The organism is Shewanella sp. MBTL60-007 (assembly GCF_019654915.1).
In the GTDB taxonomy this organism is placed as follows: domain Bacteria; phylum Pseudomonadota; class Gammaproteobacteria; order Enterobacterales; family Shewanellaceae; genus Shewanella.
Genome location: NZ_BPET01000043.1, coordinates 1 through 50,456 on the forward strand (window position 1 = coordinate 1; position 50,456 = coordinate 50,456).

At 45.8% G+C, this 50,456-nt stretch carries 49 protein-coding genes, 1 rRNA gene, 2 pseudogenes and 1 riboswitch; of the genes and pseudogenes, 31 read left to right on the plus strand and 21 right to left on the minus strand.

Translation table 11 applies throughout. The features are described 5' to 3' along the window. Positions 1-341, minus strand: a pseudogene (locus K5Q92_RS16035) (glycosyltransferase); the annotation flags it as partial. Positions 342-553: 212 nt separating this feature from the next. Between K5Q92_RS16035 and K5Q92_RS16040 the strand changes: the two are divergent. From K5Q92_RS16040 to K5Q92_RS16075, 8 genes are all read left to right on the plus strand, one after another. After that, the gene (locus tag K5Q92_RS16040; RefSeq protein ID WP_220769938.1) at positions 554-1,297 is read left to right on the plus strand and encodes a glycosyltransferase family 25 protein; all 744 of its coding nucleotides are present in this window, start codon (positions 554-556) and stop codon (positions 1,295-1,297) included. A gap of 72 nt (positions 1,298-1,369) precedes the next feature. Continuing rightward, positions 1,370-1,531: a DUF2986 domain-containing protein gene (locus tag K5Q92_RS16045; RefSeq protein ID WP_220769939.1), complete on the plus strand. Its 162-nt coding sequence runs from the start codon at positions 1,370-1,372 to the stop codon at positions 1,529-1,531. Positions 1,532-1,682: 151 nt separating this feature from the next. Further along, positions 1,683-2,906: a sodium/glutamate symporter gene (gene gltS / locus K5Q92_RS16050; protein WP_220769940.1), complete on the plus strand. Its 1,224-nt coding sequence runs from the start codon at positions 1,683-1,685 to the stop codon at positions 2,904-2,906. A gap of 260 nt (positions 2,907-3,166) precedes the next feature. After that, complete coding sequence (locus K5Q92_RS16055) at positions 3,167-3,451, plus strand: DUF2282 domain-containing protein (RefSeq protein ID WP_220769941.1); 285 nt, start codon at positions 3,167-3,169, stop codon at positions 3,449-3,451. Next, positions 3,451-4,350 carry a DUF692 domain-containing protein gene (locus K5Q92_RS16060; protein ID WP_220769942.1) on the plus strand — a complete coding sequence of 300 codons (900 nt, stop codon included), beginning with the start codon at positions 3,451-3,453 and terminating at the stop codon, positions 4,348-4,350. Before K5Q92_RS16055 ends, K5Q92_RS16060 begins: the two co-directional genes overlap by 1 nt. Continuing rightward, positions 4,341-5,120: a DNA-binding domain-containing protein gene (locus tag K5Q92_RS16065; protein ID WP_220769943.1), complete on the plus strand. Its 780-nt coding sequence runs from the start codon at positions 4,341-4,343 to the stop codon at positions 5,118-5,120. The genes K5Q92_RS16060 and K5Q92_RS16065 overlap by 10 nt, the downstream gene beginning before the upstream one ends. Positions 5,121-5,125: 5 nt before the next feature. Continuing rightward, on the plus strand, positions 5,126-5,605 hold the full coding sequence (locus K5Q92_RS16070; protein WP_220769944.1) for an RNA polymerase sigma factor: 480 nt from the start codon (positions 5,126-5,128) through the stop codon (positions 5,603-5,605). A 2-nt stretch (positions 5,606-5,607) separates the two neighbouring features. After that, positions 5,608-6,372, plus strand: a complete 765-nt coding sequence (locus tag K5Q92_RS16075) for a hypothetical protein (protein WP_220769945.1) — start codon at positions 5,608-5,610, stop codon at positions 6,370-6,372. A 24-nt stretch (positions 6,373-6,396) separates the two neighbouring features. On the opposite strand, the gene K5Q92_RS24265 is transcribed toward K5Q92_RS16075, so the two are convergent. From K5Q92_RS24265 to glp, 4 genes and pseudogenes are all read right to left on the minus strand, one after another. Further along, a complete protein-coding gene (locus K5Q92_RS24265) occupies positions 6,397-6,540 on the minus strand; it encodes a DUF333 domain-containing protein (RefSeq protein ID WP_259649597.1) in 144 nt (47 codons plus the stop codon). 42 nt (positions 6,541-6,582) lie between these two features. Continuing rightward, positions 6,583-6,738 (minus strand): annotated as a pseudogene (locus K5Q92_RS24270) (DUF333 domain-containing protein); the annotation flags it as partial. Between the two features lie 308 nt (positions 6,739-7,046). Further along, positions 7,047-7,817, minus strand: a complete 771-nt coding sequence (gene moeB, locus K5Q92_RS16085; RefSeq protein ID WP_220769947.1) for a molybdopterin-synthase adenylyltransferase MoeB — start codon at positions 7,815-7,817, stop codon at positions 7,047-7,049. A gap of 34 nt (positions 7,818-7,851) precedes the next feature. After that, positions 7,852-9,096 (minus strand): gephyrin-like molybdotransferase Glp, encoded by a 1,245-nt coding sequence (glp, locus tag K5Q92_RS16090; protein WP_220769948.1) that lies wholly within the window; start codon positions 9,094-9,096, stop codon positions 7,852-7,854. 348 nt (positions 9,097-9,444) lie between these two features. Between glp and ftnA the strand changes: the two genes are divergently transcribed. Further along, positions 9,445-9,972 carry a non-heme ferritin gene (gene ftnA / locus K5Q92_RS16095; protein WP_220769949.1) on the plus strand — a complete coding sequence of 176 codons (528 nt, stop codon included), beginning with the start codon at positions 9,445-9,447 and terminating at the stop codon, positions 9,970-9,972. A 62-nt stretch (positions 9,973-10,034) separates the two neighbouring features. Here the strand turns inward: ftnA and K5Q92_RS16100 are convergent, their stop codons facing one another. Both K5Q92_RS16100 and ribB read right to left on the minus strand, forming a co-directional pair. After that, positions 10,035-13,253, minus strand: a complete 3,219-nt coding sequence (locus tag K5Q92_RS16100) for an EAL domain-containing protein (RefSeq protein WP_220769950.1) — start codon at positions 13,251-13,253, stop codon at positions 10,035-10,037. A 289-nt stretch (positions 13,254-13,542) separates the two neighbouring features. Continuing rightward, the gene (ribB, locus tag K5Q92_RS16105; RefSeq protein ID WP_220769951.1) at positions 13,543-14,181 is read right to left on the minus strand and encodes a 3,4-dihydroxy-2-butanone-4-phosphate synthase; all 639 of its coding nucleotides are present in this window, start codon (positions 14,179-14,181) and stop codon (positions 13,543-13,545) included. Positions 14,182-14,347: 166 nt separating this feature from the next. Next, positions 14,348-14,615: riboswitch (FMN riboswitch) on the minus strand. A 187-nt stretch (positions 14,616-14,802) separates the two neighbouring features. Here ribB and K5Q92_RS16110 point away from each other — a divergent pair. After that, positions 14,803-16,971 carry a S9 family peptidase gene (locus K5Q92_RS16110; RefSeq protein ID WP_220769952.1) on the plus strand — a complete coding sequence of 723 codons (2,169 nt, stop codon included), beginning with the start codon at positions 14,803-14,805 and terminating at the stop codon, positions 16,969-16,971. Further along, positions 16,971-17,366 (plus strand): GIY-YIG nuclease family protein, encoded by a 396-nt coding sequence (locus tag K5Q92_RS16115; RefSeq protein WP_220769953.1) that lies wholly within the window; start codon positions 16,971-16,973, stop codon positions 17,364-17,366. The genes K5Q92_RS16110 and K5Q92_RS16115 overlap by 1 nt, the downstream gene beginning before the upstream one ends. 76 nt (positions 17,367-17,442) lie before the next feature. On the opposite strand, the gene lepB is transcribed toward K5Q92_RS16115, so the two are convergent. Next, complete coding sequence (gene lepB, locus K5Q92_RS16120) at positions 17,443-18,102, minus strand: signal peptidase I (RefSeq protein ID WP_220769954.1); 660 nt, start codon at positions 18,100-18,102, stop codon at positions 17,443-17,445. A gap of 155 nt (positions 18,103-18,257) precedes the next feature. Beyond that, positions 18,258-19,013, minus strand: coding sequence for a DUF4097 domain-containing protein (locus K5Q92_RS16125; RefSeq protein WP_220769955.1), 756 nt, complete (start codon positions 19,011-19,013; stop codon positions 18,258-18,260). Positions 19,014-19,610: 597 nt separating this feature from the next. Here K5Q92_RS16125 and K5Q92_RS16130 point away from each other — a divergent pair. Further along, positions 19,611-20,414, plus strand: coding sequence for a bifunctional 2-polyprenyl-6-hydroxyphenol methylase/3-demethylubiquinol 3-O-methyltransferase UbiG (locus K5Q92_RS16130; protein WP_220769956.1), 804 nt, complete (start codon positions 19,611-19,613; stop codon positions 20,412-20,414). Between the two features lie 52 nt (positions 20,415-20,466). On the opposite strand, the gene K5Q92_RS16135 is transcribed toward K5Q92_RS16130, so the two are convergent. From K5Q92_RS16135 to hslR, 6 genes are all read right to left on the minus strand, one after another. Next, a complete protein-coding gene (locus tag K5Q92_RS16135) occupies positions 20,467-22,320 on the minus strand; it encodes a M14 family metallopeptidase (protein ID WP_220769957.1) in 1,854 nt (617 codons plus the stop codon). Positions 22,321-22,560: 240 nt separating this feature from the next. Continuing rightward, on the minus strand, positions 22,561-22,770 hold the full coding sequence (locus K5Q92_RS16140) for a helix-turn-helix transcriptional regulator (protein WP_220769958.1): 210 nt from the start codon (positions 22,768-22,770) through the stop codon (positions 22,561-22,563). Continuing rightward, the gene (locus tag K5Q92_RS16145; protein ID WP_220769959.1) at positions 22,767-23,189 is read right to left on the minus strand and encodes a hypothetical protein; all 423 of its coding nucleotides are present in this window, start codon (positions 23,187-23,189) and stop codon (positions 22,767-22,769) included. The genes K5Q92_RS16140 and K5Q92_RS16145 overlap by 4 nt, the downstream gene beginning before the upstream one ends. Before the next feature lie 328 nt (positions 23,190-23,517). After that, positions 23,518-25,059 carry a phosphoenolpyruvate carboxykinase gene (locus K5Q92_RS16150; RefSeq protein ID WP_220769983.1) on the minus strand — a complete coding sequence of 514 codons (1,542 nt, stop codon included), beginning with the start codon at positions 25,057-25,059 and terminating at the stop codon, positions 23,518-23,520. A 233-nt stretch (positions 25,060-25,292) separates the two neighbouring features. Then, positions 25,293-26,153: an Hsp33 family molecular chaperone HslO gene (gene hslO / locus K5Q92_RS16155; RefSeq protein ID WP_220769984.1), complete on the minus strand. Its 861-nt coding sequence runs from the start codon at positions 26,151-26,153 to the stop codon at positions 25,293-25,295. A gap of 28 nt (positions 26,154-26,181) precedes the next feature. Continuing rightward, the gene (gene hslR, locus K5Q92_RS16160) at positions 26,182-26,580 is read right to left on the minus strand and encodes a ribosome-associated heat shock protein Hsp15 (protein ID WP_220769960.1); all 399 of its coding nucleotides are present in this window, start codon (positions 26,578-26,580) and stop codon (positions 26,182-26,184) included. A gap of 273 nt (positions 26,581-26,853) precedes the next feature. Here hslR and gspC point away from each other — a divergent pair, with 273 nt between their 5' ends. The 12 genes from gspC (at position 26,854) to K5Q92_RS16220 (ending at position 38,465) form a co-directional block, all read left to right on the plus strand. Then, positions 26,854-27,771, plus strand: coding sequence for a type II secretion system protein GspC (gspC, locus tag K5Q92_RS16165; RefSeq protein ID WP_220769961.1), 918 nt, complete (start codon positions 26,854-26,856; stop codon positions 27,769-27,771). 81 nt (positions 27,772-27,852) lie between these two features. Next, on the plus strand, positions 27,853-30,000 hold the full coding sequence (gspD, locus tag K5Q92_RS16170; RefSeq protein ID WP_220769962.1) for a type II secretion system secretin GspD: 2,148 nt from the start codon (positions 27,853-27,855) through the stop codon (positions 29,998-30,000). Beyond that, positions 29,993-31,564 (plus strand): type II secretion system ATPase GspE, encoded by a 1,572-nt coding sequence (gspE, locus tag K5Q92_RS16175; RefSeq protein ID WP_220769963.1) that lies wholly within the window; start codon positions 29,993-29,995, stop codon positions 31,562-31,564. Before gspD ends, gspE begins: the two co-directional genes overlap by 8 nt. 3 nt (positions 31,565-31,567) lie before the next feature. Further along, positions 31,568-32,791, plus strand: coding sequence for a type II secretion system inner membrane protein GspF (gene gspF, locus K5Q92_RS16180; RefSeq protein WP_220769964.1), 1,224 nt, complete (start codon positions 31,568-31,570; stop codon positions 32,789-32,791). A 65-nt stretch (positions 32,792-32,856) separates the two neighbouring features. After that, positions 32,857-33,291, plus strand: a complete 435-nt coding sequence (gene gspG, locus K5Q92_RS16185; protein WP_028767563.1) for a type II secretion system major pseudopilin GspG — start codon at positions 32,857-32,859, stop codon at positions 33,289-33,291. Next, a complete protein-coding gene (gene gspH / locus K5Q92_RS16190; protein ID WP_220769965.1) occupies positions 33,254-33,886 on the plus strand; it encodes a type II secretion system minor pseudopilin GspH in 633 nt (210 codons plus the stop codon). Before gspG ends, gspH begins: the two co-directional genes overlap by 38 nt. Continuing rightward, positions 33,883-34,260 (plus strand): type II secretion system minor pseudopilin GspI, encoded by a 378-nt coding sequence (gene gspI, locus K5Q92_RS16195; RefSeq protein WP_220769966.1) that lies wholly within the window; start codon positions 33,883-33,885, stop codon positions 34,258-34,260. The genes gspH and gspI overlap by 4 nt, the downstream gene beginning before the upstream one ends. Next, positions 34,241-34,999, plus strand: a complete 759-nt coding sequence (gspJ, locus tag K5Q92_RS16200; protein WP_220769967.1) for a type II secretion system minor pseudopilin GspJ — start codon at positions 34,241-34,243, stop codon at positions 34,997-34,999. Before gspI ends, gspJ begins: the two co-directional genes overlap by 20 nt. Before the next feature lie 2 nt (positions 35,000-35,001). Next, complete coding sequence (gspK, locus tag K5Q92_RS16205) at positions 35,002-35,982, plus strand: type II secretion system minor pseudopilin GspK (protein ID WP_220769968.1); 981 nt, start codon at positions 35,002-35,004, stop codon at positions 35,980-35,982. Positions 35,983-36,028: 46 nt separating this feature from the next. Continuing rightward, positions 36,029-37,219, plus strand: coding sequence for a type II secretion system protein GspL (gspL, locus tag K5Q92_RS16210; RefSeq protein ID WP_220769969.1), 1,191 nt, complete (start codon positions 36,029-36,031; stop codon positions 37,217-37,219). A gap of 1 nt (position 37,220) precedes the next feature. Beyond that, positions 37,221-37,697, plus strand: coding sequence for a type II secretion system protein M (locus K5Q92_RS16215; RefSeq protein WP_220769970.1), 477 nt, complete (start codon positions 37,221-37,223; stop codon positions 37,695-37,697). 9 nt (positions 37,698-37,706) lie between these two features. Then, complete coding sequence (locus K5Q92_RS16220; RefSeq protein ID WP_220769971.1) at positions 37,707-38,465, plus strand: type II secretion system protein N; 759 nt, start codon at positions 37,707-37,709, stop codon at positions 38,463-38,465. Between the two features lie 57 nt (positions 38,466-38,522). Here the strand turns inward: K5Q92_RS16220 and yrfG are convergent, their stop codons facing one another. Then, the gene (gene yrfG, locus K5Q92_RS16225) at positions 38,523-39,188 is read right to left on the minus strand and encodes a GMP/IMP nucleotidase (RefSeq protein ID WP_220769972.1); all 666 of its coding nucleotides are present in this window, start codon (positions 39,186-39,188) and stop codon (positions 38,523-38,525) included. Positions 39,189-39,275: 87 nt separating this feature from the next. Between yrfG and nudE the strand changes: the two genes are divergently transcribed. From nudE to K5Q92_RS16245, 4 genes are read left to right on the plus strand one after another with little or no spacing between them, the layout of a single operon-like run. Continuing rightward, positions 39,276-39,830: an ADP compounds hydrolase NudE gene (nudE, locus tag K5Q92_RS16230; RefSeq protein ID WP_220769973.1), complete on the plus strand. Its 555-nt coding sequence runs from the start codon at positions 39,276-39,278 to the stop codon at positions 39,828-39,830. 44 nt (positions 39,831-39,874) lie between these two features. Then, positions 39,875-40,687, plus strand: coding sequence for a 3'(2'),5'-bisphosphate nucleotidase CysQ (gene cysQ, locus K5Q92_RS16235; RefSeq protein ID WP_220769974.1), 813 nt, complete (start codon positions 39,875-39,877; stop codon positions 40,685-40,687). Beyond that, positions 40,680-41,141: a GNAT family N-acetyltransferase gene (locus tag K5Q92_RS16240; protein WP_220769975.1), complete on the plus strand. Its 462-nt coding sequence runs from the start codon at positions 40,680-40,682 to the stop codon at positions 41,139-41,141. Before cysQ ends, K5Q92_RS16240 begins: the two co-directional genes overlap by 8 nt. Before the next feature lie 5 nt (positions 41,142-41,146). Next, positions 41,147-42,817 carry an MFS transporter gene (locus K5Q92_RS16245; RefSeq protein WP_220769976.1) on the plus strand — a complete coding sequence of 557 codons (1,671 nt, stop codon included), beginning with the start codon at positions 41,147-41,149 and terminating at the stop codon, positions 42,815-42,817. A 32-nt stretch (positions 42,818-42,849) separates the two neighbouring features. Here the strand turns inward: K5Q92_RS16245 and mnmH are convergent, their stop codons facing one another. From mnmH to K5Q92_RS16260, 3 genes are all read right to left on the minus strand, one after another. Beyond that, positions 42,850-43,947 (minus strand): tRNA 2-selenouridine(34) synthase MnmH, encoded by a 1,098-nt coding sequence (mnmH, locus tag K5Q92_RS16250; RefSeq protein WP_220769977.1) that lies wholly within the window; start codon positions 43,945-43,947, stop codon positions 42,850-42,852. Next, positions 43,947-44,987 (minus strand): selenide, water dikinase SelD, encoded by a 1,041-nt coding sequence (gene selD / locus K5Q92_RS16255; RefSeq protein WP_220769978.1) that lies wholly within the window; start codon positions 44,985-44,987, stop codon positions 43,947-43,949. The genes mnmH and selD overlap by 1 nt, the downstream gene beginning before the upstream one ends. 190 nt (positions 44,988-45,177) lie before the next feature. Further along, a complete protein-coding gene (locus K5Q92_RS16260; RefSeq protein ID WP_220769979.1) occupies positions 45,178-46,284 on the minus strand; it encodes a fatty acid desaturase in 1,107 nt (368 codons plus the stop codon). Between the two features lie 139 nt (positions 46,285-46,423). Here K5Q92_RS16260 and fabR point away from each other — a divergent pair, with 139 nt between their 5' ends. Then, complete coding sequence (fabR, locus tag K5Q92_RS16265; RefSeq protein ID WP_202723586.1) at positions 46,424-47,038, plus strand: HTH-type transcriptional repressor FabR; 615 nt, start codon at positions 46,424-46,426, stop codon at positions 47,036-47,038. Positions 47,039-47,105: 67 nt separating this feature from the next. On the opposite strand, the gene trmA is transcribed toward fabR, so the two are convergent. After that, on the minus strand, positions 47,106-48,203 hold the full coding sequence (trmA, locus tag K5Q92_RS16270; RefSeq protein WP_220769980.1) for a tRNA (uridine(54)-C5)-methyltransferase TrmA: 1,098 nt from the start codon (positions 48,201-48,203) through the stop codon (positions 47,106-47,108). A 186-nt stretch (positions 48,204-48,389) separates the two neighbouring features. Between trmA and murI the strand changes: the two genes are divergently transcribed. Next, positions 48,390-49,208, plus strand: coding sequence for a glutamate racemase (gene murI / locus K5Q92_RS16275; RefSeq protein WP_220769981.1), 819 nt, complete (start codon positions 48,390-48,392; stop codon positions 49,206-49,208). 10 nt (positions 49,209-49,218) lie between these two features. Here the strand turns inward: murI and K5Q92_RS16280 are convergent, their stop codons facing one another. Beyond that, positions 49,219-49,677 carry an RNA-binding protein gene (locus K5Q92_RS16280; RefSeq protein ID WP_220769982.1) on the minus strand — a complete coding sequence of 153 codons (459 nt, stop codon included), beginning with the start codon at positions 49,675-49,677 and terminating at the stop codon, positions 49,219-49,221. Between the two features lie 697 nt (positions 49,678-50,374). Between K5Q92_RS16280 and K5Q92_RS16285 the strand changes: the two genes are divergently transcribed. Further along, a 16S ribosomal RNA gene (locus tag K5Q92_RS16285) occupies positions 50,375-50,456 on the plus strand; the annotation flags it as partial.

Genomic DNA, 50,456 nt, shown 5'->3' on the forward strand with positions numbered 1-50,456 from the left:
CAGTGGCAAAAGTAATAACAAGGTTCAAAGTCACAGCCACTGACGACTGTGTCACAATCTGTAGAGTTTGATAAAAATAGATCAAACTTACCGTTTACAGCCTCAACTTCCTCAACACACAACTTCAACTGCTGTTGCTGTTCGGCAAGCTTTAATTGCTTCTGATTTTTATAAACATAGTGAATGGTAACATTTCGTGGAGGCGGAAAGTCGCCCTCCTGCTTGAAAACGAATAGGTGCACATCTTGCCCGGCCTCTTGCAAAATTTCGGCTTGAGTTAACGCAACTTTGACAGTGCCGTTGGCGTAAAAATTGTGGCAAAAGATGGCTATCTTTTTCATTTTACATATATCTCTTACATTAGATTAAGGAGGAATTGTACCAGATGTGCAACTCGTCAGTATAAGTAAATCTAGAGATTACCAAGAGAGGTCGAATGACTCGTTATGGCATCTTTTGACTTTAGCGAAGAGCAAACTTTCTGATTTAGAATACGCTGTCATTCGATTATAATCCTTGTCAGATTACTCTATTGAATTTTGGTTGTTAGGTTATGAAGTGTTTCGTTATAAGCTTGGTTACAGAGAACAAAAGGCGTGCTCATATTAATCAGCAGTTTAGTTCTCAAGCTATCGAGTTTGAGTTTTATGATGCTATCACACCAGCAACTAATGAGGCGGAGGCTGCTCGCTTACAGATTGTGACCCAAGACTCATCCCTTAGTCGTGGCGAGATCTCCTGCTTGTTAAGCCATGTAGCCATACTCCAAAAGATCGTTGATGAATCTATCCCTTACGCCGCGATTTTTGAAGATGATATTCATCTTGGCAAAGAGGCTGGGCAGTTTTTATGTTCAGACAATTGGATTCCTGACTCGGTTGAGCTGATAAAAGTTGAAATGTTTAACCATATTGCCAAGGGGCAGTTTTGGGGAGGCCATAAACTAGGGGGCGGCAAAGAACTCTTTAAGCTAACTGGGCGACATTTGGGCGCCGCAGGGTATATTGTTAGTTGCAGAATGGCGAGTCAGTTGTTGAATGAAGTTCGTCAATGTCAGCCTGTCGAAGCGATAGATAAGATTATCTTTGAAGAGTTGATCACATCAAACAAGGTGGATGCATATCAGTTGCAGCCTGCTATTTGCGCGCAAGATGACATTATTGATAGAAAGAATAGCGTACTTCATAGCAGCTTGAACGCTGAGCGTGTACTGCCAGCCAAGAAGAAGCTGAGTTTGGCACTTAAGATTAAGCGTGAAATTGAGCGCCTGTTTAGTCGTCGAATTCAATTTAAGTAATTAGCCGATAGTGGGTCGTTGTTATAGCGCTAACGGGCTATAATTGAGCTTTATTACTAACGATATTTTACAATGAATCGCACCAAGAAGATCACCAAAAAACACATGAGCAAGGTGAAGAAAGCTAACGCTAAGCTCAATACCAGCAACAAGCCGAAGTACATTTCTAAGGCAGAAAGGGAGAGGTTGGCAGCCCTAGCTGTTGCTGAATCAGTACAAATTGACAGCGAATAGGTTCTTTTTTGTGCGAAGAATCGCTTTTCATGATCCAGATGCCATAATTCCGACACGGCTAATATTATTTACCCTAATGAATATGACAGAATAGCCGGCTAATTTTGGTTTTGTAGGTTTTTTACTACAGAACCTAACGGATAGGAGTTTCATGAATACTGTATATTCAATCGGAGAACTAGAATCATTTTTGATCGCCATTTTGGTGTTGTTTATCGGCCACTCAGTTAATCGCCACGTTCGTTTTTTCAAAAAATACAATATCCCAGAGCCTATTATCGGTGGCTTGGTTGTCGCAGCAGTCATTACTGTTCTTCATTTTCAAAACATTACGCTAGCGTTTTCATTGCCGATGCAAAACACGCTTATGTTGATGTTTTTCAGTACCGTGGGGCTTGCGGCCAGTTACAAGCTGCTTGCTCGTGGTGGAAAAAAAGTCTTTATTTTTCTTGGTATCGCCTCGATTTACATCATATTGCAGAATGCGGTGGGGGTGAGTTTGGCTGCAGCCCTTGGTTTAGAGCCTTTGATGGGCTTGGTAGCTGGCTCAATCACCCTTTCTGGCGGGCACGGTACCGGCGCCGCTTGGTCGCAGACGTTTGCCGAGCAATACAACATGAATACCCTAGAGTTCGCTATGGCCGCCGCAACATTTGGCTTAGTGATGGGCGGTATCATCGGCGGTCCGGTGGCACAAAGGCTTATTAATAAAAATAAGCTGGAATCTTCTTACGGTATTGGTGGTAACCATCATAAAGACCATCCAGACCTAGTAACCTATGATCAGTTAGAGATCGATAATGTCACCGCTAAGAGTGTGTTAGAAACGCTATTTATCATCATGCTTTGTGTGGCTGGGGCTAAATGGGTTGGCTACTTGGTTGCCAGTTTTGATATCAGCTGGCTAAAGATGCCAGAGTTTGTTTATGCACTATTTCTTGGGGTGGTCATCACTAACCTTACCGAGATGACCCGTGGCTACAAGATGAATAATGAGTGCGTCGATATCTTAGGAACGGTTGCCTTATCTCTGTTCCTCGCGATGGCATTAATGAGCTTAAAGTTATGGGAGATCTTTGATCTCGCAATCCCACTGTTGATTATCTTAATGGTACAGACAGTGGTGTTAGCCTGTTTTGCATACTTTGTTACCTTCAAGGTGATGGGGTCAAATTACGATGCGGCGGTGATGGCGGGTGGTCATTGTGGCTTTGGCATGGGGGCTACGCCGACTGCGGTCATGAATATGGGGGCACTGGTATCCCGAAATGGCCCGTCTCCACAAGCCTTTATGGTAGTACCTATTGTTGGTGCTTTCTTTATAGACATCGTTAACCTAGTAGTATTGCAGGGCTACATTAAATTTATCTTGTAGTGGTTTGCCCCCGTTAGAACAAGGCACGCATTTGCGTGCCTTTTTTGTTACTTACTGTTTATCGGTGTATTTTTTGCCTGTTTATCAAAACAGGCCGTACTCCCTATCTTTTCTTCTGCTTGGTCGCTATCTGTGGCTATCACATTTGCCTACGTTAGATTGTCATTCGACTAGAATTAATTTTGACCATGATGCAATCAATAACGATTTCGATTCGTTATAGCTATTGAACATCTCATTAATCAAAAGGACATTCCGATATGAAATCGACTAAAACAGCCGTAGGTGCAACAGTCGCAGGCATTCTTGCCGCTAGTCTTTCGCTGGGAGCGCAGGCAGTCCCAGATCAGCCCAAAGAGTGGGAGAAGTGTGCCGGTATTGCTAAAGCCGGTGCTAATGATTGTGGAGCCTTAGATGGTAGCCATGGCTGCGCAGGCCAGGCTAAAGAAGACAATATGCCTACCGAGTGGATCTATGTTCCAGCAGGCACTTGTGACAAGATAACAGGCGGTGAAGTTAAAGCCGTCAAACCGGCTAAGAGCTAGTGCCTTTACCAAAGATTGTGGGCGCAGGCATAGGTCTGCGTATCCCACACGTTCAGCAGTTATTGGCCGATGAGGCTATTCAACTACCTTGGCTAGAGGTGTTGGTCGATAATTGGTTGGTAGATGGTGGATTAAATCAGTACCTACTCAAAGCCGTAAGTGAACGTTTTCAATTAGTTTTCCATAGTGTTGGTCTATCTTTAGGTGGACCAAGTCCTCTCGATCTTGATTACCTTCGAAGAATAAAAGACTTAAAGCAGCAATGTGGTGCCCATTGGTATTCTGAGCATGCCAGCTTTTCTGGCAATGGTGATTTTAAGGTTGCCGATCTATTGCCCCTGCCATACACCCAAGAGGCGGTGATGCATATCAGCCAACGTATTAAGCAGACTCAGGACTTCATGGGAGAAAGAATTCTGCTAGAAAACGTGTCTACCTATATGAGCTGTCGTCATAACGAATTGAGCGAGGGGGAGTTTATTGCTGCTATAGCTGAAGAAGCCGATTGTTACTTACTGCTTGATATTAATAATGCCTTTGTCACTAGCGTTAACCTCAATCAGTCAATGCAATCTTTTATGGAGGCGATTCCGACTGAACGAGTGAAGCAGATCCATCTGGCAGGTTTTCATGATAAGGGAGACTATCTGCTTGACGCCCATAACCATCCGGTTGATCCCAATGTGTGGGCGGCATTTGAATCCTATATCCAGCGACATGGCGCAATCCCGAGCATGATTGAATGGGATAGCGAATTGCCGACTCTAGAGCGATTACTGCAAGAGCGAGCCATCGCGGCGGGTATATTACAAGCTGTGCCAATGGTTAATGTTGGCTCTGAAAACTTGAGTGGTAAGGCGGTTGGTGACACAAGTATTGGTGATGAGCAATGCGCTTAGCACAGTGGCAGTCAGCCTTTATTCATGCCCTTAAGCCCCATGGCAATGGGGAAGCTCTTGTTCAGTTAGTCAATGAGCGAGAACAGAATAGAGTCGAGATCTACCGCAATAATGCATTTCAAGCGTTATTGAGTGCGCTGAAATTGGTCTTTCCTGTTTGCCAAGCTGTGGTGGGAGAAACCTGTTTTACGCAATTGGTCAGAGGGTATGAGCAACAGCACCCATTAAGTAACAGTAACTTGAATCGTTATGGACGGCACTTTCCCCAATGGTTAGCGCATGAGCTCAGTCAACATGAAGCTTTTAAAGATCTGCTGTATCTGCCTGAACTGGCCCAATTAGAGTGGCTGTTGAATCAAAGTTATTATGCAATGGATCTTGATGGATTTATGCAGCCACCAAACTGCAGGTTAGAGCTGCTAGCCACACTCGATGAGCAGGCGCAGCAGCAAGCGGCTTTATTATTACGCCCTGATCTAGCCCTACTGAGCTGCCATTATCCAGTGCAGAATGTGTGGAATAGGCATAATGCTCAACTAAATAGCGCTGAGGTTATCGGCAGTGGCATCAGTTATCTGGTAATTCATAGAGAGGGTTTTAAAGCGCAGTTTAGTGTCATTGATAAGGCTCTAATGCAATTGCTAAGTGCGATATTCGCTGGGCAAACTCTAGCACAAATGGCAGATTCGGCGCTGGATCTGAGTCTTTTAGGTGGTCTGATAGAGCGTCAGTGGATCTGCGGCTTTAGATTAGCTCTAGAGGCGGACTGAATCAGATGGATAGAGAGTTGCTGCAGGCTTTGTACCGGTACTGTTTCTGCCTTACTGCGAATAGCTCTCAGGCTGAAGATTTATTGCAAACGGCCATAGAGAGTTGGTTAAAGACAAACTGTAAGCCTATTCAGTTAAGAGCTTACTTAAGAAAGGTGATCCGCAATCAGTTCATCGATGACTGTCGCAGGCTCAAGTGTGTGGATTTTGAGCCACTCGATGACAATGCGCCTGCGCTACTCGACGAGACCTGTCTAGAAGAGATTGAAATTCAGCATAACCTCATTGGACACCTATTTGAGCTTCTCAATCCTGCCGAGAGAGAGGTGCTCTATTTGTGGGCCGTAGAGGGTTATAGCGCTGCTGAGATTGCCATAGAGATACAGCAACCACGAGGCACCATCTTGTCCCGTTTACACCGTATTAAATTGAAAACAGCCGATCTTAATCTAGATGCTTCGGTGCAGAACATCGGTGGGCAATAGCTATGACGAAAAAGACTGACGCCACCGATATGAACTTTAAAGCCTTAGTTAAGCAGCATATTGAAGCTCAAGCCTTGAGTGAGCAAGGGGTGGCTAGGATGCAAAGCTTATTGGCTGGGATTGAGAATACGCAAAGTCATTCGATAGAAGTACCATCAATAGATAGCGACTCTGTTGCTACGGCGCAGAGTCGTGAGCCTGAAACGCTAGCGGGGGATCCAACAGTGAGAAGGGCAAGTAGCAACTGGTATTTGTTACGCCTTAAGAGCCTAGTCGCGCTTGCGGCGAGCGTAGTGCTCTTGCTACTTAGCGTGCAGTGGTATCCTGAGATAAGTTGGCAAGGAGAAGTGAGGGGGAGTCGTGGGGGCGCGGTGAGTGATATGCACGCAAAGATAGCCAACGAAGTGGCTAAAAATCACATCAAGATGAAACCATTAGAGGTGCAAACCGCACAGCTATCACAACTAAGGGCATATTTCACCGAGCTTGATTTTACACTCGTAAGCTCTAGCCGTATCGATGATGCAAAACAGATGATAGGTGGACGGTATTGCTCAATCCAAGGCCTGACGGCTGCACAGATAAGATTTGTCGATCCGTTACAGTCTGTGACGTTATACCAAGTTCAATATGATAAGCGGCTGTATGGTGAGATCCCGATAATGGAATCTGGCGAGACACCAATAGAACTGGTGGTGAGAGGGGTTACCGTATCTATCTGGGTTGAGAAAGGGTTATTGATGGCGACAGCGCGCTCAATTGAATAACCCTCATCATAATGGTGCTCGCTTTTATTCCGAGAGTTTATTGTCACGACGATACAATTGCCATTGCTCTATTTTTTCACCATTGGGTAAGGTACAGATACTGGTCGCAAGATCAACGCTGCCACCTTGGGCAATGCAGTTTTGTGTCGCAGGATTCGGCTTGCCCACTCTAGGTTTATGCAGCTCGGAACTCGCCTCTGAGACAGAGTCATCAGACTGGTGATCTCTACGGTACAAGCTCCACTCCTCTATACGCTCGCCACTCGGTAGGGTGCAATAACCGACTTCCCCTTCCGCTTGCTTTTCAATAGCTAACTCTCCACCAAGTGAAACGCAGTAAGTTGAAGCTGGGTTGGCGAGCTGAACAGGCTTTTTCGTGTCATCTTGCGCAGGGTTACAGGCGGTGAGAAGCATCATTGCTGCACTAACAGTGACTATTTTTACATAGTTAATTACATGGCGAGATCTTTTCATTGGCTACTCCGTTGCAGTCTTTATTGATCACTAAATTACGTCGATACGGTTACTAACGAAAATTTTTCATAAAAGGGTTATTTTATTTAATCTAAGGTTGGAGCTAACTAAGTGCAAGTTGCAATGATCCGTGAGGCGCAAATAATAAAAAAGTGGTCACTCTGGACCACTTTCATCAAGTTATTTATTGCAGATAATGCCTAGCCACACACTTTACATTGTGGTTGTTTTGGTAGTTTCATCTCTCTAAACTCCATGGTCATTGCATCTATCATCAAGATGCGTCCAGCCAGAGTTTGCCCCATGTTGGCGATGACCTTGATGGCTTCGACTGCTTGTAAGCAGCCAACCATGCCGACCACTGGGGCTAGAATTCCTGATTCGACACAGCTTAGTTGTTGCTCGCCAAAAAGCTTGCTGAAGCAGTGGTAGCAAGGAGTATCGCCTTGGTAATCGAATACCGTGACCATGCCTTCCATACGAATCGCAGCAGCCGAGATTAGTGGCTTCTTATGCTTAAAGCAACTTTGGTTTAGCTGTTCGCGCACGGCAACATTGTCGGTGCAATCCATTACTATAGAGTGTTGCTCGACAAGGGCATCGATTTCATGATCATCGAGTACCGCATTAATCGTCTCTATCTGAATGTGTGGGTTAAGTGCCGTTAAACTCTGCTTGGCCGAGTCGACCTTAGCTTGGCCGACGTTGGCGTCTTGATGTAAAACCTGTCTTTGCAGATTTGAGATCTCAACGGTATCAAAATCGACTAAGGTCATCGAGCCTGCCCCTGCTACCGCAAGGTACTGGCTCGCGGCGCAGCCTAAACCACCTGCACCAATAATGAGCACCTTAGCTTGCTTGAGTTTTTCCTGGCCTTCAAAGTCCATCGACTTGATCGATATTTGGCGGCTATAACGCAATATTTCTGCATCAGATAAGATTTCATCTGTTGCTGCTTGTTCGGTCGACATCAAATTGATCTCATATGTTTAGGTAGTGCAGAGCTTAGCAAAGCACACCATTAAAAGGTTCGACGGTGACTTGAGAGCCATCGCTTAAGCCATCGCAATCTTGGGCTAAAATAATGAAGCAGTTTGCTAGGGTCATCGATGTCAGCATGCCAGAACCTTGGCCGCCAGTGACAGCAACTTCGGCCTCACCTTGCGCGTTATAGCTTAATATCGCACGCTGGTACTCTACTCGACCAGGGAACTTACGGATCTCACCCTTGAGCGTAGCTTTTAGTGTCACAGGTTTTACCTGAGGTAAGCCTTGCATCTTATTGAGTAGCGGCCATACAAGTTTGTAGAAAGTCACCATGGATGAAACTGGATTGCCAGGGAGTCCACAGAATACTGCATCACCAAGGTGGCCAAAGGCAAAAGGTTTACCCGGTTTAATGGCTAGCTTCCAGAAGGTGATCTGACCCTCTTCATCAAGGATCTGTTTAGTGAAGTCGGCATCACCCACTGAGACACCACCAGAGGTTAGAACCATATCGGCACATTCTGATGCCGTTTTAAAGGCTTGGCGAATGGCTTCTTTATCGTCTTCGATAACGCCAAGATCGATCCATTCGATATTACCGCGGCTCAGCAAACCTTGGATACTATAGCGGTTAGAGTCGTAGATTTGACCCGGACCTAATTCGCTGCCAACTGGGCGCAGTTCATCGCCTGTAGAGAAGAAAGCTACTTTAACGATACGCTTAACACGTAACTGGCTGACGCCAATTGTTGCCAATACGCCCATCTCGGCAGCACCAATTAAGGTACCTGCTGCCAGTACTTTAGTACCACTGGTGAGCTCTTCACCGCGGCAGCGAACGTTAGCGCCAAGCTCTTTTGGTGCTTCAATGGTGATCAGCTCACCATCAGCAGTAACCTTTTCCTGCATCTGTACTGTGTCATAGCCGCTTGGTACTGGCGCACCTGTCATGATACGAATACAGCCGCCCTTGACGCACTTACCCGTATAAGGATGGCCTGCGAAAGATTGTCCAATTAACTTTAGTGGCTCGCCTGCAGCCAAGTCTGCAAAGTTGAACGCATAACCGTCCATTGCTGAGTTATCGAAAGGAGGAAGATCGATATGAGAGGCAAGATCTTCTGCGAGTACTCGACCTAAAGCTTGAGGTAGTGTCACGACTTCTGAGTCTGTGATGGGTTTTACTTGTTCTAGTAATTTAACGATAGCCTGATCGGGATGCATTAGGCTAGGTTGCGAACATGGATCTGCATGAGTCTGCATCTATCTATCCTTGAGACGTGAATCGGAACGTTAAGTAAAAACGAATATAGCGCATTATGCCATGGTGAATATAGATGGCTATGATCTGCGCGGCAGTTTTTAAACACAGTTAAAATAGAGTGGCAATTAATGATACAGATCTAACCACTATTCACGGGGGTGACTCTATCCTTTACGGCTGATTTAGCTGGTTTTTTTGTTAAAAGCAATCGTAGCTAAGGTAACGTAAGATGCTGTAAATGAAAACCATTATTATTTATTTAACAATCACTTAAGTAAATTTTATTGCAATTATTAGCTAGCTTGATAACAATAACTGCCACAAACTGAAAGCCTTAAGGAATTGATATGTTAGCCCAGAAGATGATTGACCAGTTAAATGACCAGATCAACATGGAGTTCTTCTCCTCTAATCTGTATCTACAGATGAGCGCATGGTGCGAAGATAAAGGCTTTGAAGGTGCTGCTAAGTTTATGCGTGCTCACGCCGAAGAGGAAATGGGCCACATGCATCGTCTGTTTACTTATGTGAGTGAAACAGGTGGTATGCCACTTTTAGGGACTATCGAGGCTCCACAAGCTGAGTTTCCGTCACTTTTGGCACTATTTGAGTACACCTATGAACATGAGCAGTTGATCACTAAAAAGATCAATGAACTCGCACATGCGGCTTTCACTAACCAAGATTATTCAACCTTTAACTTCCTGCAGTGGTATGTGTCAGAACAGCATGAGGAAGAGAAGTTATTTAAGTCTATCGTCGATAAGATCCGCCTTGTTGGCGAAGATGGTAAGGCACTATTCTTTGTCGATAAAGATCTGGCGCAGATGGCAGTCGAAGAATCTGCAAGCGTGATGACTAGCGAAGCAGTTTAATTTTGTAGAACAATGAAAAAGAGCAGCGTTGGCTGCTCTTTTTGTTTGTTACTCTAGTGCGCTTAAACAGCGTTAAGCTCAGTTCCAATATTGAGATAATGAAATGGTTGTGCATGCGTTAAAAAGGCGACTAGTTGTGCCTTAGGCAGTGGTTTAGACATCAGGTAACCTTGGGCGTAATCACAGCCTAAGCTGTGTAAGAACTGCCACTGTTCAATGGTTTCAATTCCTTCCGCCACGAGTGGCATCTCTAAGCTTTGCGCCATCATGACGATCGCTTTAATCAACTTTGCGTCAGATGGATTGTTTAGCACGTTATCGATAAAGCTCTTATCGATCTTAATTACCGAAATGGGGCATTGAGTTAGGTAGCTGAGTGCTGAGTAACCGGTACCAAAGTCATCGAGGTAGATATCAATTCCGAGCTGTTTGATTGCCTCTAAGGTCCGTAGGCAACGAGGCTTATCTTCGATCAACATGCTCTCGGTGATTTCAATATGCAGATCTTTCGCGGCGATACCGTGTTTAGATAATGCGTCTTTGAGCACGTCGTAAAAGCTGACATCTCGAGAGCTTAAACATTGACGCCCCGACACATTGATCGCCATCTTGAGCATCAATCCTTGAGAGTGCCACTCGGCAAGATCTGAGAGGGCTTGGTGTAGGATCCATTCGCCTAATGGTTCAATCAACCCGGCCTCTTCGGCGATCGGGATGAAGGCTTGTGGCGAGATGATGCCGAACTCAGGATCATTCCAGCGGACTAGGGCTTCGACACTGACGATGGCTCCGTTACGCATATCAATGACAGGTTGATACTCAAGGTAAAACTCTGATTGCTTGACCGCTTTACGTAACCTCTGTTCGAGGTGCATCCGCTCCAGCATCTCTACATTCATCTCGGGAGAGAAATATTGATAATGGGCTCGACCGTCACGCTTTGCCTGATACATAGCGGTTTCAGAGTTATGTAATAGCATCTCAATATCTTGACCATCTTCTGGGTAGAAGGCGATGCCGAGGCTGGAGGAGATGTTGGTCTCTTTTTTATTGATAATAAAAGGCTTAGATAGTGCGTTGATCAACTTCTGGGCTAATTGTTCGGTACACACGCTGCCTGTTTGTGGAGCGATAATCACAAATTCATCACCGCCAATACGGGCGATAGAGTCATCAGGCCCTAACACGGCTTCGAGTCGTGCGGCAGACTGTTTTAATACCTTATTACCCGCTGCGTGGCCGTGCAGCTCGTTAATAAACTTAAACCTGTCTAAATCGATGAAGAAGATGGCGACTTGGCTGTCGGTATTTTGCGCAGTATCGATAGCTTGCTGTAGCCTTGAGGAGAACAGGTGTCGATTTGGTAGTTTGGTTAATGAGTCGAAGTTGGTCTTATACCAGAGGTCTTGCTCATATTGTTTATTATTACTGATATCGAGAAATAGCCCAATGTACTGAGTTACCTCATTCTTACTGTTTTTGACCGCAGTAATTTTCAGGTACTCTGGGTAGATCTTGCCATCCTTGCGCTTATTCCAGATCTCTCCTTCCCAGCTACTCTTACTGCTTAACGTTTGCCATAGCTTTTGGTAAAAATCCTGCGGGTGATGATCCGAGCTTAAGATGTTTGGTGTCTTTCCTTTGACATCCTCTAAGCTATAGCCAGTAATTTTGGTAAAGGCGGGGTTGACGAGTTCGATGCGGTTGTTGGCATCGGTGACGATAATCCCTTCGGCTGAGTGCCTGAAAACGGCGGAGGCTTGGTGTAGAGCGCGTCTAGACTTCATTCGCTCCGATACCATTTGGTTGACTGCTACTGCTATTTGCGCAAGTTCATCTTTGCCCTTAACTTCAAGATCTAATACTAGGCTTGGGTCTTTTGCTAGTTTTTCCACGTCATCGACTATGCCTCTCACTGAGTCAATGAGGTTATTGGCTATGTTCCTACCGATTAGATAGACCACGTAGAAGAAAAGAAGCCCGGCAAAAATACTAATATAGAGATAAGAGAGGATCTGCTGTTTTTCAATCTCATTCTGGCGAGCGATATTTGCTGTTAGCTGAGTATTTAGCTGATGTAGGTTATCAATGCCTTCGGTTGCCGCATGCCACCAGGCTTCGCTATCGACCACGGGAGCTTGATGTTGTAACTGATATAAGCTGTCATGTAGGGCGATATCTTGACCAAGTAACTCTAATGTTGCTCCTGGAGCAGGTAGCTGGGTCAACTCGGCCTTTGCAATATGCGCTTGGTAATTTTTAGCGGTTTGCTCAATCGTTTTGACTAATACTTGCTGTGTTGGCGTTAGAGTGTGGTGATTAACTAAATTATCTAACGCATTTTTTAAGGTGAAGTAATTTTCTCGAAAACTCGATAAATAGGCGGGATTGAGCGTCGTTAGGTAACCGTTAAAGTTATAACTAAGACCCCCATAGCCGATTAGATCGTCGATGATTTCAGTCTTCTCTACCAGATTAACTTGTTGCTGCAGCTGTGTACGGTAACTGGAGATTAGCTGCTGTGCTGGGCTATCCATCAATTCGCCAAAGCTACTAAGATTATCTGGCGTCATCACAGAAATCGCATTGGCAATGACACTGTCGAGTTGTGATCTAACCTGTGCGATCTGTTTGAAGTCGTTAGGATCTAATGTCTGCGCAGATAACAACCTGTTTATAAGTCCCCGTTCTTGACCCGTGAGCTCCTGAATCTTGAGCATGTTAATCAGATCGGACTGCACTAGCACTTGGTATGAGTTATCGCTCTTAAAGCGTAACTGTGACACAAAATTAATGAGCTTTTGGGTCAGTTGAGAGTAGAAACTGAAGTATTCAGGGGTGTTTAGCTCGATCACTTTCTTTCGAGCAATCTCGAGTTGCTGTCGTGCTAAACTGGCTTTCTGAATTTGATCTTGCAAGGCATGAAATAGTTCGGTGTCATTCTTTACCGTATTGATCGTTTTATCGAGAGCGGAGTTAAAAACCAACTCTTGGAACATTTGGTCTGTCGTTAGCCATTGCTGTTGCAGCTCAGCTTTAAATAGGCGGCCATTACTGCTGAGATATCCAGCAGAGAGGCCGCGTTCTTTTTGTAGCTCATAGATGACATTCTCTATCCCTAAGGTGATCTTAGTCGTGAGCACGTTTGCTGAAGCGTGTTGGTATTGCTTGATGAGAGTTGATGCGCTTAGTACTGCAAGTAATACCAAAATAAACATAGGTAGGGATGCAGATAGCAATAATTTCTGTTTCAAGCTCAATCGACTTAACACGGGTCGCATTCGGCGATGATCCTCAGCAGGAGATAATTTTGGCTCAGTAATGCAATGAAGCTAGATGGAGTATAAAGTGCGCTAGATAATACTCATAGAGATATAGGTACGTCTCAGTATGTTCACTAAAGTTACGCCTAGGTCACGAATTTAGCAAAATACATCAAATATGGTCTAATTCAAAGGTTTTGAGGGTGTGTTTGTTATTCCCAATGGCTATAAGTAATTGGGAAGGGGCTGTTGTTAATTATGTGGGTAAGCAGCCGCATGTGATTGCGGCTGTTCACTGAAGGTGGATTTATTGCGTATTGCGGTAAGCAACAATGTCTTCGATGGTCAGTACAGGCATATCATGCTGTTGAGCAAACTCAACGATTTCAGGTAAACGGGCCATGGTGCCATCGGCTAGAGTCACCTCACAAAGTACACCGTAGGGCTTAAGGCCTGCGAGCTTCATTAGATCGACGGTGCCCTCTGTATGACCACGACGCTCAAGTACACCACCTGGGCGAGCACGTAGTGGATAAACGTGACCTGGCCTCGCTAAGTCATCAGGTTTAGCGTTATCGGCGATTGCGGCTTTAATTGTGGTGACACGGTCGGCAGCAGAAACACCTGTAGTGACACCCTGTTTGGCTTCGATACTCACGGTAAAGGCGGTGCCATATTGGCTATTATTGTCGCTTACCATTGGCGGAAGCTGAAGTTGCTCGATACGTTCATCGGTCAGACAGAGGCAAACAATACCGCTGCATTCGCGAATAAGTAGTGCCATCTGCTCGTTAGTGAGGGTTTCTGCTGCATAGATCAGATCGCCTTCGTTTTCACGATCTTCATCATCAACAACTAACACACCTTTGCCTTGGCGAAGTGCTGTTAGTGCTGCATTAACACGTTCAATTGGATTGCCATAAGGGGCAAGTAGAGACTGATTCATGGATAACATCCTTAAAATACGACATTGGGTTGGCCAGAATCAGGGCATACAGAAAATAACACATCTCTGCTGTCGAACGAGTCGCCATAGAGTTATGTGCATAATAAGAACCGAGCAAAATCCACCACGAAGCTTAAATTAACTTCACGGATTATTTGCTTAAATCTTATATTCTCTTTCATCCGGACTTAGCGTACTAACACTGTTGTGGAGTACCCATTACCGTCGGCTCTGGAGTAGGTGCAACCTTATGGCAGACGGGCGTCTTTGATAAGGTCTGTTTACCAGATCTGCTGACCCTAGTTAATATATGCAGCTATTTATCTTGAGATTTAATAGCGTAAACTAGGCGCTCGCGGGCTTTTATGAGGTGATGACTTATCACCGCATAACTTACCGCCGGTGGGGAGTTACACCCCGCCCTGAGAATTATACTTGGCTGAATATGAATGAATTGATTAACAATTCAGCCGAGTGGCGCAATATTGCGCCTATTTAAATTAAATGACAAGCTGAGATGTAAAAATGGCGAGATAGGCCAAAACTGTCGGCTAAATGACTTATGGATCACCCTAATCAAAGTACGGATGACTTCGATTAAGACTGCACAAGGAATGTTAGATGAAAATTGCCCCCCTTATACTGAGCGCTGTACTGCTATTTGGATGTAATAATATGACCACCACCCAAGCTGTTAAACCTCCTCAAGCCGATAAAATTCCGCATAGCATGACGCTCCATGGAGTGACGCGTGTCGACGATTATTACTGGATGCGCGATGACGAGCGCAAGGCTCCAAAAATTATCAGTCATTTAAATGCAGAAAACGCTTACACCAAACAAGAGTTCAAGCCATTTAACGACCTCAAGCAAGGTTTGTTTGATGAGCTAGTGGGGCGTCTAGATAAAGACGAGTCGAGTGTGCCTTATTTTTGGCATCAGCATTGGTATTACCGCTATTACAAACAGGGCTTTGAATACCCCATTATTGCCCGTAAAACCGCGCTAGAGAGTGACAGTGAACAAATTCTGCTGGATGTGAATGAACGTGCGGAGGGGAAAGACTTCTATGGTTTGGGCAGTGTGTCGGTGAGCCCAGATGAAACTAAGTTAGTGTTCGGCGAAGATCTGCTAAGTCGACGTATCTATACCCTGTACTTTAAAGACTTAACCTCAGGCGAGTTAATGAGCGATAAGCTTGAGGGGACCGATGGTGGCATCGTTTGGGCCAGTGACAATCAACACCTGTTCTATATCGCTAAAGATCCGAAGACACTGCTGGGCTATCGAGTGTTCCGCCACAAATTGGGGACGGCGCAATCGGAAGATGTACTGGTATATGAAGAGCAAGACGATGCCTTCTATATCAGCTTAGGTAAATCACTAGATGAATCGGTTATCGTCTTGCATGCTGAAAGCACCGTGACTAGCGAAGTCAATATGCTAGATGCGAACCAGCCCTTAGGCCAGTTTAAGCCTGTGCTACCTAGAGAGGAGGGGCATGAGTACTCAGTGTCTAAGTTAGGCGACAGCTATTACATTCTCACTAACTGGCAGGCGACCAACTTTCGTTTGATGAAGGTGGCTATCGCCCAAGCTGCAGATAAGAGTGCTTGGCAAGATGTTATTGCCCATGATCTTAACTCACGTATCGAAGATGTGTTGCTGCTGAGTGACTATATGGTAGTGCAAACCCGTGAGAGAGGCATTAGTCGTATACGTGTTTACCCACTTAATGGCCAAGCAGAGTTTGAATTGGCCTTTAATGATCCCGCTTACGTGGTTGGCTTCGATATTAACGCTAACCAGCGAAGCGATAAGCTTAGAATTTATTACTCTAGCCCAACAACGCCAGAGTCTGTGTATGAATATGTATTGGCTAAGCCAAACGAGCGTGAACTGCTTAAGCAAGAAAAGGTGCTAGGTGCATTTAATGCCGATGATTATCAGGCTGAGCGTCTGTTTATCGAGGCGCGTGACGGTAAAGAGGTTCCTGTGACCTTGGTCTATCGTAAAGACAGCTTTAATAAGGATGGCACCAATCCACTGTATCAATATGGCTATGGCTCATACGGCTATACCGTAGAGCCCGACTTTAGTTCATCGGTCTTGAGCCTGCTAGATCGCGGTGTGGTGTATGCTATCGCCCATGTGCGAGGTTCTGAGATGCTCGGCCGAGCATGGTATGACGATGGCCGAATGTTGAATAAGCAAAATAGCTTCAATGATTTTATCGATGTCACCAAGGCGCTAACTGAGCAAGGTTATGGTGCCAAAGATAAAGTTGTCGCCGCTGGTGGCAGTGCAGGCGGTCTGCTTATGGGTGGGGTGATAAATCAGGCGCCAGAGCGTTACTTTGCCGTGGCAGCCCACGTGCCTTTTGTAGATGTGGTGACCACCATGCTCGATGAGTCTATTCCATTGACCACGAACGAGTATGACGAGTGGGGGAACCCAAATGAAAAGGTCTATTTTGACTACATGCTCAGCTATGCCCCGTATGACAATGTCAGTGCGCAAGACTACCCACACCTGTTAGTAACTACAGGTTTACATGACTCTCAAGTGCAGTACTTTGAGCCTGCTAAATGGGTCGCCAAGCTACGTGAGGTTAAGACTGACGATAATATGCTGCTGTTCGATACAGACATGGAAGCAGGGCATGGTGGTAAGAGTGGCCGCTATCGCCAGTATGATGATACGGCGAAAGAGTATGCTTTCTTTATTGGCTTGTTAGGCTTAGATGGCGACAAGCAGCAAGGTACAATCACAGAGGCTGCTAGCCGTTAATGGCTGATATTGTTCAAATGCCGGAGTCGGTGAACAGCCTTGAGCCTGTAAGTAGCCCTGATCCTGTAACTAGCCCTGAGTTTACGAATTGCCCTGAAGGCTCTGAACTCACGAGCGCGCCAGAGTTTATAAAGGCTCAGCCGACTTGGTTTCTTTATATGGTGCGCTGTGCTAACGGTCACCTCTACACTGGGGTGACCACAGATGTGACTCGGCGTTTTGCCGAGCATCAGAGTGGCAGTGCTAAGTCGGCTAAATATCTACGAGGCAAGGGGCCACTGACCTTGGTCTACTCAGAAACTGTGGGCAGTCGTTCCGATGCACTCAAGCGTGAGATAGCGTTGAAGAAGTGGCCTAGATCCAAGAAGCTCGCCTTGATAGAAGGACAGGTCTAATAGAGACACTGGCGCAACGGTATCTTGTGCCAGTGCTATTGCTTCACTGTTATTTTTGGTAATTACGTTTTGCTATCTAATTCAAATATAGATCAGTGAAGAACCTGTCTTCACGGGGTAGATAGTAGTCTTCATAATCCAGTGAGAATGCGACTCTGGTGGCTTTACCTTTGAGTTCATCCCTAGGGATAAAACCATATACTCGTGAGTCGGCGCTATTGCGGCGGTTATCGCCCATAACCAGATAGTGCCCCTCGGGAACGGTTAGCGTGTCGAAGCTGCTTAACTGATCGCTGGCACCTGTTTCGATACGGATACTATGGATTAGACCATTGAGGTTTTCTGTGGCGATTAACTCTCGCCGATCACTCGTGACTAGTGAATAACCCAATGGCTTGCCATTAATAGACAGGACTTCATTATTTAAGCCGACTGTGTCGCCGGGTAGGCCAATAACACGTTTGATTAAGCGTTTCGTTGCCGCTTGTGATTCAAAAACGACAATTTCTCCGCGCTCTGGCTCACCCGTTGTCAGCAGCGATATTTGTGTAAATGGTAGCCGTAAGTCATAGGCCATCTTATCTACTACGATGCGGTCACCTTCTTTAATCGTCGGCTGCATTGAGCCTGTAGGTACTGTGTACCAGTCTGCGACGGCACTTCTAAAGACAGACATCAGTAGAATGAAGATGATAAGTTGCCTGTTCGTTTTGCAAATCTTCTTCAGTTTATCCATTAAGCCATTCCTGTGCTTATTCAGTGGGTGGGCAGGGCACTGCTGCGGTTAAACAATAAGGCTAGAATTGTCTATCTGCCAGCAGCGCCTGCGCCGGGAAGGTATTCACTCTATCTAAATACGTTAGATGTCGAAGCGTCTTTACCGTGACAGGTTTAGTGCATGCTTACTGCACCGTTAATGTTATCAACACTAAGGTCGCCTGAGCCGGACTCGATAATGCTTAAGCCAAGGGTGTTCTCGACATCGATATCACCGGAGCCATCGTCAATCACCACATGGCCATTGACGTTCTTAACGCTAAGATCGCCTGAACCATCATCGATATGGGTATCTCCACCAATACCTGACAGGGTAATAGAGCCCGAACCATCTTCTAGGGTGAGCTTGCCAGTGGTGTTGCTGACTTCTACTGAGCCAGAGCCATCCTGGATATTGAGGTCATTCCCGCCTTTAATCCAAACATCACCAGAACCATCATCAAGGGTAATGTTTGCCGATAGGCCTTTAATCTCTATGTCACCAGAGCCGTCATCGATATCTAGCATCATGCTGCTAGGGACTTGTATGTTGAGATCGATATAGGGGGAGCGCTGAAAGTTAATGTTGCTGTCGAACTCGGCAATCAATGTCGCTTTAGCGCCGTTTTGTTTGAGGCTGAGATTGCTTTCTATATCGCCATAGGTGTAGATATCGGCGGTAACCATGATCTGTGAAAGCCCATCGACACCTTGAATATTGAGATCTCCTGCGCCCGTTTCGGCGACCAAGGTTTCTATGTGAGTAGCATCAATCTGTAACTGTTTCTTTTGGTGGTTTAACGGGCCTGCGCCAGTACCGTTAACATTGATGATGCAGCCTGAGAGTGATACGGCGATAACGGTAGCAAGCAAAGTCGCGGTAGATTTCATGGGGTTACTTCCTTTTATTATTCTGATCTCAAGATCTAAGTGTCTTAAGAGTTAAGTGCAGGCTTAACAAAGCTGCTTTTATTGTTTATCCGTCAGAGAATAAGCAGTAACCATGCCAATAAGCTATCTAATTGTTTTAAATGTGTTATCTTTGTGTTGCTGCCTGTTTTTAGTGGTAAATTAGCTCACTTACTATGATGAAAACGCAACTATTAGCTAATTTACTCAATGGCTTGTCTGAAAATAATGCAGAACCTAGAACCTAGAACCTAGAACCTAGAGCCTAGAGCCTAGAACCTAGAACCTAGAACCTAGAACCTAGAGCCTAGAACCTAGAACCTAGAACCTAGAACCTAGAGCCTAGAACCTAGAACCTAGAACCTAGAGCCTAGAACCTAGAGCCTAGAGCCTAGAACCTCTAATACTCAAGCCTAGAGCCTAGAACCTCTAATACTCAAGCCTAGAGCCTAGAACTTCTAATACTCAAGCCTAGAACCTAGAACTTCTAATACTCAAGCCTAGAATCTGCTATTAATGCAAATGGCACATGAGCCTCGCCCTAGTGGTGACAGAAACAAATCATGTAGGGAAACAGAAATGGACTATTTATCGGTCAACCAGCAAGGTTGGGACAGACGTGTACAAACCCACGTGACATCAGATTTTTATGACGTTGCCGGTTTTTTAAAAGGCAACAGCTCGCTACAAGAGATTGAGTTAGCGCATCTTAATGTAGTGGGGAAAAGCTTACTTCATCTGCAATGTCACTTTGGACTCGACACCCTTTCATGGGCTCGCTTGGGGGCGGATGTGACCGGCGTGGATCTTTCCCCTGCGGCGATTACTCAGGCACGCAAACTTGCGGATCAGGCAGACTTGAAGGCTGAGTTTATTTGCAGCGATATCTATAGCGTGCCAGAGACTGTCAAGGCTGAATTTGAGCTGGTATTTACCTCCTACGGTGCGATTGTTTGGCTTCCAGACCTGGATAAGTGGGCACAGGTCATTGCGAACAAGCTGGTGGCTGGTGGACAGTTTTATATGGTGGAGTTCCATCCGGCGCAGGCGATATTTGAGGGGTATAGCTATTTTCATCAAGATGCGCCAGACGTAGAAGATGAAGTGACCTATACCGAGAATGCCAGTGATGATACCAACACCTTTATGAGTTGGTCACACTCGTTATCCGATGTGATTAATGCGCTGATCAAGGCCGGGTTAGAGATCAATTCTTTTGATGAGTTTGCTTTTAGCCCTTACAACTGTTTCGAGGGCTTAACTGAAGAAACTGTAGCGGTTGAATTGCCTTTAGCGACTGAGCAGCGAAAGCGTTATTTTATCGAACAAAAAGGGCAGCGTTTACCACTAACCTACGCAATATCCGCCACTAAAAAAGCGTAAAAAAAACAGCGCCAATTGGCGCTGTTTTTATGGTTTCCTTGTGGGTGTGAAATTAGTTACCTCGAAGCACTGGGTACTTTAGATATTGATTATCAAAGTAAGGGCTGCGTTCATAGAACCAGCGTAAACGTGCTCTTGGGTTGGCGGCAAACTCAGGATCTTTAAGTGCCTTATCAAACTCGGCTTGTAGTGCCGGATCATCCTTTAGCATCTTTGCTGCCAAGGGCTCTACCGCATAGTTTTCAATATATTCAGTACGGGTAAATATTGGATTAAAGAAGCCCCATTGGAACAGTGAATCCGGTGATTGTGGCTCAAGTAGTAAGATGGCAAGATCGCCTAAGGGCTGTTTAGTATCGATGCGAACCGTACCTGTAGGTAATTTTACATCGACAGCTTGGCTGGTCACTTCGGCCTTGACCTGTTGACGCCCTTCATAATCACTGTTGTTAAAGTTTGGGTTGGTAAATTGATATTGTTGTAGCTTAAGCTGAGTTGGCTTATCGAGTGTGGTCATACGTATGCCGTGAACACTCATACGCTTAATCACCTCTTGCCACTGGGGCGGAATATAATATGCGTCTGGGCGGTTCACTTTGATATCGGCCTGAGTACCACCAATCACTGGCAAGTTTGGGTACAGTTTAGGCTGGCCATTCCAACGCACAATCTCATTGCCACTAATTGCACTTTGCTCCAATGTGTAACCTATCCCCTTAAAGTCCCAGCCTTGAGCTTGCTGCTCTTGCTGCTCTTGCTGCCAAGTGAGTGTCACTCTTTGTGAGTAGCGATATTTGTCCTGTTTAATGGCAGATTTTAGCTTAGTGCTATCATCGGCTATGGCTTGAAGGCTAGATTCGAGCATGACATAGGTGCCGAGCACCCGTTGTTTAAATGGCTTTAAGCTATGATTTTCAATCAAAATTGTGGGTAGATGGCGGGCGTCACCATAACCGTTAGAGAAGCGCGGGCTGGCGTTCCATAGAGACATTCCCTTGCTGATGTCGGCATTGTCGATGGCAAACACTAATGGGCCTGGAATATGCCCCTGTTCAGATAGGGCTGACTCAATCCTTGGGCGATAGCTGTTTTCTAGCCAGTTGTATATTGATGGGCTTTTTCCCTGGGGTAAGTTGTAGCCAAAAGTCACATCATATTGATAGTCGATACCATCGGTAACATGGACATCAATATAGAGATCGGGCTGCCAAATATTGATAGCTCTTAGCATGTGCTGCATCTCTGGCGTGTCAGCTTTGGCATAATCACGGTTTAGATTCAGGTTTTGCGCTGTGGTGCGCCAGCCCATGTTAACCGGACCTCGCTGATTGACACGGTTATACTCACTTGAGCGTTCATGGCCATCAACACTGAAAATAGGTACAAACAATAGGTTGGCGTTATCAAGCAATCCTGACTTACCGTTAAACACCATGTCGCGTAGTAACATCATACCGGCGTCTTTGCCGTCAATCTCACCGGAATGGATCCCCGCCTGCACTAGCAAGGTTGGTTTACCATTACTTGCGAGTGCGGTTGCATTCTCCACTCCCTCTTTGGAGGCGACAATCATCCAGATCTCACGACCCTGAGGGCTCTTACCTATGCTCACTTTCTTAAGCATCTCGCTCTCGGCTATCAGTTTATCTAACCAGGCGAAGGTTTCATCATAACTGGGGCTGGTCTTAAGGCCGTTTTGCTCAAATGGTGTAGCCCACTTTGAATCGGCCGCCTGAATCAGAGATTCACTGCCACCGTGCCAAGAGATGATAGGCGGCAAAATCTCATCGTTGATATAGGTGTCTGCCAGTTGTGGCGTTGTTGTATCTGTTTGAGCTGCCGCGAGACAGTAGCCGCTGGTGCTGGCTGCCAATAAGGCGATGGCCGATAGAGAAGTTAAGCGCATGCTAGGGTACCCATTTTTTAAGCTATTTGAATTATTATTAGGCGGTTATCTTTCAATAAAACATCGATAAGTGCAACAGTACAACTGTTTCTAAATATGAGTTTAATTTGTTATCACTGGAGCGAACTTTGCCTGTTTGAAATGGGAGGTAGCGGTATATCTGTAGTGCCTTAGCTGACTGAATAGATCTAAGGTTTCAGAGTGAAACCTTAGATCTACATAATAGAGAGTGGTGCTTGCTTAGCTGATAACGGTTTCAGTTTCATCTTCAAAAATGGCTTCTATTGGCATCTCAAATAACCGAGCGACTTTAAAAGCTAAAGGCAAACTTGGGTCATATTTTCCCTTTTCGATTGCATTGATGGTTTGTCGTGAAACTTCTAGCTTTTCTGCCAAGTCGGCTTGAGTCCAGTCGCGCTCGGCACGGAGCACTTTTAGACGGTTTTTCATCGGTAACTGATCCTTCCTTTAATGATGCCTACGATATAGGTCAAAGCGATTAATACTATGAGATATGCCGCATTGAGAGGGGGCACAATAGCGTTATTTTCTAGTATTGAATAGCTGGAAAAGCTAATAATGGCGACCCCCACAGACAAAGCAAGTGCATCTAGTTGAACCTTGCGCTCCATCTCATCGAGCTGTACCAAAAAGTGGCGATAGGATGCCAACATGGCAATACCGAGAAGCGTGTGGATGCAGAATGCTAAGGTGATGAACAAGCCGCTGCTAAGCAATTCATTTTCACTTAAGAAGGTACTTATCATTAATGTGAGCGCCCAAAAGAGTGCAAGCAGATTAACTCGGTTGGCATTTTTCAGGTCGCGTTTTGGCAGACCTTTGGCACAGATGGCTTCGATGATCTTCATGGTAACAGTTCCTTATGTATGGCTTGTTTTTCACTTGAGCAATGTCAAGTAAGCTTGACTTATAACTTAGAGGTTAAAACTTGCCAAGTCAAGGGTGCTTTACTTAAAGTTTGCTTGTCTTTACATGGTGAGGAGAGCAAGCGTTGTGCTTACCTGATTTTTCTGACTGATTTATAAGTGCTTATTACATTTGTCCTCGGTAAAAAAAATCCCAGCATGGGCTGGGATTTTTATTCGCGAAGCTAATTTCGAATGTAATCTCTAAACGTGAGTTACGCTCAATGCTTAGCGCTTAGCGCTTAGCGCTTAGCCCTTAGCTATCATGCTTTTAAGCGTTAGGACCGGCATTCTTGATCGAATCAGGAACCTGATACTTCTCAAAATTAGCCTTAAAGCTATCGGCAAGATGCTGAGCAAACTCGGCATACTGAGCCTTATCTTCCCAAGTATTGATTGGGTTTAGTAGCTTGCTGTCTACGCCTGGAATGGCAACTGGTACATGAAGGTTTAGCTTCTCTAGATACTCAGTCTCCACATCTTTTAATTCGCCTGAGACGATGGCATCGACAATGGCACGAGTGGTAGGGATATCGAAGCGTTTACCAATACCGTGCGGGCCACCTGTCCAGCCAGTGTTGACTAAGTAAACCTGACTACCAAAAGACTCGATTCGCTTCATCAGTAGTTCGGCGTAAACACCCGCTGGGCGTGGGAAGAAAGGTGCGCCAAAACAGGTGGAAAAGGTCGATTGGATTGCTGCTGTCGACCCCATCTCGGTTGAGCCTACCTTCGCGGTATAGCCAGACAAGAAGTGATAAGCAGCCTGCTCTTTTGTCAGCTTAGATACCGGCGGTAATACGCCAGAAACGTCACAGGTTAGGAACACGACTGCATGTGGCTCTGCGCCGCAGTTATCCAGTTTACGCTGCGCGATATGTTCAAGCGGGTAAGCGGCACGGGTGTTTTCAGTTAGGCTTGAGTTTGTGTAGTCAGGAACGCGATTTTCATCAGTAACAACATTTTCAAGCACAGTGCCAAAGCGGATAGCATCCCAGATTACTGGCTCGTTCTTCTGACTTAGATCGATACATTTTGCGTAACAACCACCTTCGATGTTGAATACGCCGCCTGGGGCCCAGCCGTGCTCATCATCGCCGATTAGGAAACGCTTAGGATCGGCTGAGAGTGTTGTTTTGCCAGTTCCAGATAGGCCGAAGAACAGAGTGGTATCGCCGTCGCTGCCAACGTTAGCCGAGCAGTGCATGGGTAGCACGCCTTTAGCGGGAAGTAGGAAGTTTTGTACCGAGAACATCGACTTCTTCATTTCACCAGCATATTTAAGGCCAGCCAAAAGTACCTTGCGTTCGGCGAAGTTGATGATAACAGTTGCATCAGAGTGAGTACCGTCGCGCTCAGGATCACATTCAAACCCTGGTGCATTCATGATCTGCCATACGGGTTTGTCGGCTGCATTGAACTCTTCTGGCACGATGAATAGGTTGCGAGCAAATAGTTGATGCCAAGCATACTGAGTGGTGACTTTTACTGGCTGGTAGTGTTCTTTGCTTGCACCGACTTCGAGGTTCGATACAAACGTGTCTTTATCTGCTAGAAAAGCTTCTACTCGATTCCAAAGCGCGGTAAAGGCTTCGGCTTCGAAAGGCTTGTTGACTGGTCCCCATTCAATATCGGCTTCAGAGCTAGGCTCTTTGACAATAAAGCGATCATTAGGAGAACGACCTGAACGTTCACCAGTCTTTGCAACTAAAGCACCATTCGCGGTCAATTGACCTTCGCCGCGTGCTAACGCAAGCTCGACTAATTGGCCTGTAGAAAGGTTAAGGTACTCGCGGTTTGCTCCATCCGCCATAGGTAAGGTCTCCATCTGTGAGGTCATCATTAGGTGCTGATCTATCGTGCCAGCTTTTATTTAGGGGCGATTGTAACTTATGCGGATGTGAATATGTGTACTAGATCAAAAAAAATACCAAAAAGAGATATGAAAACACTTTTTCCAATGCTTTTCCGTGTTAATAAGCGAAATTTGAGCATAAAAAAGGCGCTCGATGAGCGCCTTCAATCTATCGTGTTCTGATCTACAAATTATTGGGTCACTTCACTGCTTGCTGCATTGGCATAGATAGCTTCAACATCGATTGAGTCAAAGATATATTTGTTGTTGCAGTACTCACAGCCCATCTCCACCTTGCCTTGCTCGGCGATGATCGCGTCGACTTCATCTTTTGATACGGTGCGGATAGCCTGAGCGCTACGCTCTTTAGAGCAAGTACACTTAAAGGTAATCTCAACCGGATCGAACAGACGCACTTCTTCTTCGTGATATAGACGATGTAGCACTTCTTCGGCTTGCAGTGTAAACAGCTCTTCTTGCTTAACGGTTTCAGTTAGCACAGATAGATGCTCGAAGTCTCCGTTGTGATTACCATCGGTTGGCAACACCTGTAAGAACATGCCGGCGGCTTGCTTAGTGTCTGCAAATAGCTTGATCTTAGTCGGCAGCTGCTCTGATTGCTCGAAGTAATCTTCTAAACATTCAGCTAATGTGTCTTTATCTAGTGCAACAACACCTTGGTAACGCTCACCGTCATCAGGTGTTAGGGTTATGACCATATAACCTTTGCCAAACATCTGCTTAAGGCTTGCGTCATCGCTAATATCACCATTCCAGCGCGATACGCCACGCAGCTGTTGCAGATTATTACCGTTGATCACCGCTAGCGATACCGGACCGTCACCTTGTAGCTGTACGCTAATATCACCGCTGAACTTCAAGGTTGCAGTCAATAATGAGGTTGCAGCCATTAGTTCGCCCAATAGTTTCTGGATAGCTAATGGGTATTCGTGTGCTGAAATTACTTCTTGGTAGCTATTTTTTAGCTGCACTAATTCGCCGCGAACGCTCGCGTTTTCGAATAAGTAACGATATAAATTATCTGTAGTCATCTCTGTGTTCATTCTGGGTTTCCAATTTTTAGCTTTCTTTAAAGCGCATAATTTGTCGACGTTGCTTCTTATCCGGCTTCTGATCAGGAGCGGGATTATTCAGAATATTCAGACGTCGTTGCTCAGCATAAGTCTCACGTTTGGCTATACTTTGCGGTGTCTCTTCATAAAGGGTTTGTGCTATCGACCCTTTTTGTCGGTATTCTGACAGTTTAGCGATGACAATTTCTTTTTCGTCATAGCCCTGTCTTAATCTGATGGTGGCACCTATCTCGGCATATTTGCTCGATTTTGTGCGTTGGCCGTTATAGTGTACTTTACCACCATTAATCATCTCTTTTGCGATGGCTCGCGTCTTATAAAAGCGCGCAGCCCAGAGCCATTTATCAAGCCTTACTTGAATGGCTTGTTGCTCGTTGTTATTCATGAGCGACTCCAGTGATTAGATTAATTTAAATTAAAATGCAGGGGGAAGCTCACAAGCTCAGCAGTAATATACAAATCTTTACTTTCTCGCTGGTAAAATAGTGGCAGGCTTCACACCCTTTTTAGGCGCGTAAAGTTAGCATATTCGGTCAATTATCGCCAACATTGCTGCTGTTATGGGCTTGTTGCCAAAAGCAGTGTAGGTTAGCATGAGTCAGGATTCGCTAAATTATTATAATCAGAACAGAGACCTGCACAGAGGGTCCACTTAAATATGGATTTATTAGATAAGTTTTTAACTAAGGCTGCTGGCGTGCCTCAAAAGCCTGTTAGCACAGCGATATTTAGCATAGGGCTATTGATCGCTCTGTATCTATTAGCGCAAATAACTTGGAAGTTAATTCCAGACGACTCAGCGACCGCTCGCTGGGTACCGACTCCTGTCACAAACACTTCCACTGGCCAAGTCAACGTTGTCGGCCTGCAACAACTGTCTCTTTTCGGTAAACCTGATGCGACTGGTGCCAAACCAAAGGCTGCACCTGTTGAAGAGATTATTACCGATGCACCTAAAACTTCACTTTCTATTCAGCTCACAGGTGTGGTGGCTTCGACTACCGAACAGAAAGGCTTAGCGGTGATCGCTTCGAGTGGCAGTCAAGATACTTACAGTTTAGGTGATAAGATCAGAGGCACATCGGCCTCACTTAAAGAGGTCTATGCAGACCGTATTATTATCACTAACAGCGGTCGTTATGAGACGTTGATGTTAGATGGTCTAGAATACAATACTAACGGTACGGCTAATCAACAGCTGCAAAAAGCGAAGAGTGTTTCTAAGGGTAAGACAATTGATAATCGCGAGAATCGCGCCGTGGCAGCTGAACTTAGTCAGTCTCGCGAAGAAATTTTAGCTGATCCAAGCAAGATTACCGATTATCTGTCGATATCTCCGGTAAAAAGTGGCGGAGAGCTGGCGGGTTATCGCCTCAATCCGGGGAAAGATCGGGAACTGTTTAAACAAGCTGGTTTCAAAGCAAATGATTTAGCAAAATCGATTAATGGTTATGACTTGACCGATATGGGGCAAGCATTAGAGGTCATGGCTCAGCTGCCAGAGATGACGGAAGTTGCTTTAATGGTCGAGCGTGATGGGCAACTGATAGAGATAATGTTTAGTCTGCCCGAGTAATCGCAGCAGGAAATAACAATAAAATTTGCAGTAATACGATTTAAATTTGCCGCAACGAAAGGGTTTAGGGGAAGTATAACAATGAATAATAAGCAGATTAGACGCAGACTAATCGCCGGTATGGTTATGGGGGCTTCATTGCTAGCACCTCAACTTGCTTGGTCTGAACAATATGCGGCTAACTTTAAAGGCACCGATATCCAAGAGTTTATCAACATTGTTGGTAAAAACTTGAATCGAACAATTATTGTCGACCCAACCGTTCGTGGCAAAATTAACGTCCGCAGTTACGACTTGCTTAACGACGAACAATATTACCAGTTCTTCCTCAACGTTTTGCAAGTCTACGGTTATGCCGTTGTCGAGATGGATAACAACATCATCAAGGTGATCAAAGATAAGGATGCTAAAACAGCGTCAATTCGTGTCGCAGATGATAATGCACCTGGGTTAGGTGACGAAATGGTTACCCGTATCGTTGCCCTCTACAACACCGAAGCTAAGCAGCTTGCCCCTCTGTTACGCCAGCTCAACGATAACGCCGGCGGCGGTAACGTCGTTAACTATGATCCTTCAAACGTATTGATGATCTCTGGCCGCGCAGCCGTAGTTAATAAGTTGGTCGAGATTGTCCGCCGCGTTGATAAGCAAGGTGATACAGCTGTGGAGGTGGTTAAGCTTGAGTACGCTTCAGCCGGTGAAATCGTCCGTATCATCGATACCCTTTATCGCTCTACAGCTAATCAGGCACAGATGCCGGGGCAGGCACCGAAAGTGGTTGCCGACGAGCGTACCAACGCGGTAGTGGTTAGTGGTGATGAAAAGAGCCGTGAGCGTGTAGTAAAGCTAATTAAAAACCTCGATGATGAACAGGCCAATACTGGTAATACCAAGGTCCGTTACCTGCGTTATGCGAAGGCGGAAGACTTAGTCGAAGTACTGACAGGTTTTGCTGAGCAACTTGTTGATGATAAAGGTGCGCCACAAGGTGGTGGTAGCAAGCGACGTAACGAAATTAATATCATGGCCCACACGGATACCAACGCTTTGGTTATCAGTGCTGAGCCAGATCAGATGCGCACCATTGAGAGCGTCATCAATCAGCTCGATATTCGTCGTGCACAGGTTTTAGTTGAAGCGATTATCGTCGAAGTGTCAGAAGGCGATGATGTTGGTTTTGGTGTGCAGTGGGCAACTGAAGCTGGCGGCGGTACTCAGTTTAATAACCTAGGTCCAACCATTGGTGAGATTGGCGCCGGTATCTGGCAGGCACAAGGTGAAGAAGGTTCTACCGTTTGTAATGATGGTACTTGTACCGAGAATCCTGATACCCGTGGTGACATTACCTTGCTTGCGCAAGCATTAGGTAAAGTTAATGGTATGGCATGGGGCGTGGCCATGGGTGACTTTGGCGCACTTATTCAAGCGGTTTCAAGCGATACCAAGTCAAACGTATTAGCAACACCATCAATTACTACCCTAGACAACCAAGAAGCGTCATTTATTGTGGGTGACGAAGTGCCGATTCTGACGGGTAGCCAAAACTCCAGCAACGGTAACAGTAACCCGTTCCAGACCGTTGAACGTAAAGAGGTCGGGGTTAAGCTTAAAGTGGTACCTCAGGTTAACGAAGGTAATGCGGTTAAGTTAACTATCGAGCAGGAAGTATCGGGTATTAATGGTAAAACCGGGGTCGACGTGACTTTCGCGACCCGCCGTTTAACCACAACGGTTATGGCAGACTCGGGTCAGATCGTAGTATTGGGCGGCCTGATCAACGAAGAAGTGCAAGAGTCGGTGCAGAAAGTACCTTTCTTAGGCGATATTCCGGTTATTGGCCACCTGTTTAAGTCTTCTTCGAGCGGTAAGAAAAAGAAGAACCTGATGGTGTTTATCAAGCCGACGATTATCCGTGATGGTATCACCATGGAAGGCATCGCTGGCCGTAAGTATAACTATTTCCGTGCATTGCAACTTGAACAGCAAGAGCGTGGCGTGAACCTGATGCCAAATGCTGAAGTGCCAGTCTTAGAGGAGTGGGATCAAGATGCATACTTGCCAGCAGATGTGAACGAAGTGCTCAACCGTTACAAAGAGGGTAAAGGTTTAGACACTAAAATGCGTGAGACAGATCCAGCGCTGAAGAGCATCTCCAATAGTAAAGATAGCGATGCCGCTGAAGCGGATAAGCAAAGCACCGGCACGGATAAAGATTCAAGCGATGAGTGATAATCAAATACCAGTCGATGAAGAGCTAGCACAAGTCTCGAGTGAGCTTGGGCTAGTGTCTGAGGAAGAAGCGGATCAAGTCTTTCATTCGAGTAGCAAAGAGCGACTACCGTTTGCCTTCGCACACCGTTTTAATGTTGCACTTGCTACCGATGATGAAGGCGAGTTGTCGCTATATCATACCCAAGGCACGCCACTGAGCGCGCTGCTTGAGGTACGTCGCTATTGTGGTAAAGAGCTGCCGCTGATCAAGCTAGAAGATGCAGCCTTTGAGGCGCGGTTGACTCAGGCTTATCAGGCGAACTCCTCTGAAGCGCAGCAGATGATGGAAGACATTGGCAACGAGATGGATCTGTTCACCCTTGCTGAAGAGCTACCGCAAACAGAAGATCTGCTCGAAGGCGATGATGATGCACCGATTATTAAGTTAATCAACGCACTCTTGTCTGAGGCGATCAAAGAGGAAGCCTCGGATATTCATATCGAAACTTACGAGAAGCAGTTGGTTGTGCGCTTCCGTGTCGATGGCATCTTAAAAGAAGTCCTCAAGCCTAATCGTAAGTTGTCATCTCTGTTAGTGTCACGTATTAAGGTTATGGCTCGTCTGGATATCGCAGAGAAACGTGTACCACAAGATGGACGTATTTCGCTGCGTATCGCTGGTCGTGCCGTTGACGTGCGTGTCTCTACAATGCCGTCGAGTCATGGTGAGCGAGTCGTTTTACGTCTATTAGACAAAAATGCCGGTAACCTAGATTTAGAACAACTAGGCATGACCGAGGCGGTGCGTCATCAATTTGATGAGCTGATCCGTAGACCCCACGGCATTATTTTGGTGACCGGTCCAACGGGGTCGGGTAAGAGTACCACCTTGTATGCGGGGCTTACAGAGATAAACTCGAAAGACACCAACATCCTAACCGTTGAAGACCCCATTGAATATGAACTTGAAGGCATAGGTCAGACTCAGGTTAACACTAAGGTCGATATGACGTTTGCCCGTGGTTTACGCGCTATTTTGCGTCAAGATCCAGATGTGGTGATGATCGGTGAGATTCGAGATCTTGAAACGGCGCAGATTGCGGTTCAAGCATCACTGACAGGTCATATGGTGATCTCTACACTGCATACCAATACGGCATCGGGTGCAATTACCCGTCTGCAAGATATGGGTGTTGAGCCTTTCCTTGTTTCATCCAGTCTACTTGGCGTGCTTGCTCAGCGCCTTATCCGTACCTTGTGCCCAAGCTGTAAAGAGGAGCACACACCGGATGACCGTGAAAGAGAGTTGTTAGGCATTAGTGCTGATGACCCACGTACGATTTTCCGTGCTAAGGGTTGCCAATCATGTGGCCATAATGGTTACCGCGGCCGTACTGGTATTCACGAGTTGTTGGTTGTCGACGATACCGTGCGTGAACTTATCCATACTGGTCGAGGTGAGCTGGCTATCGAGAAACACATACGTCAATCTGTGCCTAGCATACGTCATGATGGTATGAGTAAGGTGCTTGCGGGTAAAACTACCCTAGAAGAAGTGCTGCGTGTCACTCGAGAGGAGTAGGCCATGCCAGCATTTGAATACAAAGCGTTAGATAAAACCGGTAAGCAGAAAAAGGGTGTAGTCGAAGCGGATACAGCAAGGCACGCTCGGACCCAATTAAGAGAGCAGCGTTTGATGCCGCTGGAGATCACTCCAGTCGTTGAGAAAGAGAGTAAGGCGAAATCTGCCGGCTTTAGTTTTCTAAAGCGCGGTATCTCTACCGCTGAACTTGCGCTGATCACCCGTCAAATAGCAACCTTAGTAGCTGCCGGCCTACCCGTAGAAGAAGCATTAAAGGCCGTTGGTCAACAGTGTGAGAAAGATCGTTTAGCCAGCATGGTGATGGCGGTTCGTTCACGGGTGGTAGAAGGTTATAGCCTCGCCGATTCGATGGCCGAGTTCCCGCATATTTTCGATGAGCTATATCGCGCTATGGTGGCATCTGGCGAAAAGTCAGGTCACTTAGAAGTGGTGTTGAATCGTCTTGCCGATTACACCGAACGCCGCCAGCAGCTTAAGAGCAAAATGACTCAGGCGATGATCTACCCAATCGTATTGACCGTGGTGGCGATTGGCGTTATTGCCATCTTACTTGCTGCTGTCGTGCCGCAGGTTGTCGGTCAGTTTGAGCATATGGGGCAGGAGTTACCTTGGACGACGGAGCTATTGATAGCATCGTCCGACTTTATTCGCGATTACGGCCTGATTGTGCTCGCGGTTATTGTCGGCTTGTTCTTTATCGCTAAGCGTTTGCTGGTTTCTCCTAAAAACCGCATGAAATACGACAGCATGCTGCTACGTTTGCCTGTCATTAGCAAGGTGAGTAAAAGCCTCAATACGGCACGTTTTGCCCGTACTTTGAGTATTCTTACCGCCAGTTCCGTGCCTCTGCTCGATGCGATGCGCATAGCTAGTGACGTACTGGTTAACGTGAAGGTGAAGGCTGCGGTTGAGGATGCAACATTAAGAGTGCGAGAAGGTACGAGTTTGGGTACGGCACTAGCCAACACTAAACTTTTTCCGCCTATGATGCTCTATATGATTACCTCTGGTGAAAAGAGTGGCCAGCTCGAACAGATGCTTGAGCGAGCCGCCGATAATCAAGACCGAGAGTTTGAGTCAAACGTGACGATAGCTTTGGGGGTATTTGAACCTATGTTAGTTGTTAGTATGGCTGCAGTGGTTCTGTTTATTGTTCTTGCTATTTTGCAGCCGATTTTGGCGCTGAATAATATGATTAGTGGTTAATACTCACTTTCAGCTAACGCTATCTAGTGGCGGTGTGTGAGTTTTTTAGTTTAAGGAAGTAGTTAATGCAAACTCGTAATAAACAAAAAGGTTTTACCCTTTTAGAAGTGATGGTGGTTATCGTTATTTTAGGTATTTTGGCCTCTATGGTTGTACCTAACTTGATGGGTAACAAAGATAAAGCCGACCAACAGAAAGCGGTTTCAGATATCGTTGCATTAGAAAATGCCTTGGACATGTATAAGTTGGATAACAGTGTTTACCCAACGACAGAGCAAGGACTGGAAGCCTTAGTACAAAAGCCAACGATCTCTCCTGAGCCACGTAACTATCGTGCAGATGGTTATGTTAAACGTTTACCACAGGACCCTTGGCGTAACGATTACCTGCTATTGAGCCCTGGTGAAAACGGTAAATTAGATATCTTTAGTGCAGGTCCTGATGGTCAGCCAGGTACTGAAGATGATATTGGCAACTGGAATCTACAGAACTTCCAATAAGATGATCTTGCCGCGAGTTAAGTTAGCGCGCCAAACGGGCTTCACCTTAATGGAGGTGTTGCTCGTTGTTTTGCTTATGGGGCTAGCTGCAACAGCTGTCACTTTAGGCATGGGTGGGGCCAGCAAAGAGAAGGCGCTTGAGCGAACTGCGCAGCAATTTATGATGGCTACGGAAATGGTGCTTGATGAAACGGTCTTGAGCGGCCATTTCGTTGGCATTGTTATAGAAGATACCAGCTATAAATTTGTTTATTACGATGAAGGAAAATGGAAGCCTTTAGAGCAAGACAGATTGCTGGCCGAGCGTCAGATGGAACCCGGGGTCGAGATGGTATTGGTACTCGATGGCCTACCACTAGTGCAAGAAGATGAAGAGCAAGATTCCTGGTTCGATGAGCCGCTAATTGAAAAATCTGCGGATGAAAAAAAGAAATTCCCCGAGCCACAGATCATGTTGTTTCCTAGCGGTGAAATGAGTGCGTTTGAACTCTCTTTTGTTAGTAAAGATGAGATGCAGCAAGATATCGAAGTTGTTGTCTTTGGTGATGCTTTAGGGCGCTTAAGAATGGGCTTTGAAGATGAAGTGGTTCTATGACTAGGCCTCGTAAGCAAAGCGGCATGACCTTGTTGGAAGTGATTGTAGCCCTAGCGGTATTTTCTATCGCGGCTGTGTCAATCACTAAGAGCCTAGGTGAGCAGATCGCCAACATGCCGATTCTAGAAGAGCGCACCATGGCGCAGTGGGTGGCTCATAACCAGATGGTCGATGCCCGTTTAGAACCTAAATTTCCAGAACTTGGCCGTAAAGATGGGCAAGTAGAGCTAGCCAATAAAGATTGGTATTGGCGCAAAGAGGTCATTAAGACCACCGATGATAATTTTAGAATGATCCGCATTAGTATCAGTGATGATGAGCGATTTTCTCGCGTTATCGCCGAAGTGAGCAGCTATGTTCTCAAAGCAGACTAAAGCACTGCGGGGTTTTACCCTGCTAGAGATGCTGATCGCCATTGCCATTTTCGCGATGCTAGGCTTGGCAGCCAATACCGTGCTGAGTACCGTGATGAAAAACGATACCAGCACTCGAGACTTTGCCGCCAAACTCAAGGCGATGCAGCAAGGTTTTGGTGTTATCGAGCGTGACTTGAATCAGATGGTTGCGCGCACGCCAAGATTGTTAGAGGGTGGAAGAGGGACCACGGTCTTTCAGACAGGCAGTAATATGCTCGACTCGGAATCTGAGTCGTTAGTCTTTTTTCGTTTAGGCTGGCTCAACCCCGATGGTTTACTACCAAGAGGTAGCTTACAGTCGGTGGCTTATGTGGTGATGGAAGGGCAGTTGCAGCGTTGGTATTACCCCTATCCAGAGCCTGAGATTGGCGCCGAGCCGATTAAGACGGTGATCATGGATAAAGTGATCTCTGTCGAGTACGCGTTTTTCACCGATGACAAGTGGGAGCGTAAAACTGACGCCACCAAATTGCCTAAGGCGATCGCCATTGAAATTGAATTTGAAGATATTGGTAAAGTGCAGCGTAAGTTCTTAGTGCCGACAGGCGCCCTTGCTGGTAGCAATGATGACAGCAACAATGGCGGCAATAACAGTGGTGGCAATAATAATGGTGGTAACAACGGCGGCAATAACAATAACGGAAATAATAGCGGAAGCAATAATGGCGGTAATAATGGCAACGAGAAAGGTGAATAGAGATGCCTTCTAAGCAACGTGGTGTCGCCCTTATCGTCGTATTATTAATTGTGGCTATGGTAGCGATTATTGCCACCAATATAACGTCGCGTAACCAGCTGTCGGTTAGGCGCACCTTAAATATGGCGCAGTATGATCAGGCTTTTTGGTATGGGATTTCTGCCGAAGAGATTGCTAAAAAAGTACTGAAGCAAGACTTAGAAGACTCAGATACTGTGCACCTGCAGCAATATTGGGCGCAGGCCGATGTGGTATTTCCCGCTGAAAAGGGCGAGATTGCCGGTAAAATTAGCGATATGCGCGCGTGTTTTAACGTGAACTCGTTATCGGCGCCTAGTGAAAAAGTTGAGAATGGTCAGCCTAAGATGCCTTTGCCGGCGGTGCAATTTAAAGGGCTGCTAGTTGCATTAGGCATGGATGAGTTTGCTGCTGAACGATTGGCGCAAACGGCAAAAGATTATATCGATGAAGATCAGACTGCTGGGCCCTATGGCGCTGAAGATGCAGAATATGAGTCACGTAATGTGCCTTATCGCGCCGCAAATACATTGATGAGTCATAAGAGTGAGCTACGTGCTGTGATGGGCTTTACTCAAGATATTTACTTAAAGCTGGCGCCATATGTGTGTGCAATACCAGGCAACACCACTCAAGTATTAAACGTCAATACGGTACCTGTGGAGCAGGCGGCGTTAATTGCTGGTATGTTTGATAATAAGATTTCGGTGGGTGAGGCTGAAAGCATCATCAATCAACGCCCACTAGACGGTTATGACAAGATAGAAGAGTTTTGGGAAAACTCCTCCATCGCTTCATTAGCCAGTGATGCCAAGCTTAAGTCGAGCTTTGGCCTTACGAGTAAATATTTTTTACTCGAGGCTGGGGCAAAAGTCGATACCGCAGTATTTAGATTAGAAAGCGTGCTTTATGGCGATAGTAACAAATTAGAAGTGTTATCCCGCCAATTTGGTGGGCAAAAATAACAACGGTCCTTTAAACGAGCTTAAAGAGACTTGTGGAGACAGATCAGTGAGTGAAAGACTATTCATCCGCTTAGGGCAAACCGCCGAGCAACCCTGCTCTTGGCTGGTTTGGTCTGAGCAGGAACAAGAAATTATAGGTTCTGGTGAGCTTAGCGACGCCAGTGCTCTATCGACTCTTACTGAAAGAGCGGGTAATCGCGCGGTTGATATACTAGTACCCGCTTCAAGCATTACGTTAACCCAAGTAGAGCTACCAGAGAAGAGTCAGCGCCAAGCGGTTAAAGCATTGCCATTTATGCTGGAAGAGAACCTTGCCCAAAATGTGGATGAATTGCATTTTGTCACAGGTCCCCGCAGTGGTGACTTGCTCAGTATTGCTGTGGTTGCTCATGAGCAGATGCAGGCGTGGATCGAATGGCTTTCTGATGCAGGGCTGAAGGCAAAGTCTATCGTACCAGATTGTTTAGCGCTGCCTTTGGCTGAATGTGACTGGGCTGCGATGAGTTTTGGCAAAGAGATCTTGTTACGTACTGGTGAAGGAAGCGGTGTGAGCTTAAGCCAGAGTTGGCTAGATGTCGCTTTACCGCAGTTGATTGGCAATGAAGATGCAGCAACGACAGTGGCGGGTTATACCGAGCTGCAACTTGCTGGTACTGAAGTCAAAGTACAGCCGCTTGACCTGCCAATGTTAGTGTTGGCTAAAGGCGTGTTGAATGCACCTATGAATTTGCTTTCTGGTATTTATAAACCGAAGAAAGAGTATGGTAAGCATCTAACCCTGTGGCGTAACGCCGCTATCGCATTTGCAGTCGTTATCGTCTTAGCACTGGTAAATAAGGGGCTCAATATTCATCAGATGAATAGCGAGGCTGATCAGTTAAAGGCCCAGAGTGAACAGATCTATAAGCAAGTGGTACCTGGCAGCTCACGAGTGGTGAACCTGCGCTCTCAGATGGAAAGTTATGTTCGCACACTTCAAGGTGGCGGCAGTGGCAGTGAATTTTTTGTCATGCTTAGTGGTATGCAAGAAGCTTTTGCTCAAGTGCCAGAACTTAAGCCGACTACGTTACGTTTTGATAGCAACCGTAATGAAATTCGTATGCAGGTAACGGCCAAAAATTATGAACAAATTGAGAAGTTCAAAGAGATCATTTCGCGCTCTTACAAGCTTGATGGTGGTGCCATGAACAGCGGTGAATCTCAAGTCACCAGCACCTTAACCATAAGGAGCAAATAAGATGGAAAACTTTAAAGCTTGGTGGAACGGACTGGTTCTTCGCGAACAACAGATGGTTGCCGCCTGTGGTGTGGTATTAGTCATAGGTATCTTGTATTGGGGGATCTGGACGCCCATCGCTAATGCTGAAGACGAGGCGAAACGTAACCTCGATGGCCAACAAAGCACCTTGAACTATGTTAAACAGACCGCTAACCGTATTGCAGGACTTAAGCAGAGCGGCGGTAGCAATGCTTTTAGAGGTAGTTTAAGTGCCGCTGTGAACCAAACCGCAGGCGCGTTCGGTTTGACGATTACCCGTATGCAGCCTCAAGGTAATAAGATCCAAGTTTGGATGGATGAAGTACCGTTTGATACCCTGTTGAACTACTTGAATGAATTGGTGCAAAACAAGGGGTTGTCATTAGAGAGTTTAGACTTAGCCGAGTCTGATACTCCTGGTTACGTTAATGTTCGTCGTATTCAGCTATCTAAATAAGGTGTTGTAGTGAAATTAGCAAAAAAGATAGCCCTTGGCTTTCTGGTTTATTTGATTTTTTTAGTGGTGTTATTTCCGGCCAGTGTTGCAGTTAAATTGGCGCCCATTCCGAAAAATATCAGCATCAGCGGTGTGAGTGGCACAATCTGGGCGGGCAGCATAGATATGTTGAGCGTGCAGCAGCGCCAAGTGGAGATGATAAGCTGGGATCTTAATGTTTGGTCATTACTGACGGGCACAGTTAAGGCCGATGTGGTTATAGGTAGCAGAGCCAGTGCGGTAAACGGTAAAGGAACCGTGGCCTATTCGTTAAGTGGATTAGACGTTAGCGGTTTAAGGTTTGAGGCGCCGAGTAGCTTCCTGTTAGGACGTACTAACTTACCTTTTAGAACTAAAGTTAATGGCGACTTAAGCGTATTGGTCGATAACTTTGAACAGGGCTTACCTTGGTGTGAACAGCTATCGGGTAAGCTATTCTTGAATCAAGTCAATGTCACTAACCAGTTTGGCAAATACCCGTTAGGTGATATCGCCCTAGGTCTAGCTTGTTTAGATGGCAAAGTTGAACTGACTACAGATGAAAAGCTTAATGCTTTAGGCCTCGATGGTAATATCGTATTAGCTGATAACAAGATGGTGCAAGTGAACGCGAAAATTCGTGAAGTGAACACTCAGCCAGATGATCTGAAGAAAGCACTGTCTTTCTTAGGCAAGAAAGACAGTCAAGGTTATTACCCGATAACCTATCAGGGGCGTTTGCCTATCTAGTAGGTTCAGGTTATTCAATCAAGAAGGCGCTTAATTAGCGCCTTTTTTGTGTTATTACTATGGGTTAATAAGCTCATCTAACAGGTGGTGATAATCTTCAATGGCTGGGAAGTCATCGAATATCTTGTTAGGTTTCTGGCTATCTGGATTAGCGATGCCTAACTGGTAGCCAACGCCTGCGAGTCTTGCAGCCTGAAGTATGGCTTCGTTATCATCTATAAATAGGCAGCGACTTGGGTCGAGTTTGAATTGCTGAAATAGATGCTGCCAAAAAAGCGGATGTTCTTTTGGGTAGCCAGTTTCGTGGCTGGAGATCATATGATCTAGGCCTAAGCTCAAGTCTGTGTGCTCCAGCTTCAGCGCAAGATTCTTAGGGTGGGCATTGGTGACTAAGATCCGCGATTTATTGGCCTCTTTTAGGGCATTAAGGAAAGGCATGCTGTCTTGGCGCAGCTGGATCCGCTCAACTAACTTGCGATGCAACGCCATAATATCTAGCCCCATCTGCTGCTGCCAGTAATCGAGACAATACCAGTCTAAGGTGCCCTCGACATTGGCATAACATTGTTCAACCCATTCGCTCGCTTCTTGCACCGATATAGCCCGCTCTTGGCTCAACTCCTGTGGGATAAGCTTTAACCAGAAGTGGTTGTCAAAATGCAGGTCGAGCAAGGTGCCGTCCATATCGAGTAGAACGGTATCAATTTCATTCCATGGAAACATAGATTAGTGATCCTAGAAAAATCATGTTGTAGATTGGGAGAACAATAGTAAGATTATACTTGAATTGGCAGCCGTCCCGAGACCCGTATGACGAAAAAGAATGACAAGCCTGAGATTTTGCACGCAGAAGTGGTTGCAACAAGCCGACTGTTTCAAATAGAGCAGGTGCACCTGAGGTTTTCTAATCAAGTCGAGCGTCATTATGAGCGCATGAAGGGCAATAATCGGGGAGCGATAATGGTTGTGCCGGTTTTAAATCGAGAGCAGCTACTATTGGGCCGAGAGTATGCTGCAGGCACACATAGCTATGAGCTTGGCTTTCCTAAGGGATTGATCGATCCCGGCGAAGAGGCTCATGAGGCTGCTAATCGAGAGTTACAAGAAGAGATAGGTTTTGGGGCTAGAAAGTTGACTCACTTGATGGAGTTAAGTTTAGCACCGGGCTATTTTGCTAGTAAGATGCAGATATTTTTAGCCGAAGATCTTTATGAGAGCCGCCTAGAAGGTGATGAGCCAGAGCCTATCGATTTGGTAACCTGGCCGTTAGCCAAATGGCAAGATCTGCTCGAAGAGGAAGATTTTTCCGAATCTCGTAGTGTAAGTGCTTTATTTTTAGCGTTAAAACATCTACAACTAAGTTAGTCATAGTCGACGCAGGTCATGGGTATTAGGCTGTTGGAGTAGTTATGAAGCCAGAGAGTTATGTAGATCAAGTCATTGAAATCGCCACGTTAGCGGGTAAGAAGATCCGTGAAATTTATCTGCAAGGTGATTTTGAGCGCGAGATTAAATCTGATAATACCCCTGTTACCTCTGCCGATCTTGCCGCCCATGAGGTCATTACCACAGCGTTAAAGGCATTGACGCCAGATATCCCGGTTCTGTCAGAAGAAGATGCCGAGATCCCTTTTTCTGAGCGTTGTGATTGGCAACGTTATTGGTTAGTCGATCCGCTCGATGGCACTGGCGAATTTATTGCGGGTAGTGGTGATTTCTCGGTCATTATTGCCTTAGTTGAGCATAACCGTCCCATTCTTGGTGTGGTATATGCGCCAATGACAGAGGTCTGTTACTACGGTATCGCTGGTTTAGGCTCTTATAAGCGCAAAGACGGTGCAGAAGTGCGTATTTGCAGTAAACAGCTAACGAGCGAGACCTCGGATTCACTGCGCTTAGCGGTAAGTCGTCGTCAAGATCCCCAGTCTGTGATTAAACTCTTTAATCAGAGTAAGCACTGTGAATTAGTGGTGCTCGGTGGTGCCGCACTTAAGAGCTGCCTGATTGCCGAAGGACGGGCCGATTGCTATGTGCGTATTGGCCCTACCGGTGAGTGGGATACTGGCGCAGCGCAGATCATCGTTGAGGAAGCGGGCGGGCAGATCATGGATCTTAACCTGCAACCACTGAGCTACAATGAACGCGAAAGCCTAGAGAACCCGAACTTTATTGTGGTTGGATCGCCAGCTCTTGAGTGGGATCAAATTTTAGTTAATGAATGATTTAATTGAGTTAAGTGTTGCTACAAAGCAAGACTTAAAAGCGGTCGACGCGCTCGAACAGCAATGTTTCGCTGGACATTGCTACCCTGATTTTTTCTTTCGACAGGCATTAGACTGTTGGCCCGATAGTTTTTTGGTGGCTAAAGATGGTGACGCTAAGGTTATCGGTTATCTACTGGCATCCAATAGTGCTAAAGCTGATATCGCTTGGATTTTGTCGATAGCAGTATCGGACAGTGCACGTGGCAAGGGCATTGGGACTAGGCTTATCTCGCAACTATTAGCCACACTTCCTCCAGAGGTTAATCAGATCAATCTGACTGTAGATCCTGACAATCCTGCTAAGGCGTTATATCTGCGTAGTGGTTTTACCGAGAATGGCTTCGAGGCCGATTACTTTGGTGAAGGTGAGCCTAGGCTGTTGATGAGTTATTTCAAACAGGAACACAACTAAGGTCGATGTTATTTAGCCGACGTTTCTTACCTTACTTCGTGACTCAATGCCTAGGTGCATTGAATGACAACGTATTTAAGAACGTATTGCTACTGTTAGTGAGCTACTCACAGGTCGATGAGTTACCTATAGATGTCCACCTATTTGTAAACTTGGCCGCAGGCTTATTTATTCTGCCTTTCCTGCTATTTTCTGCTCATGCGGGACAGGTGGCAGACAGTGTCGATAAAGCATTGTTGATTCGTCGGCTTAAGGTTTTCGAGCTGGTGATTATGTCGGTGGCGATATTTGCCATCATCAGTCACAGTTATCTAGTGATGTTGCTACTGCTTTTTTTGACCGGTGTACAATCAGCCTACTTTGGCCCGGTAAAGTACTCCCTATTACCAAGAGTGCTGCGCGACAGCGAGCTGGTTTCCGGTAATGCGTGGGTCGAGATGGGCACTTTCTTGGCTATTTTGGCAGGTACGATTTCAGCCGGGATGATCGTTGCTAGTGACTACGCGACTTACTGGGCTGCGGCCACGGTATTCTGCTTGGCATTAATAGGTATGACTGCCAGTTGGTTTATCCCGAGCATTCCTGCTCATTCAGATGTTAAGCCGCGCTTTGCTATAGTTTCAGCCACCTTGGCCAATATTAAAAAGGTGCGTCAATCTCCCGAGATCTGGACCGCTATCTTAGCCATTAGTTGGTTTTGGTTTGTCGGCGCGACTTATCTCACTCAGTTTCCAAACTTTGCTCGCATCACGTTAAACTCGGATCCCACCGTTGTATCGCTACTCTTGCTGTTGTTTTCGGTGGGGATCGGTGCAGGTTCTTTCATCTGTGAACGCTTGTCTTGTCGACAGGTCGAGCTGGGGATAATGCCTTTGGGATTGATGCTATTAGCCATTGTAGGCATAGATCTCTACTTTGCACTACCTGCCAAGTTCGATGTTGAGACGCTTTATAGCCTGCAAGGCTTCATTGCAGAGACGGGTCACTATCGTCTTATGTTTGATCTGTTTATGATCGGCGTTGGCGGTGGTTTGTTTATCGTGCCGTTATACACCTATATCCAGGCGCGTGCGAAAGAGGGAGAGTGCGCGCAGGCGATAGCCAGTAATAATATTATCAATGCCCTGTTTATGGTGAGTTCAGCTATTTTTGCCATGCTGGCACTCAACGTGTTGCAGTGGCCGATAGAGAAGCTGTTTTTGCTCTTGGCGAGCGCTAACATCGTGGTGCTGGTTTACCTACTCTGGCGTTGGCCGGAATTACTATTGAGTGTTATTAGCTACTTCATTCGTAGGGTAAGGTTCACCACTAAGCTGCTTGATACTGATGAGCTGCATAAGTCTCCTAGGTTGTTAGTGGTGGTTGAGCAGGCAACTTGGCGTGACTTGATGATGATCTTAGGAAGTTTTAGCCATCCAGTCTTATTTGCGCCGGAGATTTATCGAAAAGTAGCTAATCATGGCTTGGTCAGCTGGGCGTTATCTAAGTTGACTTGGCATGCTGGCCGTCATGTTGATATTGATTGCGTCATTTGCGTGGATAAGACCTCAGTGGTTGAGTTTAAAGCCCGTGCTGAATTTGCAGACTTTAATGTTGTACTGATTAAATTTGATGCCGTTGAGGCAAAGGTGCAGAAGATAGAAATAACCCCATTAGCAATCGAGGCGACAGACTAACGGGGTTGGCTTAAACGTTGTTCAGGTTGGTATTACTGGTTATCTAGCCACTGATGCATTGCATCGTGATCACCTTTGAAGATGATACGGTCGGCCTTTTTATCTATTTGATACTGATACATAGGGTCGTAGTATTTAGTCAGCAGTCGTTCGATCCAAGCTAAGTGAGCACTGGTATCGTTTTGGTTGGATTGCAGGCTTAGGGCGTGAGTGATCATTGCTTGCAGTTCGTCATGTTGCTTACCACCCAAGCGTTTCTTGATCCCTGCAATGCTCTGGGCTAAATACTGGGAAAATGCCTCAAAGCCCGCTTCTTCGCCGAGTCTTTCGCGGTAACCGCTATGCATCTTGTGTACGTACTCATTGAGCAGGCGTGCCAGTCTTGCATCTAAATTCTCTTCGAGTACCAATACATTCGCGGCCTGCATTCCAGCATAAAAAGCTTGTGGTAGCGCCGAGCGGCCGATGAGATAGCTCTCATCTTCCAGTAGTAGATGTTTGGCATTACTATCTTGGTGCTTCAACAATGCGACCGCCAAAGAGTTTTCAAAGTTGATTTGGCTTGGTTGCCCTTCATGGTAACGGCCAAAGCTTGAGCCTCGATGGTGAGCTAGCCCCTCTAAATCCACCGCTTCTTTTCGCTTTAGCAGGAAATCGGTTTTACCGCTGCCAGTGATCCCGCTCAGAATCAGCATTGGCTTAACGTTTGGCGCCTCATCGATGGTTTCGATGAGGAACTGACGCATGGCTTTATAGCCGCCTTCGATAAAAGGAATATCTAACCCAGCTTCCTTAAGCCATTGCTGGGTTAGCTGTGAGCGCAGACCACCGCGAAAACAGTAGAGATAGCCATTTGGGTTGTCGTTAAAAAAACGCAGCCAAGCATCGACTCTCTGCTGTTTGATTTCACCGTTAACCAAAGAGTGTCCTAGTTCTATGGCTGCAGCTTGTCCTTGCTCCTTGTAGCAAGTACCGACTAGCCTGCGCTCCTCGTCCTCCATTAGAGGACGGTTCACGCTGGCTGGAAAGGCGCCTTTCACAAACTCTACTGGTGCGCGCGTATCCATAATAGGATGATCGCTGACGAGTATTCGACGATATTCGCTGGCACGCACTTTGTTGAGTGACATTAAATTAGCTCCACGGTCATAGCTGGATTTTTTGTAACTAGCTGGCCGATGCAAACGGGTTCAATATCATTTTCAGCAAGTAAACTTTGTAGCGCGGCCTCGCCTTCTGTAGATACGGCAATCAATAGGCCACCGCTGGTTTGTGGATCACAGATAATCGCTTTTTGTTCATCGGTTAGTGTAGGTAAGTGCTCACCATAACTGTCGAAGTTTCTGTGAGTGCCACCAGGAATGCAGCCGAGTTCTAAGTAATGACGCGCATTTGGCAGTAATGGTAGTAGGCTTACATCTAATTTGGCACTTAAATTTGCACCATGGCACATCTCTAGGAGATGACCTGCTAAACCAAACCCTGTGACATCTGTTAGCGCATTCACTTGTGGGATCTTAGCTATTTTAGGGCCAAGAATATTCAGCTGACACATGGCTTCGGCTGCAGTGTTTAGATCTGTTTCGGCAAGCTTCTTCTGCTTCTGTGCGGTAGTTAAAATACCAATACCGAGAGGCTTAGTGATATAAAGCTTGTCTCCTGCCTTAGCGGTGTCGTTTTGCTTGAGCTCGTCCAATGGGATCTGACCAGTTACTGCTAGACCAAAAATAGGCTCTGGCGAGTCGATGCTGTGACCTCCGGCTAGCATTATGCCTGCATCGGCACAGGCTTTACGGCCACCATCGACAACTTGTTGAGCCACTTCAGCAGGCAGCTTGTTTACTGGCCAACCTAAAATTGCAATAGCCATCATAGGTGTGCCACCCATGGCGTAGATATCGCTGATGGCGTTTGTCGCAGCGATGCGGCCAAAGGTAAATGGATCATCGACGATTGGCATAAAGAAATCGGTGGTACTGATAATGCCTGTGGTTTCGTTGAGCTTATAGACGGCGGCATCATCGCGAGTCTGGTTACCCACCAGTAAATTTGGATCGTCAAATACAGGTAGCTGAGTGGCGAGTATGGTGCCGAGCACTTTTGGTGAAATTTTGCAGCCACAACCCGCGCCGTGACTATACTCGGTAAGTTTGATTTCTGAATCTGACATGAGCTTAAAACGCCCTGAAAATAGTAAGTAGCCGATCATAATAGACCCATAATCTAGGGACTTCAATCGACCTCAACCACAAGTTGAGACTTGAATCTTATCATCGGTGGCAATATTTATTCGGAATGGGAAAACCTGACCCGTAGAAACAACAAAGCCGCTCAGTCGCGGCTTTGTATCTATGGTGAGCTTAGCTAAAACTTGCGGTCAAACTATGCCAGCTTTTCTGTTGCTGCTTGAAACGTAGTTTTAGCTCTTTCACCTGGCTAAGCAGTTGCTTGTCTGCCAGTTGTTTGCGTTTGGCTTCAAGCAATGCTTTCTTAGCGTCGTAATAATCAGCTAAGTGCGCCTTCAACGTTTCATATTCCGCTTGTAACTTCTCTATTAACTCTTCGCTATTTGGGAGGTGAGCCACCTTACTTTGAGTGCGTTTTAGCTGCATCTGCAAGCGAGCATATTCGATACGATCTTGTGGCACGACTCGGCGACTATCGGCTAGTCCCATCCAGGCTAAGCTGTTAATCAACCATTTGGTTGGATCGTACTGCCACCAATGGATGCCGTTACGGTAGTCATTCTCAAAGATATGATGGTAGTTATGGTAGCCCTCACCATAGGTTAGCAGTGCTAGGAAGCCGTTATCGCGAGCGGTATTTTTATCTGTATAAGGTTGCGAGCCCCAAATATGTGCCAATGAATTGATGAAAAAAGTACAGTGGTGAACGACAACCAAGCGCAGTAATCCAGCTAATAGCAGCATGCCTAATATGTCTCCGTTTAACCAACCCAGTAGGATGGGTAAACCAAAGTTCATTATGAGCAGAAGTGGTAAGTAGTACTTGTGTTGCCACATGACGATTTTGTCATTTTGAAGATCGCGAACATTTTTATAGTCATGGTAACGCTGGGCCTGATACTCACGTAGCATCCAACCTATATGGCTGTACCAAAAACCCATTTTAGCTGAATAGGGGTCTTTGTCGTTGTTATCGACATGCTTATGGTGTACTCGGTGGTCTGAAGACCAGTGTAATGCGCTGTTTTGCAGAGCTAGCGCGCCACCTAGGGCGTAGAGGAATCGTACTGAAGCATGGGCTTTATAGGTACGGTGAGACCAGAGCCTGTGGTATCCGCCTGTAATCGATAGGCCACTTGCAAAGGCGAGCACTACAAAGGCAACCCATTCGATGGCGTCAAAGCCATGGGTGATACCATACCAGGGAACAAAAATCGCTGCGCAGACAAAGGTGATGCTAAACAGGCTCACATTCATCCAGATGATGGGAGGTTTTTTCATTATATTTATAATCTCAAGTTGAGCGTACATCTGTACGCTAATTTAACTTGGATAGTGATCTGGGTCAAGTTTGTTGATGCTGCGTTTTGTGTTAAAAAGCGGTATTATTCAAGGAATAATTTTTGTAAGTAGGTTCAAGATGGGCATTAGAGCACAACAAAAAGAGAAAACGCGACGGGCACTTGTCGATGCGGCATTTAGTCAGCTCAGTGCTGAGCGTAGCTTTTCTAGCCTGAGTTTGCGTGAGGTTGCACGTGAAGCGAATATTGCTCCGACATCTTTTTATCGCCACTTTAAGGATATGAATGAGCTAGGCTTAACCATGGTGGATGAAGGTGGCCTTACGCTGAGACAGATGATGCGTAAAGGACGCCAACGAGCAGAAGCCGGTGGCAGTGTTATTCGGATTTCCGTAGAAACCTTTATGGAAGTGCTTGAGTCTAACCCAAACGTATTTCGGATATTATTGCACGAACGTTCAGGTACATCGGCCCCCTTTAGAGGTGCGGTTGCCCGTGAAATCGAACATTTTATTTCTGAGTTAGCCCATTACACCGAAGCGACAGCTAACCGGTCACCGGAACTCGCCCATGCGCAAGCAGAGGCACTAGTGACTCTTGTATTTAACGCTGGAGCTGCCGCACTCGATATGAAGCGCGCCGATCGTAAAATCCTGGCAGACCGTTTAGTTATTCAGTTGCATATGATTGCAAAAGGGGCTGAAGCGCTACAACACAAGAAAGAGCAGAAGTAATTTAATCATATAGATAAAAAACGGCACCCATAAGGGTGCCGTTTTTTATTTTGGTTTAACTCTAGGCTTATCGCTTCTCTAAGAAAACACCCGATTCCATATGATCGGTATAAGGGAACTGATCGAATAAGGCAAAACGAGTGATCTTATGGGTCTTGCTCAGTTCACCTAAGTTATCGATTAAGGTGTGTGGGTTGCATGAGATATAAACAATGCGCTCATAACCTTGTACTAGCTTAACTGTATCGGCATCTAGACCTGCACGCGGAGGATCGACAAAGATGGTATTACAGTTATAGCTATCTAAATCGATACCTTCTAAACGTCTAAAGCTGCGCTTCTTTGCCAAGGCTTCGGTAAAGTCTTCAGCTGACATACGGATAATCTGCAGATTTTCGACTTGGTTAACTTTAATATTGTATTGCGCAGACTCGACTGAAGGCTTGGCCAGTTCAGTTGCCAATACGCGCTCAAAGTTTTGTGCCAAAGCAATAGAGAAGTTACCGTTACCGCAATAAAGCTCTAGTAGATCGCCTTTACTGTTTTTAGTGACATCGATAGCCCACTCCAACATCTTTATAGAAACTTTACCGTTAGGCTGTGTAAAGCTGTTCTCTATTTGATGGTACTGTAGCTGTTTGCCTGCAACATTGAGAGACTCTACTACGAAATCTTTATCTAACACGATTTTTTGCTTACGGGCGCGACCAATCAAGTTCATATTGAATTGGGTGCTAAGTGTTTGTTTAAGGATTTTCGCCTGCTGTTCCCATTCGCTGTCGAGTTGCTTGTGATAAAGCAGAGACACCAAGATCTCACCACTTAATGTCGATAGGAAGTCGATTTGAAATAAGCGGTGGCGCAAGATAGTGTTCGGCTTTAATAGTTCAACTAGAGCCGGCATCATCTTGTTGATAAGTTCACTCGCAGGCAGGAACTGATCGCAACGAACTTTACTATTGAGCTCTTTATCGAACATATAGTAGTAGAGATCTTCACCTTCATGCCAAACTCTAAACTCAGCACGCATGCGGTAGTGGGCGGGCTCGGAGCTAAATGTCTCCAATTCAGGGGTATCAAAATCAGCAAATAACTGCTTTAACTTGACGCACTTTGCTTCGAGTTGCACATCATAGGTTGTAGGATCCATTGCTGCTAAATTCATATCTTGATCACCGTTGGCATTAATTAGGGGCGGAATATTATACTAGATAGCTGGGATGTCCAGTTTCTCACTTCCGATTTTACTTAGCTTATGGGAAAATTCTAAAGCAATATAGCCACTCCTGCTGCCTAGAGGGGCTAACTGTAGTCTCTTTTAATGTCACTTTACTCTATAGCGGAGCATACTTTGTCTGGACCTATTGTTATTTTTGACTCAGGGATCGGTGGGTTATCCATCTTTGATGAGATCAGAAAAGTATTACCCACTCAAGAGTGTTGCTACCTATTTGACAATGCTCGTTTGCCCTATGGTGAGTTAGAGGAGTCAGTCCTTATTCAAGGCTGTGTTGAGCTTATTTGTGAGCAAGCCTTGAGAATTGGTGCCGAACTTGTGGTTGTAGCCTGTAACTCAGCTAGCACCTTAGTGTTGCCAGCCTTACGAGCACAGCTTTCCATTCCGGTTGTAGGGGTGGTTCCGGCAATCAAGCCTGCTGCTAAATTATCGCAAGCAAGGCATATAGGGTTGCTTGCAACACCGGGAACGATAAAACGCTCCTATACAAGGGAGCTAATTGAACAGTTTGCCGGTGGCTGTAAAGTCGACCTATTTGGGTCATCTGAACTTGTGATGCTTGCTGAGGCAAAGCTAGCAGGAGAGAAGCTCGACTTTAAACTACTTGAAGCGCAGCTTAAGCCTATAAAGGAATCATCCTTAGATACCTTAGTCCTAGGTTGTACTCATTTCCCTATATTAGCGCCAGAGATGCAGCAGATCTTAGGTGACGGGGTGACGCTACTCGACTCTGGTGCCGCTATTGCACAAAGGGTGGCATATTTGCTCAATGAGCTACCACAGGTTAGGGGGGACGAAAGAGCTGGCAACAATAGACAAAAGACTTTAACGGCTATTTATACTACAGAAGAAATTTCGGCGGGGTTAACAACCAGACTAGCTGAAAAAGGATTCACAACAATTGTGTCTCGCTCTTCAGCCAATCTAGGTTAGTTATATATCTTTATGCGTTGTTATCACTTTTATCTGAGTCTTGTGATTTAGCTTCACGGACTTTTAATGTTCTTTCCTGGAAGTCGAACTCATTTAGTTTAGCCATAGCTTTTTTAGCGCCGGCTTCAGACATTTCAATAAATCCGAATCCTTTACGGCGTCCAGTCTTGCGGTCACGAACCAAACGCACCGAGTTTACTGGACCAAACTCACTAAATAATGATTTCACTTCACCTTCATGGACACGATAAGGAAGATTGCCTACATATAGTGTCATTGTTGGACCGCTATATGGTTCGTTGCTGTTAGTTGTAGAGGCAGGCGTTTTTGATTGAAGAGAAAAAATAACGCTTGCGATGATAGCACCAGTAAAGAAAGCTATGGCGCCGTTTAGATCTGGTGCAATCTGGAAAATGGCTAATGCACCTATAATGGCTACCGCCAATACGATCAAGAATGACTTCTGCATAAATATAATCTCTAAAGAATAAATGAATTGATAACTAACTGTTAATAACCTGCATATGGTAATGAATTATTAGCCAATACTCTAGTGTGTTGCTGAAAAAATGAACTTTATCTGAGGTGTGTCAGAAAAATGGTGAAGTTATGGGCAGGAAAAGTTGAATAAATAGCCGGAAAACACCTTGCTGATGAAAACTTGGGCATGCAGGTGATTTCTTTATAAAAAGCGCTTGCGCTCTTTTCGAATCTCCCTATAATGCGACCCCACTGACACGGCGCAGCAGGCAGCACGCCTAGCAAGCAGAGTTAGTGAGTTAGCTTCTTCGGGAGGGTAACTCTGGTGACAACCGCTTTAAGAGCTTCGGGTAGCGACTTCTGACTAAGAAATCACCGCTTGAAAAACTTCTTAAAATAAGCGCTTGACGCCGACACTGGAGAGTGTAGAATACGCCTCCTCAGCCAAACGACCTAAGCGTCTAAGGCGAAGTCTGAAAGATGACTTCACGCTCTTTAACAATATGACAAGCAAATCTGTGTGGACACTCACAGGTGTTGAGTTAATCGAAATTACATCTTAGATGTAATCAAAATTTTTCTCGATGAACCACTGAGTGACCATAGCAATATGTAAACTTCATTAGCCTTAAGGTTGATGAAAAACAGTATAATTCATTGAGCAGGTCTTCGGACCATCAAAACTTTAATTGAAGAGTTTGATCATGGCTCAGATTGAACGCTGGCGGCAGGCCTAACACATGCAAGTCGAGCGGTAACACAAGGGAG

Bases quoted from the DNA above. Each gene is read 5' to 3' on its own strand.
- gspD (WP_220769962.1), top strand. From the start codon at position 27,853: ATGAATAATAAGCAGATTAGACGCAGACTAATCGCCGGTATGGTTATG.
- K5Q92_RS16260 (WP_220769979.1), bottom strand. From the start codon at position 46,284: ATGAAAAAACCTCCCATCATCTGGATGAATGTGAGCCTGTTTAGCATC.
- gspG (WP_028767563.1), top strand. From the start codon at position 32,857: ATGCAAACTCGTAATAAACAAAAAGGTTTTACCCTTTTAGAAGTGATG.
- selD (WP_220769978.1), bottom strand. From the start codon at position 44,987: ATGTCAGATTCAGAAATCAAACTTACCGAGTATAGTCACGGCGCGGGT.
- glp (WP_220769948.1), bottom strand. From the start codon at position 9,096: ATGCAGACTCATGCAGATCCATGTTCGCAACCTAGCCTAATGCATCCC.
- gspJ (WP_220769967.1), top strand. From the start codon at position 34,241: ATGTTCTCAAAGCAGACTAAAGCACTGCGGGGTTTTACCCTGCTAGAG.
- K5Q92_RS16065 (WP_220769943.1), top strand. From the start codon at position 4,341: ATGCGCTTAGCACAGTGGCAGTCAGCCTTTATTCATGCCCTTAAGCCC.
- K5Q92_RS16215 (WP_220769970.1), top strand. From the start codon at position 37,221: ATGGAAAACTTTAAAGCTTGGTGGAACGGACTGGTTCTTCGCGAACAA.
- K5Q92_RS16040 (WP_220769938.1), top strand. From the start codon at position 554: ATGAAGTGTTTCGTTATAAGCTTGGTTACAGAGAACAAAAGGCGTGCT.
- K5Q92_RS16110 (WP_220769952.1), top strand. From the start codon at position 14,803: ATGAAAATTGCCCCCCTTATACTGAGCGCTGTACTGCTATTTGGATGT.
- nudE (WP_220769973.1), top strand. From the start codon at position 39,276: ATGACGAAAAAGAATGACAAGCCTGAGATTTTGCACGCAGAAGTGGTT.
- gspC (WP_220769961.1), top strand. From the start codon at position 26,854: ATGGATTTATTAGATAAGTTTTTAACTAAGGCTGCTGGCGTGCCTCAA.
- ribB (WP_220769951.1), bottom strand. From the start codon at position 14,181: ATGAATCAGTCTCTACTTGCCCCTTATGGCAATCCAATTGAACGTGTT.
- fabR (WP_202723586.1), top strand. From the start codon at position 46,424: ATGGGCATTAGAGCACAACAAAAAGAGAAAACGCGACGGGCACTTGTC.
- hslO (WP_220769984.1), bottom strand. From the start codon at position 26,153: ATGACTACAGATAATTTATATCGTTACTTATTCGAAAACGCGAGCGTT.
- gspH (WP_220769965.1), top strand. From the start codon at position 33,254: ATGATATTGGCAACTGGAATCTACAGAACTTCCAATAAGATGATCTTG.
- K5Q92_RS16280 (WP_220769982.1), bottom strand. From the start codon at position 49,677: ATGCAGAAGTCATTCTTGATCGTATTGGCGGTAGCCATTATAGGTGCA.
- K5Q92_RS16115 (WP_220769953.1), top strand. From the start codon at position 16,971: ATGGCTGATATTGTTCAAATGCCGGAGTCGGTGAACAGCCTTGAGCCT.
- K5Q92_RS16125 (WP_220769955.1), bottom strand. From the start codon at position 19,013: ATGAAATCTACCGCGACTTTGCTTGCTACCGTTATCGCCGTATCACTC.
- K5Q92_RS16045 (WP_220769939.1), top strand. From the start codon at position 1,370: ATGAATCGCACCAAGAAGATCACCAAAAAACACATGAGCAAGGTGAAG.
- ftnA (WP_220769949.1), top strand. From the start codon at position 9,445: ATGTTAGCCCAGAAGATGATTGACCAGTTAAATGACCAGATCAACATG.
- hslR (WP_220769960.1), bottom strand. From the start codon at position 26,580: ATGAATAACAACGAGCAACAAGCCATTCAAGTAAGGCTTGATAAATGG.
- mnmH (WP_220769977.1), bottom strand. From the start codon at position 43,947: ATGTCACTCAACAAAGTGCGTGCCAGCGAATATCGTCGAATACTCGTC.
- gspF (WP_220769964.1), top strand. From the start codon at position 31,568: ATGCCAGCATTTGAATACAAAGCGTTAGATAAAACCGGTAAGCAGAAA.
- K5Q92_RS16055 (WP_220769941.1), top strand. From the start codon at position 3,167: ATGAAATCGACTAAAACAGCCGTAGGTGCAACAGTCGCAGGCATTCTT.
- gspI (WP_220769966.1), top strand. From the start codon at position 33,883: ATGACTAGGCCTCGTAAGCAAAGCGGCATGACCTTGTTGGAAGTGATT.
- K5Q92_RS16145 (WP_220769959.1), bottom strand. From the start codon at position 23,189: ATGAAGATCATCGAAGCCATCTGTGCCAAAGGTCTGCCAAAACGCGAC.
- lepB (WP_220769954.1), bottom strand. From the start codon at position 18,102: ATGGATAAACTGAAGAAGATTTGCAAAACGAACAGGCAACTTATCATC.
- trmA (WP_220769980.1), bottom strand. From the start codon at position 48,203: ATGAATTTAGCAGCAATGGATCCTACAACCTATGATGTGCAACTCGAA.
- moeB (WP_220769947.1), bottom strand. From the start codon at position 7,817: ATGTCGACCGAACAAGCAGCAACAGATGAAATCTTATCTGATGCAGAA.
- K5Q92_RS16135 (WP_220769957.1), bottom strand. From the start codon at position 22,320: ATGCGCTTAACTTCTCTATCGGCCATCGCCTTATTGGCAGCCAGCACC.
- gspK (WP_220769968.1), top strand. From the start codon at position 35,002: ATGCCTTCTAAGCAACGTGGTGTCGCCCTTATCGTCGTATTATTAATT.
- yrfG (WP_220769972.1), bottom strand. From the start codon at position 39,188: ATGTTTCCATGGAATGAAATTGATACCGTTCTACTCGATATGGACGGC.
- K5Q92_RS16240 (WP_220769975.1), top strand. From the start codon at position 40,680: ATGAATGATTTAATTGAGTTAAGTGTTGCTACAAAGCAAGACTTAAAA.
- K5Q92_RS16075 (WP_220769945.1), top strand. From the start codon at position 5,608: ATGACGAAAAAGACTGACGCCACCGATATGAACTTTAAAGCCTTAGTT.
- K5Q92_RS16070 (WP_220769944.1), top strand. From the start codon at position 5,126: ATGGATAGAGAGTTGCTGCAGGCTTTGTACCGGTACTGTTTCTGCCTT.
- K5Q92_RS16245 (WP_220769976.1), top strand. From the start codon at position 41,147: ATGTTATTTAGCCGACGTTTCTTACCTTACTTCGTGACTCAATGCCTA.
- K5Q92_RS16100 (WP_220769950.1), bottom strand. From the start codon at position 13,253: ATGCGACCCGTGTTAAGTCGATTGAGCTTGAAACAGAAATTATTGCTA.
- gltS (WP_220769940.1), top strand. From the start codon at position 1,683: ATGAATACTGTATATTCAATCGGAGAACTAGAATCATTTTTGATCGCC.
- K5Q92_RS16150 (WP_220769983.1), bottom strand. From the start codon at position 25,059: ATGGCGGATGGAGCAAACCGCGAGTACCTTAACCTTTCTACAGGCCAA.
- K5Q92_RS16140 (WP_220769958.1), bottom strand. From the start codon at position 22,770: ATGAAAAACCGTCTAAAAGTGCTCCGTGCCGAGCGCGACTGGACTCAA.
- K5Q92_RS16130 (WP_220769956.1), top strand. From the start codon at position 19,611: ATGGACTATTTATCGGTCAACCAGCAAGGTTGGGACAGACGTGTACAA.
- gspE (WP_220769963.1), top strand. From the start codon at position 29,993: ATGAGTGATAATCAAATACCAGTCGATGAAGAGCTAGCACAAGTCTCG.
- cysQ (WP_220769974.1), top strand. From the start codon at position 39,875: ATGAAGCCAGAGAGTTATGTAGATCAAGTCATTGAAATCGCCACGTTA.